Source organism: Edaphosphingomonas laterariae (genome assembly GCF_900188165.1).
In the GTDB taxonomy this organism is placed as follows: domain Bacteria; phylum Pseudomonadota; class Alphaproteobacteria; order Sphingomonadales; family Sphingomonadaceae; genus Sphingomonas_E; species Sphingomonas_E laterariae.
Genome location: NZ_FZOS01000027.1, coordinates 1 through 45,952 on the forward strand (window position 1 = coordinate 1; position 45,952 = coordinate 45,952).

Below are 45,952 nucleotides of genomic sequence, written 5' to 3' on the forward strand. Positions count from 1 at the left end.
CTCCGGTTCCGCTTCGCTCCACCTACGGCCGACACTGGCGATGGAGGCTTCAATGCACTAACAATCCCAGCGGGCCACTCGGCGGGGGCCGGTCAGCGCCGCCAATGCAGTAAGGGCGCAACGCCTGTTTCAGATCGTTGGATTGCAGCAGCACGGCAAGGCCGGTGATGGTCCGTTCCCCCGCCGGGGCGGATGCCAGCGATGTCAGCGCCGTCCAGATGTGCTCCTTCACCTCCGGCGTGATGATCATGCCTTCACGCATCAGGATCGCGGCGATCCAGTCAGCGGCCCATGACCGTTCATAGGCATCATCGATCCGCGCCAGCGGTTGCAGGGAAACGGAAACCTCCGATCCCTCGGTCAATCCACCGCCGAGATCATGCCAGTCGCCACCCATGGCGAGCGCGGATGCCCGGATCGATCCCCCGAAATCGAAAGCGAAAATCTGGCTGCGATCATAGCGGCGAAATTGCAGCGCCATCAGCGCCAGCAGCACGGACTTGCCCGCGCCGGTCGGGCCGACGACGAGGGTATGGCCCACGTCGCCGACATGAAGGGAAAGCCGGAACGGAGTCGAACCTTCGGTCTTGCCGTACAGCAAGGGGGGCGCTCCGAGATGTTCGTTCCGTTCCGGCCCCGCCCACACGGCCGATAGAGGGATCATGTGGGCGAGGTTGAGCGTCGAGATCGGCGGCTGCCGGACATTGGCGTAGGCATGTCCGGGGATCGAGCCTAGCCAGGCATCGACGGCATTGACAGTTTCCGGCATGGCCGTGAAGTCACGGCCCTGAATGATCTTCTCGACCAGACGCAGCTTCTCGTCGGCGATACGGGGGTCGGCGTCCCAGACGGTGACGGTTGCTGTGACATAGGCCATGCTGGCGACGTCAGCGCCCAGTTCCTGCAAGGCCATGTCGGCATCGAGCGCCTTGTTGGACGCATCGGTGTCCACCAGCGCCGATTGCTCGTTGGTCATCACCTCCTTGAGGATCGCGGCGATGGATTTTCTCTTGGCGAACCATTGACGGCGGATTTTGGTGAGGAGTTTCGTCGCGTCCGTCTTGTCCATCAGGATGGCGCGGGTGGACCAGCGATACGGGAACGCGAGCCGGTTCATCTCGTCGAGCAGGCCGGGCGTGGTCGCTGTCGGAAAGCCGATAATGGTCAGGACGCGCAGATGCTTGTCACCAAGGCGCGGTTCCAACCCGCCAGTCAGCGGCTGATCGGCCAGCAGCGCATCGAGGTGCATGGGCACTTCGGGCACGCGAACACGATGGCGGTTCGTGGAAATCGTGGAATGGAGATAGGTCAGCGTGCCCGCGTCATCGATCCAGTGGCATTCGGGCATGAAGCCGTCGAGCAGCGCCAGCACGCGGTCGGTGCGGTCGATGAAGCCGCGCATCAGCTCCCATGGATTGACGCCGGATTGCTCACGGCCCTCGTAGAGCCAGGTCTCGGCGCGAGCCGCATCTTCGGCGGGTGGCAGCCAGAGGAAGGTCAGGAAGTAGCCTGACACGAAATGCGTGCCCGCTTCCTCGAAGGCAGCTTTGCGCTCGGCATCGAGAAGAGCGGAGGCCGGATCAGGAAATTGGCTGCCGGGATAGGTCGCGGCTTCGCTTCGTTGTGCCTCAACAAAGATCGACCAGCCGGAGCCGAGGCGGCGCACGGCGTTGTTGATACGCCCGGCGACCGCGACCAGTTCGGCGGCAACAGCGGAATCCAGATCCGGCCCGCGAAACTTCGCAGTCCTCTGGAAACTGCCGTCCTTGTTCAGCACGACGCCCGAGCCAACCAGCGCGGCCCAGGGCAGGAAATCCGCGAGGCGGGTAGCGGTACGGCGATATTCGGTGAGGTTCATCATGGCCGCGCCCTCACACTGACAGATGACCGGGTATGCGCAGGTGCCTGCGGCCCACCTCGACAAAAAGCGGATCGCGTTTGGCAGCCCATACCGCGAGGAAATGACCGACCGCCCAGATGGCGATGCCAACCAGCCAGAGACGAAGGCCGAGGCCGACGGCGCCGGCCAGCGTGCCGTTGACGATGGCAATCGAACGCGGTGCGCCGCCGAGCAGGATATGCTCGGTCAGCGCCCGGTGAACCGGGATGGAGAAGCCCGGCACCGCGTCGAGCTGTTCGAGGCCACCCGCCATCAGATGAGCGCCCCGCCGCCGAACGAGAAGAACGACAGGAAGAAGCTCGACGCGGCGAAGGCGATGGACAGGCCGAAGACGATCTGGATCAGGCGGCGGAAGCCGCCGGAGGTATCACCGAAGGCCAGCGCCAGGCCGGTGGCGATGATGACGATGACGGCGATGATCTTGGCGACAGGACCCTCGATCGACTGGAGGATCGACTGAAGCGGGGCCTCCCAGGGCATGGAGGAGCCGGAGGCGTGTGCGGCAGGCGCCAGCATCAGACTGATGGAAACAGTGGCAGCGGCGGTTGCCATGATGCGGCAGCCGCGTGAAATCGTGCGGATCATGAAGGGTTTCCTTTCGGGGTGGTTGCCAAAGTGATGGGATGCGTGATGGCGTAATCGCCGTCCGGCCCCAGCCCATCGACGCGGGCGAGTTCGACCAGCCGGCGGGAAGAGCCGCGTCCGGCAAGAACGGCGACGAGGTCGATTGTCTCGGCAATCAGGGCGCGCGGGACGGTGATGACGGCTTCCTGGATGAGCTGTTCGAGGCGTCGCAGCGCGCCAATGCCGGAACCGGCATGGATGGTGCCGATCCCGCCCGGATGGCCGGTGCCCCAGGCTTTAAGGAGGTCGAGAGCTTCGGACCCGCGCACCTCGCCGACCGGGATGCGATCCGGGCGCAGGCGTAGCGACGAACGCACCAGATCGGAGAGCGTCGCCACGCCATCTTTGGTGCGCATCGCGACCAGATTGGGCGCGGCGCATTGCAGTTCGCGCGTGTCTTCAATGATCACGACGCGGTCCGAAGTCTTGGCGACTTCTGCCAGCAGCGCGTTGGTCAGCGTGGTTTTTCCGGTCGAGGTGCCGCCCGCGACAAGGATATTGGCGCGCGTGGCGACGTTCAGGCGCAGCACCTCGGCCTGAGCACTGGTCATGATCCCGGCGTTTACATAGTCGTCGAGCGTGAACACCGCGACGGCAGGCTTGCGGATGGCAAAGGTCGGCGCCGTGACGACAGGCGGCAGCAACCCTTCGAAGCGCTCTCCGGTCTCGGGCAGTTCAGCCGACACACGCGGATTGCGGGCATGAACCTCGGCGCCGACATGATGGGCGACCAGCCTGACGATCCGCTCGCCATCGGCAGCCGACAGCCTCTCCCCCGTATCGGCCAGCCCTTCGGAGAGCCGATCCACCCAGATGCGGCCATCGGGATTCAGCATCACCTCGACCACAGCTGGATCTTCCAGAAACCGGGCAATCGATGTACCGAGCGCGGTGCGCAGCATCCGCGCACCACGCGCAATCGTCTCGGGTTTCTGATGTGATGCGGTCATGGCGGCCCCGTTCATGGCGGGACGCGCAAAAGACGGACCCCGGATTGGGGTCGATTAAAAGAACCTGATTTAGGGCCGTTTCAACAGATGTTTACGCGTGTGCGGGCATCGGCGGCGCAGGGCGGTAAATAGGATGGATCGAAAGTTCAGAGCTGGTTTCCATCCGCTTCGGACTGGCCTTGTGACGAAAGATCGTGAAGCGAATCGATATCCCGCGACAACTCTTTCAGGAATCTGTCGCCGGAAGCCAGGCGCTTGCCCAGCGTCTGCATGAAGCCTTCGAAGCGCTCGTTGCCCTTGATGCGTGCCGACTGTTTCGCGCTATCTGACAGCGGCGGCGTCATGGTGAGCCAGAATTGTACGAACAGCGAAAGCGTCTCGCCGAGGATGGCGACATCTTCGTCCAGCATATCGAACTGGCGGCCAAGCTTATCCAGGCGTCGCGACATTGCGGCTTCCAGCCGTTCGGTCGTGTCACCGGACAGGAAGGATGCTACCGCAGCCTCGATCACTGCGGATTTTGAAACATTGCGACGCAGCGCCAGACCCTCGACCTGCTTCAGCAGATCCGGGGAGAAGTAGACATTCATGCGGGTGCGACTCGTCATGCCTGTCTTCCTTCTCAAAGCTCGATGCCGTCATTTGGGTCGAGTGACGCCTGCCGCGCGACCATGCGCATCCGCTGACGCATGGCACGGGCTTTGGCGGCATCGACGTCGGGCTCATCATCGAGAAAATCGAACTCCTGCGATGGCGGCGGTGGTGGCGGGATGATTTCCTCATGTTCGGGAAGCTCCGGCTCAAGACGGATACCGGCATTGGCAGGATCGTCGTCGGACCTGTTCGACGCGGGTCCGTGGCCGGCCGCGGCCGCAACAACACGGCTCGTCCAGTCGTCTGGTGCCGATGTTTCCATCTTCACCGACTGCTTGTGCAGATCGGGCGGCGGCAGCACCCGTTCCTGAAGCCGCGCATCGGCATAGTAGCGCGCCTTGGCGGCGCGGATGGGCGGCACACCCGCTACCATGACGATCTCGTCGGTTGGCGGAAGCTGCATGATCTCGCCCGGTGTCAGGAGCGGCCGCGCTGTTTCCTGCCGCGAAACCATGAGATGCCCGAGCCAGGGCGCGAGGCGATGGCCCGCATAGTTGGTGGAATCGCGCATTTCCGTGGCCGTGCCGAGCGCATCACTGATCCGCTTGGCGGTGCGTTCATCGTTTGCGGCAAAGGCGACACGCACATGGCAGTTGTCGAGAATGGCGTTGTTCTGTCCATAGGCCCGCTCGATCTGGTTGAGCGACTGCGCGATCAGGAACGCTTTGAGGCCGTAGCCGGCCATGAAGGCGAGCGCCGATTCAAAGAAATCAAGCCGCCCGAGCGCGGGGAACTCGTCCAGCATCAACAGGAGACGATGGCGTTTTCCGGTGGTTTCCAGTTCCTCGGTCAGCCGCCGCCCGACCTGATTGAGGATCAGACGGATCAGCGGCTTGGTCCGGTTGATGTCCGAGGGCGGTACGACGAGGTAGAGGTTGACCGGTTCTTTTGCTCCGACCAGATCAGCAATGCGCCAGTCGCAGCGGGCCGTCACGCGGGCCACGACCGGATCTCGGTAGAGACCGAGAAAGGACATCGCCGTGGACAGCACGCCGGAGCGTTCGTTCTCGGATTTGTTCAACAGCTCGCGTGCCGATGAGGCGATGACGGGATGCACACCGGCTTCGCCCAGATGCGGCGTGTCCATCATGGCGCGCAAGGTCGCCTCGACCGGACGGCGCGGATCGGACAGAAAGCTCGCGACCCCCGCCAGCGTCTTGTCCTTCTCGGCATAGAGAACATGCAGGATGGCGCCGACCAGTAGCGAATGGCTGGTCTTTTCCCAATGGTTGCGCTTGTCGAGACTGCCCTCGGGATCGACCAGAATATCCGCGATGTTCTGGACATCGCGGACTTCCCACTCCCCCTGACGGACTTCCAGCAGTGGGTTGTAAGCTGCGGAATGCACATTGGTCGGATCGAACAGCAGGACGCGGCCGTGATGGGACCGGAAGCCGGCCGTCAGATTCCAGTTCTCACCCTTGATGTCGTGCACGATGCAACTTCCCGGCCAGGTCAGCAGCGTCGGCACAACGAGACCGACGCCTTTGCCTGATCGGGTGGGCGCGAAACAAAGGACATGCTCGGGGCCGTCGTGCCGGAGATAGTCCTTGCTGTGCCTGCCAAGGACCACGCCATCGGGACCGAGCAGTCCGGCAGCATGGATTTCCTTGTCCTCGGCCCATCTGGCCGATCCGTAGGTGGCGACGTTGCGCGCCTCGCGCGCCCGGATGATCGACATGAAAAAAGCGGCGGCGATAGCGAACAACGCCCCGGACGTGGCGATGAACGCGCCTTCGGTGAAAATACCGGGCGCATAGGCGTCATAGGAAAACCACCACCAGAAGAAGGCCGGAGGATAATAGACCGGCCATCCCGCAACATCGAACCACGGATTGCCGAGCTGGGGCTGAAAGCCAAGGCGGAAGGCCACCCATTGCGTCGAAGTCCAGACCATCACCAGGACAATGGTGAATACAACAATGATCTGGCCCCAGAGTATTCGGCCACCACGCATACAGGCTCCAATCGGCAAGAGAGTCGGAGCCGATCAAAGAATAGACGTTTTCGAAAGCGGCAACAGGAAAAGCAGGGGTGCCGTGTTGCCGGATACTATCGGCGGCACATCGGACAGGCCCTTTCAGATGCCGATGTCGACAGAACAATTTGCGAGGTGCCAGATCGGCAAAGGCTCAAATCCCGAGCCCTCGTGTTCGCCCCATTTGCCACGATACCGATCCACCCTGCACGATGCCCGCAACCTCGCGGCCGAGCTGGCGGTCGATCACTGGCCGCCATGGGACAAGAGTGAACTCGTGGCTCTTTTCGACAATGGCGAACTTGCCGCTCGATAGATGTGCGATCCCGGTGAACTTGCCGCTGATATTTTCGCCATCGGCAGCCGCCCGGAACGGCAAGCCTTTGCTGCTGGCCATTTCCGCACCGACGCGGGCCACTTCCCTTTCTCGCAGATTGGCGAGCAGGTTGCGCCGATAGAGGATGCGTCCATTCTGCTGCCGCGTGGCATCGCCCTGTGCGATATGGTGTTCACGCCGCTGGTCCATAGCCTCGCGCACCTGCTGGCCGAACCCTGCCGGGGTAAGGTCCGAGGCGTCCGGTGTGACCAATCGCCGGTCCAGCCAGGTCGCGCCATCGGCGCCGATCTGTTTTTCCAGATCGAAGGTCGAGACGACACGGATGCTGGCCTGCCGGTTGCGACCGGCATCATAGGCGGTGGCGCGGCTCTCGAAGTCTTCGGGGATGCGCCACTGGTCGGCGTCGATCCGCTCGGCAATCCCGGCCCGGCGTAGCGACTCCAATCGCCGGACATGGGCATCGACATAGCCCTCATAATCGCCACCCGGCACACGTCCCTCGAACTTCGCCTGTTCGAGGTGGCAGCTCGGTCGGTAGATACCATTTTCCGAGATCGCAGCGATGGTGCGATCAGAGGGACGTTGCGCTGTATCGGCGGGACCGACTTCCACGATGCTGCCGATCCGGGCATCTTCAACGCGGGCCGGATCAATGCCGGGAAGATGGTGTGTTCGCCCGTCGATGCCGTCCACCACGAGCGTCAGGTTCTCGCCCATCTCGTCGGTGAGATATTTGTCCACGACGCGGCCGGTGATGGGCGCCGCGGGTGCGGCATCGTGAAGCTGGAAGGTCATCGGATCACGTTCCTGCCCATCGGCCTTCAGCGCCTTGTGCATGTTGCGGATGATGTCACCGCGCTCACCGAGTTCACGCAGCGCCGGTTCCATCTTCGCGCCAAGCTCCCAGACGCCGGGTGCATGTTCCCTAGCCAGCCCCATCTTTTCCAGCTTGGCGAGACGGCGCAGGCGAAGTGTGCGGTTGAACTGGCGGCGTGCATCTGCCGGTTCGTGGCGCAGATCGAGGAACCTTTCGTCGGCTTCCTCGGTCATGGCGCGGTCGATGCGCGTGAAGCGGTCCTGATCGATTTCGGCAGACAGCTTGCGGCTCTGCTCGATCTCGGTCACGGGGCCGAGTTCCAGCGTGGTCAGTTCGCTCGCCCGCTCACGAATACCATTGGCGAGATAGTCACCATTGATAACCAGGTTCTCGCCCAGATCGTCCTTCCCCCGAACAATGACATGGACATGGGGATGGCCGGTATTGTGGTGATTGACAGCCACCCAATCGAGTTTCGTGCCAAGGTCGGCCTCGATGCGGCTCATCAGATCGCGGGTGTGGTCGGTGAGATCGGAAAGATCGGCGGCATCCTCGGGCGAGACGATGAAGCGGAACTGGTGGCGATCATCCTTGCCGCGATCAAGGAAGGCATCTCCATCAGCGCGGTCCTCGGTCGCCGAATAGAGCTGGCCACGTTGGCCATCACGCGATGTTCCGTCGCGCTGGATGTAGCGCAGATGGGCAGCACCTTTGCCATTCCTCCCCGCGCTCTGAACGTATCGGGTTTTGACGACGACGCGACGCACTCCGGCTGCGCTGTGACGCCACCCGCCCGACAGGGTTCGGGCGCGGACATAGGCCGCGCCACGGCCACGCTTGACGCCCGGACCTTTGCCAGCGCGCGATGCCTTCCCGCTCTTTCCGGCCGAACCCGATGAGGACGACGAGGACGTCCGTGATGCGAATGACGATGATCTACTAGGGCTGTTGCTAAGCTGACGCGCCAGCTTCTTCGCCTGCGTCAGAAAGCTCTTGGCTTTGCCCGCTTTCGGCACGTCGAATTTGATCCGGCCCGGCCTGGGGCGAAAGCGATTCTCGTCGTCGGCGCTCATGAGCCCATTCCCTGCCGTTTAGACACGGAAACGGCAGATATTAGGCTATAGTGCCGGTCAAAACCCAACAAAACCAAGGCTTTGCGCCATATCGCGGCACGCGAGACCCAAAAGCAGGGTGCCGTGCGCCGCGCCCCAAAACAGTGTGCAGACAAGGGCTTGCCCAGAAACCGCCCCGACAGGGTGCCGGTTTCCTTTATCTTGCCCTCCGCCTTTCCTTCCCTTTTTGCCCTTCCTGCCGGGAATGCTGCCAGGCGCACCCAAGCCTGACTGCACACCGGAAATGGACCGAACGAGCGCGTAAACGCCATGCTCATGGCTTGTCGCCATCGCTCGCAAGGGCCACGAATATGCCGCTGTCCTGCGGCTCCTGAACGGCGGGATCGCGCAGAGAAGCGGTTGCGTGGATGTCGCTCGATGGCTGATTAACCGCCGCTGAAATGCCGCCGGATTGCGCAACGAAGAGCGGGGCTTCGCGCCAATCCGGTGGCGGCGGCGGCACGATCGTCGGCACATCAGGCGCAGTCGCCCTGCCGAGAACAGGTGCGAGCGTGGCGACATAGGCGCGTGTTTCTGCGGGCAAAGTGCGACCTGTCGCCAGATGCTCGTCATAGCGACCGGGACCGGCATTGTAGGCGGCAAGCATGGCCGCGACATTGCCATAGCGGTCCCACATCTCCCGCAGATACGCCGTACCTGCGAGGATGTTGTCACGCGGATCGTAAGGATCGCGCCCGAGGCCATGGCGGCTGCGCAGGCCCGCCCAGGTATCGGGCATGACCTGCATCAGTCCCATCGCGCCCGCCGATGAAATGGCGCGCACATCGCCCGCGCTTTCCACACCCAGCACGGCCCGAATCCAGTGCTCTGGAATGCTGAAACGCTGTGACGCCTCTGCAATGAAAGCAGCATGGGGATGCGCGGTAACAGGCGCGGGTTGCGGCGTGACCTGCGCCATGGCCGGCATCGAGCCGCTGCCAGCCGACAGAAGGGCCGTGAAGATAAGAAGGGCGCGGGATCGCATGATCTCAGTCCCGATCTTCGCGGGGCTGCGGGCGGCTCCAGTGCAGCGACCATGACGAGCCTGCATCGTCGTCGCGAAACAGATTGGCGCGGATCGGCTGCGGTAAGGCGGGATCGTCGAGCAGCACCGAGAGATATTCGCCAGCCTTTTCGCCGGTGCGTTTCCATGCAGCACCGACCTCCGGCCCGTCATGTTCAATGAAATGGACGCGATAGTCCGGCGCATTCTCCGCATCGGAATGTTCGGCGGGCACGATAACGAGATCGCGCTTCATGGTGAGCGTGACGAGCTGACCGGCGAAGCCGGATGCGTCACGCGCAAATTGACCGATCTGTGGCATGGTATGTCTCCTGTGTTTGTGGATTTGGCGTGGGTTCAATGCGTGGCCGCCCGCCATTCGTAGCGGCCATCGCCTTCCTCATCGGTCCAGAGCGGGAGCGCCCGGCCGATGACGGAACTGGCGGGAACAGGTCCGAAGTAACGGCCGTCGAGGCTGTCCCGGACGTCCCAATTCATGAGGAAGAGTTCACCGTCGCCGATGATGCGGCAGCTCTGCCAGACCGGCAGATCGCGGCCCATGCGGTCGCGCTCCAGCGCGTCCCCCATTTCGACATGATCGACGGTAATGGTCGCACCGTTGCGGCAGACGCGCTGTCCCGGCAGGCCGAGGACACGCTTCAGCAGCGGCACGCCGCGTCCGATATAGCCGCGCTCGACCATGAACCGCTCCAGCGGTTCGGGCAGCATGATGACGACGAGTTCTGGAATTTCGAGCGTATCGGCGGGAGCAACCGTGTAGAAGCCGATGGGCGCGCTGGCAGTCGCGTTCCAGATCAGCCGGGTTGGCAGATCGGCAACCGCCGTGGCGACAAGCGTGCCGACGGCCAGCATGGACACGGCGAGGATATGACGGCGGCTCATGTCCAGATCCTCCGGCGGTTGAGCCACGCGGCATGGCGTTCCGGGGTGTAGGGGTTGGGTTCCTGACCGGCACTCAAGCGGTTGTGGACGTGCCGCCAATGGTCCGGCGCAACATCCGCCGGATCGATGCCAAGCGCGTCCACGGCATCAATCAGGGCCAGCACCCGCTGGACTTGTCGCCAGCCATCAATACGCAGCAGGATCTCGCAGCCAGGACGAACGAAGGGCACGGTCTGGTACGGTTCGCCGCGACCAACGGCGCGCAGGATGTCGAGCCGCGAGACGATGGTGCCGTAATCGTTGGAGGCCCAGCGGACGAAGGCAAAGATGCTTTCGGGCGCAAAACCGATCAGACTGCAGCGGCGGTCGATGATCTGCTCAAAGCTCTTGTGACCGAACCTGATCCAGCGCTCGACCTTCTTCTTCTGGAAGGTCAGTTCGACCAATGTGGTGAACGGAGCTGGTCCGCCCGGCCGCGGATGTTCATGCACTGCACACGCGGTCTTGCCGGTCATGGCTGATCTCCTTCGGTGGGTGGAAACTCGCGGACCAGCAGCTCGCGCAACATCACGGCGACCGTGACGCCGCGCCGGAAGGCAGCGACCTTGATGCGCCCGCGTAGCTCGGGCGTGATGTCGATGGTCAGGCGGGCGGTAAACGCCTCGGCAGCCATCTTTCCTGTTACCGGCGCATCGGCGGCCCTGACCCAGCTATCGGGATTGCCCGGACGCGATGCGAAGCCGGATTTGGCGGGTGGACGTGTCATCGCACAATCCTCCCGAGCCCGAGGCTATCGATCTCGGCCACCAGCGCTGTGACCTCCAGTGCAGCCCGTTCGCCGCCATCGGTCTCTGAGACCAGTCGCCCGGTTTGTGCGGCTTCAGCGAAGGCGACGCGCTGGCCAATGGTCGTGGCCAGCAAGGGTGGATCGTGGTCCGCTAGTGTTTGGGCCGTTTCACGGGCGATGATGGTGCGCGCACCGCATCGGTTCAGCAGAAAACGGGCGGCAAGCTCGGGACGATAGATGCGTGCTTCGCTCAGAAGCGCCAGCATCTCGGCCGAGGCCCAGCCGTCGAAGGGCGATGGCTGCACCGGGATCAGCGCCAGATCGGCTGCAAGCAACGCAGAGCGCATCAGACCAGCGACACGGGGCGGACCATCAATGACGACATGATCCGCGTCACGCGCCAGTTCCGGCGCCTCCCTGTGCAGGGTATCGCGGGTAAGTCCGATGACGGTGAACAGCCTTGGCAGCCCTTCATCGCTGCGCCGCTCCGACCAGTCGAGTGCGGAGCCTTGCGGGTCGGCATCGATCAGGATGACGCGCTTGCCTTCCGCGGCCCAGGCTCCGGCGAGATGCAGCGCCAGCGTCGTCTTGCCCACGCCGCCTTTCTGATTGAGGAGCGCGACAATCATCGCCGTCCTCCCGGTTTGCCGAGAGGAAGTTCAGGCGTGCTTGTTGACGCGGGCGCTCCTTGCTTTGGGGGTGTCAGCTTGCCTTTATGGGCACCCGATCTGAGGGCCGCACCAGCCTTCGCGATGAGCTTTTCCACATCGCGCTGCCGCTCTTCAAAGTTAGATTCTGTGTTAGACTCTAAGTTAAGGGCGCGATTATCGCTTTTGTTACCGAAGGATAGGAGGTGTTTGGGTTCCCGATAGCACGAGCCTCCGGTTCCTGATGGCACGATAGTCCGGGTTCCCGATAGCACGAGACTATCCACAGGTTTTCCACAGGCCGGGACAGGCTCGAAAGCGAGCAGCATCCGGCCGCCGGTTTCGACCTCGGCGAACAGGGTGTAGCCGGGCAGTGGCTGGCGGCGGATAATGTCGCGCAGCTCGAAGGCGAAGCGCTTGAACGGCGACAGACTGCCCGATTTCTGGTGCAGGTGACGGAAGTCGAACCGCCAACCGTTTTTCTGTCGCCCACCATGCTTGCGCACCAGGCGATAGAGCCAGCGATCCAACCCGCCGGTCAGATTGAAATAGGCCCGGTCGATGGTGAGGATCAGGGCGTCATCCAGAACCGCACTGTAGAACCAGTCGGGCACGATCATCTCGATGCCGTCCGGACGGCCATTGGCATCGGTCCGCTCGTGCCATTCGTTGATCCACGAAAAGCGATGTCGCCGTCCATTCGCGCGCTGGCGGATCGAGGTTGCAACCGTGGTCGATTGCAGCCGGTCCAGCGCCGCCTTCAGGCGCTGATAGTCCCTCAGGGAGGTTCCGCGCCCTGTGAATGTCAGGATTTCATAGGGCGTTGCCGCCATCAGGCGCGACGTGCGCAGACCGGCGTCCCGCGCTTCCACGATCTGGCTGGCCGCCCAGATCAGTATATCGGCGTCCCAGATCGTCGCCATACCGTGATCGGGAACAGCTTCGACACGGATCGAGACGTTGCCCAAGGCAAAGTCAATCGGGCGGATACGGTGCGATTTGGAAAGGGAAAAGAAAGGATAGGCCATGAGATCCTGCGCGTCTCGTGGTGCGAATTCCCCGGGAAGCGCCCGAAACAGATCGAGTTGCCCGCGTTCCGAGGCGGATGGGTGCTGCGCTGCCATCAGGGGCTGACCGCCGTGTTCAGCGCGTGATGCGCTTGGGCGAGGTGAATGCGGTCGGCGGCATAGGTTTCGCCGGGAGAACTTGTCCGCGTGGGTCCGACGTGGAGGTAACCGATCCGCGCGCAACCCAGGCTGCGAGATCCTCGACCGAATAGACAACGCGGCCGCCGAGCTTGTGATAGGCAGGTCCCGTTCCGTAGGTTCTGTGCTTTTCCAGCGTGCGCGCGGACAGACTGAGGAAATCGGCGGCTTCCTTGGTGCGCAGATAGCGTGGCGGCAAGGCGGCGAGATCAGGTCGCATGGGGTGGCCTCCGTGGTTGTGCAGGATGCCGCTGACGATCAACGGCATGACATGCGCACGGTGGCGAAGGCGCGGCGGCATGGGGGATGAGGAAGATCGAAGGGGTAGAATCCTCACCCTCGATCAGACGTCAGTGTCAGGGTTTGCGACGATGGCGCAAAAGGTCCTGATAACCGCCGTCGATCAGCGCGGCGGCAGATCGGACAAGGGCGATGACAGAGGCTCGCAAAGCCGATGTCTTCCACGGCTCAGCGCGAACGCGCGCCTCTCCGTAGATGGCGATGGCAATCTCACGATAGGTCGCGTGGTTGGCGTTTCCGTCGGCAGCTTGCATCATCAGGCGAAACCGCCGGCGCTGATACGGCGTCATCCTGGGGTCGCGGCGCGCGGGTTTCCCGGCCAGCATGTGCCAGAGCCTGAGAATGGCTTCGAGCCGATCCGGCAGATTTTCGTCAAGTGGCAGAATGATCGCCGGCTGCGAATTGGCATCGGTGTCGGCGAGGATCAGATATTGAACGCCGTCTCTGGCGTCGCAGACACCATATGTCCCCTCTGGTCCGCAGATGGCATCAGCAAGATCTACCGATAAGGCGGACGGAGAAGGCGGAAGAAAATCGGGCGCTGCCCCGAGCATCAGCATGTCCGGATTGGCAACAGGCGACCAGATGACCGGTTGGTCGAGCGCGGAAAAGCCGGGGTCTGCCGGGAAATCGCAACCCCCAGCGATGTTGGACATCATCCGCAAAGGGAAGATGCCCGGCGCCTTGCGCTACAAGATCATCGAAACTGGCCTGGTAGGAGGCGTTACGCCGCAGGCATTCCCAGGCGACACCCTCAACGGGCAGCGCATCGTAGAATTCATACTGGTTCTGGTCTCGCCAGCGGGATGTATCCGGCTTCATTGCTCCGCTCCTGGTTGAAACTGCACAGGTGGAGCGTGAAAGAATTGCGGCGCCTCTACCGAGATGGAAGCCGGGACAAAGACATGGGGTGATGCTCTGAAGGCATCACTGGTGCGACGGCGGCGAGGTCAGGTCCGATCTGTCGGATTACGCAGCAGCTGACGATAGCCGCTCTGTGTCATCCAGCGCGCCCGTGCCAGATGGCTGTCATGGACCTGCCGGGCGCGTTCAGGTTCCCGAACAGGGTCAATTCCGAACAGCACATTGACGGCTTCGGTCCATTCCGCCCCATTACCGGCGGCATCGAGCAGCCGCATATAGAGCTTGATATGCGCGCGATCATATTTGGTCAGCTCGTCGCTAACAGGTGCAATATCGTCGAAGGGAGGAACCGGAGATGTCATGTCGCGGGTCGCCACAGAGCATAGGCCGCCGCAGCGGATTGATGATGTCGCCGGCGCCGGTCAGGCGTCACGGATCTGTCGGTATATCTTCTCGTCTTGGTCATGAACCAGCAATACTCCTTGCCCGCGATCCGTGGACAGGAGAACAATCCCTGCTGCTTCAAGCGCCCGGCGCACCTGATCCCGCGTTGTCTCATACACCTCGAGCCGGTTCTCGGACTCAAGGCGTTTCAGGGCAGTCAGCGATATTCGGGCCTTGTCAGCGAGCGTCTCCTGCGTCCAACCCAGCAACGCGCGTGCGGCCCGCGACTGTCGAGCGGTGATCATGCATGATCACCTCCCATCGCGACCGGCGCGCATTCCAGAACTACGGCTATTTTAGTCGCCTTCGCCCGATACGCCATACGAAATCGTCGAATCTGGCCAGGGCGTTATCTGCACGGCTGAGCATGCAGCCCGACTGATTCGCCTGTATGCCGCAATTGCAGCACTTGTGCTGGCCGTAGCGCCGACCAGCACAAGATGATCCCCAAACGCTCCAAGAGGAATGATCGTGATATGTTTGGAGATCATTTTCTTTGCGTTCTGCGCTGGATATGATACCCATCCAGATCAGTGCCGCAAAAATGATCTGTAAAGGCGTCACATGAAGGCGGAAGAAGAAACACTGAGGCTGATCGGCGACCATTTTCGCCGCGCGCGTCTTGCAGCGGGGTTGACCCAGGAGCAAGTCGCTGATCTCGCCGGTATATCGCGGCCGCGCTACCGCGACATCGAGACGGGGGCGGCGGCTGCGCGCACCACGACATTGATCAACATTGCCAGGGCGCTTGGGCTGGAAATGATGCTGGTCCCGCAGGCGATGGTGCCCGCCATCGAGGCGCTTCTGCGCCCCGAGGCCGAGGATGATCATCCGGCCTTCAGCCCGCAACCGGAGAGCGACGATGACAGCCGTCCGTACCGCTGAGACCATCACCGCGCTGGACGTGTTCCTGAACAGTGCGAAGGTTGGCACGATCGTCAGGACGCCGGGTGATTTCAACGCCTTCAGCCTTGATCCAGCCTATCGCGCGACCGGCGGCATTCCGGTTCTGAGCCTGTCGCTGCGCGCGGCATCAGGGGGCCTGCGCAAGGATCCGCGACCTGTCGCAGGCAGCCTGCCGCCCTTCTTTGCCAACCTGCTGCCCGAAGACCGGCTGCGCGAGGCGATGGAAAAACACCATGCGGGCAATGTGCGGCCGGGGAATGATTTCGATCTCCTGGCCACCCTTGGTGCGGATTTGCCGGGGGCCGTTCGGGTGCTGCCCAGTGACGGCCAACCCGGCATCGGGGTGGCGCCACCCCAAGGACGGCCCAAGGCTCGCTTCTCGCTGGCAGGCGTGCAGATGAAGCTCTCGGTGATGAAGAACACCGGCAAAGGCGGCGGGCTGACCTTGCCGCTCGGGGATGACGAGGGCCAATATATTGCGAAATTCCCCTCGACCGCCTTTCCGGGCGTGTCCGAGAACGAGTTCGCGAACCTCGCGCTTGCCGAAGCCATCGGTATGAATGTGCCTGAGCGGGAACTGGTCAGCCGAGACCAGTTCGAGGGCATTCCCGAAGAGTTTGAAACACTTGCCGAGGGGCTGGTCCTGCTCGTGCGGCGTTTTGATCGCGGGGCAGACGGGGAGCGCATCCATATCGAGGATTTCGCGCAGGTTTTCGGCCTGTACCCGGCGCGCAAATATGATGGCGCCGCCTCCCACGACATCGCCTCTGTGCTGAATGTGGCAATCTCGCCGTTCGCCGCGCTGGAGTTTGTCCGGCGGCTGACCTTCTCGGTGGTCATGGGCAATGGCGACATGCACCTCAAGAACTGGTCACTGATCTATTCGGGCGACGGCGACACGCCCGCTCTTGCACCGATCTACGACATGCTTTCGACCATTCCCTATATTCCGGCAGATGGGCTGGCGCTGTCTCTGGGCGGCGAGCGGGCCTTCAAGGGCCTGGCCCCGGCCCGCTGGAAGACGTTTGCCAATCGGGCAAGGCTTCCCGAGCCTGCCGTGCTCAAGGCCGTTGTCGAGACGGTGAAACGCATCGATGCGAAATGGTGGACACTGCCGGAACGCGAGGTGGTCCCCCCGCCCGTGCTGGAACGGATCGACGCCCATGTGAAAACCATGATCCCGATCCTGACCGGCTGAGCAGTTCCAGCCCGGTCAGGTCACCGGGCCTGGCGGCTTTCCCGCGGGCACGGGAAAGGCCCCGACCTTGCGGTCGGAGCCTTTGTTCCGCGCCTCAGTCGCCGCGGCGACCGTTGGGGCGGGACCAGATGAGGGAGAAGGTTTCGCCGTCTTCTTCGTCGAAGAGGTTGGCGTAGATCGGAGCGTTGAAGCTTGGATCGTCCAGCTTGAGGCCCAGATAGTCGCGGCCCTCGTTGGAGCGCTTGGACCAGGCGGCGCCGATTTCAGCGCGACCGACCAGAACGCGGTGGCTGGGGGCATTCTCGCCGGTGGCGCGCAGGTCGGGGATGATGCGCACGCCCTTGGCCTGGACGCTGAGGGTGACGATTTCGCCGGTGAATTCGTTCGAGCCGGTCTTCTTGAAGGTGCCGATGGTTGCCATTTTAAGTCTCCGCTTTCCGTTTCCGAGCCCGCACCATTGCGGCCTCTATGGCGATCGACCGGCCGGAGACGAACGCTGGCGCACCCCAAAGGGGCTGGACAGCACAGGAGGAACTTTCTTGTTCCGCGCGGAATGGCGGCTTTGCCGGCAGGGGAAGAAAGTTGTGACGACGCTGTTGCGCTAAAGCGGTCGAAGCGCATCGCGCTGTTCTTCGGCCAGATCAGGCCATTGAAGAGGCCGTTTGGAGCGGTCGAGACACGGGGGTGAACGGGGACGGTGGCAACCTCGAGGCTCCATCAGGATGACCAGACCGGCGCACCGGCTTGTCTGGTCCCCCGCGTTTCAGGTCGTGCACATCCTTTTCTCCGGCCTGTGCTATCGGCATTGCCCCAACCGGTTTTCGGTCAGTCCTCGAATGCTGGCACTGACCGTCCTGCGCTCCTATGGACCGTGCCTGTGCCTCACGCTGCCCTGGGATCCACACGCTATCTACCCACCCGCCTCCTGACGAAGACGGCAGATGATCCGTATCCGCTTCTGGTCCTGCCTCTACGGGTCACTCCAGTTCAGGTGCGTGCAAGGTTCCCGTCCGCAGGGCCGGTTGCCGCCATGCCTGCAACGCGCAGGAACGCCGTCACGCCCACCGCGACCGCACCGACTACCGAAAAGATGATCTGCCACGTCTCGGACGGCATCATGTGTTTGACGATCCCGAGCGTAGCGTAAAACCCTGCCACGCCCGCCGGGGCAACGAAGGTCAAAGCGATCAGCAGCCGTGCCCAGATCGGACGAACCAGCATGAGCAGGCCCTGACCGACCGCCACTGTCAGACCCGCAGCGATAAGACCGATGAGGATGCCGCCAAGCCAGTCAGCGCCCGTGCCATAGGCCCATATGCCTGCGTTCAGGCCGATAAAGAACGGCAGGGCAAAAACGGCGAGATTGAACAGCAGCCAGCACATGGTCCCGATGGCTGCAATGGAAACAATAATTCCGAGAACGATCATGGTGGTGACTCCGTGCAAAAGGTCGGACGGCTGCGCCTTCCACCACCACCACCATGGCGCAATCACAGCATAGCAGCATTCCTCTCACCGCGCGAGAAGCGATGGCTTTCGAGGCCAGGCCTGTCCGAAAACTAGCAGGTTGAATGAGAAACCTTATGCGTCTGGTAGACCAGTATCGGCTCTACCTCTACGGTGGTTATATTGTTGGGTGGAAGGCTGCGGGTTAAAGTCTATGGCAGAAATCGATTGGTCAGATCGAGCATTTTACGACGATGGCGAATGGGTAAGCTGGTCAGACATCGATGAGCAGCTTCGTCACAAGGAGTGGGGAGCGAAGTATCCAAACGCCATCCGATCAATGATCCCGTATTTTGAGGACCTGATCTCACTCGCTGAGAGCTACCATCTGGAGACTGGCCTGCATTTGTCCGTGTATGGCGATATCGGCGAATTGTTCGGGGCCATCACCTACGGCATTAAGTTGAACAAGACCTACGCGCAGGGTTCGGACGGCAGGCTCGAAAACGATCATGTCGAAATCAAAACCATCACACCTTTCAAGACCAAGGACGTAGTGATGGTGGATACATCGAGGCATTTCAACAAGTTGCTCGTGGTCAAAATAAATGCAGAGTTCCAGGTCTCCGGGCGAATGGTCAGCCGCAAGCAATTGCCAAAGCGCTCAGGCCGTTACCTCCGGATTCGCTGGGAGGACCTGGCGCTCTTGCAGTAGTGCGCAATGGCGTTATGCCGAACCGGCAGCGCTCACGCGCTGCCGGTTCCGAAGCGATAGACCGGGATGCCCATCTTCCGAGCCTTATCGGCCAGGTTGTCCTGAATGCCAGTGCCGGGGAAGATGATGACCCCGATCGGCATCGTGGAGAGCATCTGGTCGTTGCGCTTGAACGGTGCTGCCTTGGCATGTTTCGCCCAGTCGGGTTTGAACGCGACCTGTGCGACCTTGCGGCTATTGGCCCAGGTTGCCGCGATACGTTCCGCGCCCTTGGGCGATCCACCGTGCATCAGCACCATGTCCGGGTGCTTGGCGTGAATCTGATCGAGCTTGGCCCAGATCGTCCGGTGATCGGTGGTGTCACCGCCCGAGAAGGCGATCTTCGGTCCGGCGGGCAGCAGCACCTCGTTGTCGGCCCGGCGTTTTGCGGCGATGAAGTCGCGGCTGTCGATCATGGCCGAGGTCATCTGGCGATGGTTGACCCGTGAGCCGGAGCGTTGCGACCAGGGCGTACCGGTGGTGCGCAGATAGATGTCGGCGGCGGCATCGCGGAAGGTTTCCATGCTGTCGCGGCGCTCGATCAGACTTTGGCCCGCGCCGATCAGGGTTTCGAGCTGGACGGATTTGACCTCGCTGCCATCCTGTTCGCGCTGAAGGCGCTTCTGTGCCTGCTCGTTATCGTCGAGTTTGGTCTCGATCCGCTCGACGGCGCGGTGGAAGGTGTTGACGGTGGACCAGAGGATCTCGTCGAGGTCGAAATCGAGGCTGGTGTCGGCCATGGTGGAAATTAGGGCGTCGAAGATCTCGGAGACTGCGCCTTGGATAACGTGATCTTCGGGTGTGATCCGGGGATCGGCCTCATCTTCGGAGGGACGGTAGCCGTAGAGTTCGAGTTCTTCGATGGCATGGCCGGTCGGGGACGTGCTGTGATCGGGTTCGAAATCGTCGTGCGCGTACATGGGATGCTTCCGTCAGTTGGACCGCGGCCGTCGCGGCCTTCATGGCGACGAAAGCCCACGGGCGCTCCGGCCTGGCAGTCCGAGCCTCTGGCGAGGGCCTTGATGGCAAAGCCCGGCTGATTTGTTTCGCGCTGTAAAGGCGGGGGAGACGGGGTCCCCACGCGACCTGTCGCGTGGGGTGGCGGGCCGCCGACGGAAATCAGTCGGGCGCCGCCATTGCCTGACCGGAGCGTTTGTGGGCCGATCGCCCTCTCGGAAGGCCAAGGCGCGGTCCTCTGCTGATGACAGGATGCAGCCTATGCGCATGACAGGATCGGTACGCCCCGATCACGGTCTCGTGCCGGCTATTCTATTGAAGCCATGAAGCGGCTGACGTCCTCGGGAGCGATTTGCACCCGGATCTCTGCCCGAACGGCATCCAGCCCGTGAGTTGTGAGATCTTCGTTGAAGTCCCCCATCATGGGCGAGAGCGTGATGGTCTCGATCCCGACCTCGTGCGCCCGGTCCACCAGGCTATCGCGGGCGCTGTCACCTGCCGGATCGTTGTCGCGGACGATATAGAGCCTGCGCAGTTGCTGCGGGAACAGGATGGCAGCGAGATGCCCGGCCGAGAGTGCGGAAACCATTGGCATGGTGGGCAGAGCCTGACGCAACGACAGGATGGTTTCGATACCTTCCCCCGCTGCCATGACATCCTGCGCATCCCCGTAACGAACTGCATGTCCGAGCAGGTCGCCCATTGCCTTCCTCGGTGGATCGACGGGTGCCTTGCCGGAACCGTCAGGGGCCAGCCATGTGCGGTGTGCGCCGGTAATCCTGCCATCGAGGTCGGTGACGGCGGCGATCATGGCGGGCCAGGCTTGCGTCGGGCCATCGTCCTCGGGCCGCCAGTAGCAGTTGGGATGAAAGCGCAGATTTGCGGTCTGGCGTAAATCCGTAATGCCGCGTCCGCGTAAATACGCTTCTGCGGTGCTGCCGATCAGCGGCTGTGTCATGCGCCAGAGTCGGCGTGCGGCCTCCGATGATCCCGATGGTGCTGGCGGACGGGACTGACGGGGTGGCGGCTGTGGTTCAGGATGCGGCAGGCTGAGGAAGCGCCGGGCCTCTTCGGCAACGTCGGCGAAGTCGATCAGACCGAGCGAATCCCGGATGACATCGAGCAGATCGCCATATTCACCCGTGGCCGAGTCCTGCCATTTACCGGCAATGCCTTTCACGCTGTCGTGCAGCCGGACGAACATGGAGCGGCCAGCCGTGTTTCGGACATCGCCAACCTGCCAGTAATTGCCCTGTTTGCGACCATTCGACAGATAGTGACGGCACACCGCCTCGGCCTGTCGGCCGAGGCGGTGTGCCAGTTCGGAAGCGTTGAGACGCGCCATTATGCGGCCTCCCGCTCACCGATGCGCTCAACCGGGAAGCGGTCAAGCAGTTTACCGGTGATCTCCGGTCCCGTTGCATCGACAGGCACGAAGAAGCGCAGTTTCCACGAGATGATCTCGCTGAAGAGGCCATAGGCCCGCAACCGGTCGCGCATCGCGTCAGTAAAGCCGGTCAGTTCGATCCGGTTGGCGCCCATGACCCGGACGCGGCGCAGTTGCAGCCCCTCGGCGAGATCAAGGATCGTGCGACCTTCGATCAGCGCGGCATAGGCGGCATCGGGTGTCAGGCTGCTGGTAACGCCACTGGTCGAGGCATTGGCAGCCCATGCCGGCGATACCCGGCGACCGATGATGCGTTCGCCCTCGTCGGTCTGCAGCCGATAGACGCGGGAGGAGTCCTGCGGCAGCCGTTTCCAGATCGGCAGAAGCAGCCCAGTCACCATATGCAGAATGCTGTCGGTAAACTCCGGCACCTCGGCCAGTTCTGCCTTCCAGGCCACGGTGAAGTCGGCACGGTCGGCCTCGATCCAGTGGGTCTCGCCCATCGCCCGAACCGGAATGTTCATCGCCTCCATGGGCCGGATCAGCCGCACGCGCCGTTCGATCTCGCCATCATCCAGCATGACGCTGGTGGTCGGGATCTGCACGGCGGCACGACCGGATCGCTCGTTGATGAGCAGTTTGGCACGCGGATCATCCAGTTCAGCGACGGCCGCATCGAGCGTGACCGGCTGATTGCGTTTGCGCTCGGTGAGCGTCAGGAGCCGGGTTTCCGCGCCGGTGCCCGGATGGGTGTGGATCACTTGCCGGTCGGTGACGATGAAACTTTCGGCCTTCAGCGTTTCCAGCCCCATATCATAGGTGCCGGATGCAATCGCCCCGTCGATACGCGCCTGCAGAAGCTGCTCGAAGGCGGCGAACAGGATGCCCTGCAATTCGATGGTCAATGCTAGCAGGCGGTTGAGGAAGGTGGTGATCGGCGGCAGTTCGTCCTTCACACCATTGCTGTCCATCAGCTTCAGGCCGGTTGCGGATTCAAACCGTTCGAGCGAGCATCCCTCGACCTTGCCGCGCACAATCAGCAGATAGAGCTGGCGCAACGCATCGCGAGCATAGGCGGATTCCAGATTATCTTCGGGACGGAACAGCCCCTGACCGCCGGTCTGGCGCTGGCCGCGTGTGATCGCGCCCAGCGTGTCGAGGCGGCGGGCGATGGTCGAGAGAAAGCGCTTCTCGGCTTTGACATCCGTGGCGATGGGTCTGAACAGCGGCGGCTGCGCCTGATTGGTGCGATTGGTGCGGCCCAGCCCCTGAATGGCGGCATCGGCCTTCCAGCCAGGTTCCAGCAGGTAATGCACGCGCAGCCGCTGGTTTTTCGCAGAGAGTTCGGCGTGATAGCTGCGCCCCGTGCCACCGGCATCAGAGAAGACCAGAACGCGCTTCTGGTCATCCATGAAGGCCGAGGTCTCGGCAAGGTTGGCAGAAGGCGCACGGTTCTCGACCGCAAGACGTGCCGATACCCCGTCACCCTTGCGCACGATCCGGCGTGAGCGGCCTGTGACCTCGGCCACCATATCCGTGCCGAAGCGCTGCACGATCTGGTCGAGCGCTCCGGGGACAGGCGGAAGCGAACCCAGCTGCTCCAGCATCTCGTCGCGCCGCGCCACGGCTTCGCGGCATTCCACCGGCTGACCATCGCGGAAGACGGGGCGTGACGACAGGTTGCCCTCGCCATCGGTGAAGGGTTCATAGAGCTGCACCGGGAAGGAATGCTGCAAATACGAGCCGACATACTCCCTCGGCGTGACATCGACGGAAATATCGTTCCATTCCTCGGTCGGGATCTCGGACAGCCGCCGTTCCATCAGGGCTTCGCCAGTCGAGACGATCTGGATGACGGCGGCATGGCCCGCTTCCAGATCGGCCTCGATGGACCGGATCAGGGTCGGGGTTTTCATGGAGGTCAGCAGATGGCCAAAGAAGCGCTGCTTGGTGCTTTCAAAGGCCGAACGGGCGGCGGATTTGGCCTGCCGGTTCAGCGTCCCATCGCTGCCGGTGATGTTGGCGGCTTCCATCGCCGCGTCCAGGTTTCCATGAATGACAGCGAAGGCGGCAGCATATGAGTCGTAAATGTGCCGCTGTTCGTCCGTGAGCTGATGCTCGATCAGTTCATATTCGACGCCATCATAGGAGAGTGAGCGGGCGGTATAGAGGCCGAGAGATCGCAGGTCGCGGGCCAGGACCTCCATGGCCGCAACGCCACCGGATTCGATCGCCTCGACGAACTCGGCGCGGGTCTGGAACGGAAAGTCCTCACCGCCCCAGAGGCCGAGGCGCTGAGCATAGGCGAGATTATGGACGGTGGTGGCGCCAGTCGCCGAGACATAGACGACGCGGGCGTCGGGCAGCGCGTGCTGAAGCCGCAGGCCCGCACGTCCCTGCTGCGAGGCGGCGACATCACCGCGTTCACCTTTTCCGCCACCGGCATTCTGCATGGAATGGCTCTCGTCGAAGATAATGGCTCCATCGAAATCGGACCCCAACCATTCGACGATCTGCTTGACGCGGGAAACCTTCTCGCCCCGGTCGTCGGAGCGTAGCGTGGCATAGGTGGTAAAAAGGATGCCTTCCGACAGCGTGATCGGCTTGCCCTGCGGGAAGCGTGACAGAGGCGTGACCAGCAGCCGTTCCATGCCGAGCGCCGACCAGTCGCGTTGCGCGTCCTCGATCAGCTTGTCGGATTTGGAGATCCAGATCGCCTTGCGCCGACCGCGAAGCCAGTTGTCGAGAATGATGGCGGCGGACTGGCGACCCTTGCCAGCGCCGGTTCCATCCCCGAGCATGAAGCCCCGGCGAAAGCGGATCGATCCGGCAGCATCCTCGGGCGCGGCACTCACATTGTCGAAATGCTCGTCCACGGTCCAGGCGTCGGCGAGATGATCGGCGTGGGCTTCACCTGCATAGATCACCGTTTCAAGCTGGGCGTCCGACAGACGCGCGCAGATGTCGGGCGGCAGCATGGGCCGGTAGGACGGCTTGGGCGGTGCGACCGAGGCCATGGCGGCGGATTGCACCAGCTTGGTCGGATGCGGCTGTGCACCAGCGATACGCAGCGATTGCAGCGCATATTCCTCATAGATCGCGTCGGACAGGCGAGCGCCTTCCGGTGGCGTCCAGTCCACGGTCTCATAGGCGAGTTCGACGCCATCAGGATCATTGGCCGAAGCAGCGACAGATCGCGTAACCGCCGAGCGTGCGAGATAGCCCCGCACGGTCTTCGGCGCGGTGGCCGAAGCGGAAACCACGATCTTCGGCAATGACACTGGCAGGCGCGGCGGAACCTGTTCCTCGATCCATCTGATCAGCGTGGCAACATCAGGCGCGATCCCCGGCGAAGCCGGCAAACTGGCGGGATCGTCGGCGGGCAGTTTGTCGATCACGGTCAGCCGCGTGTCGATCGTGGTGCCGTGCTTTGCATAGACCGCGCCATCGACGGCAGCGCTGAACACCACGCGGCCACGGGCCTGCAAGCGGATGAAGGCGTCCCGCCATGCCGGAGCTTCGGGGCCAAAGCCAGCGCCGGTGATCGTCACCAACCGCCCGCCGGGAGCAAGACGGGCCAGTGCCGCGGCAACATGGCGATAGGCCGCATCCGCGACACGCCCGCTGACATTGGCCATGACCGAGAATGGCGGGTTCATCAGCACCACGGACGGGACAGCATCCGGAGCCAGATGATCATCGATCTGGGCGGCGTCGAAGCGGGTGACGGCAAAAGCCGGAAAGATCTGGGCAAGCAGATCGGCGCGGGTCTCGGCCAGTTCGTTGAGGATCAGCGAGCCACCGATGGTCTGCGCCAGGATCGCCAGAAGGCCGGTGCCCGCCGATGGTTCCAGCACCCTGTCATCGGGCGTAATCGCGGCAGCCGTCAGAGCGGTAAGGCCGAGCGGGATCGGCGTCGAAAATTGCTGGAGGTTTTGGCTTTCCTCGGAACGCCGGGTCTGCGTGGGCAACAGCGCCGCGATCTTTGCCAGCACGGAAATGCGTGCCGCCGGAGACGCGGCTTTACGGAAAAGCGCCTTTCCGTATTTGCGTAAGAAAAGGACGGTAGCGACTTCGCACGCCTCATAGGCCAGCTTCCAGTCCCAGACGCCAGTAGCGTCGGACGCGCCGAAGGCCGTTTCCATAGCACAGCGCAAGGTGGCGGCATCGATGCGTTCACCGCGTTCGAGAGACGGAAGCAAAAGATTAGCCGCAGCCAGAATCGCGGGCGCAGCCGCCAGTGGTGTGACCGGATCGGCCACGGGAAACACCATGTTCATGTCGGAAACCTCAGGAGAGCAGAAATGGAAGAGTCCGAACAGCGCTCTCTCTCGACCGCCCGGACTTAACCCCTTCCGGCCCGCCTCTGACTCTCAAAGCGCAGCATAAAAAAAGCGCCCCGACCGGACGGTGGGGCGCTTGTCAGTGTCTTCTCGGGATCATCCGAAGCGGCGACCAGCTGCGGTGAAGGTGTATTCATTGGCGGCAATGGTTTCATCGACAGCCTCGTCCGAGGACAGATAATCATACTCGCGCTCAAGCTGGCGGTAGAGCCAGCGGGCCAGATCGCGCAGCGCCTCGATGACCGCCTCCTCGGCATCAGCGGTCATGTCCTGCCAGGTCGGGCTGTCGCGCTCGACCGTGATCGACATGCAGTATTCGTGATAATAATGGCCGCGATGGCTGGCATCGGCGCGAAGCTGATAGAAGTTGCGGCGCTGGACCGCCTGAAGGGCATCGGCGATACGATGCAATTCGGTGTCCTGCGGTGCGTGCTCCCGGATAAGGCGCGGAGCATGTTTCCGGTAGGAATACCACGATTCAAAGCACGCACCGTCACCTTGTGAACAGAAGCCGCGGAACCAGATGCAGGGTTCCTGCCGGGTGCCGCCGCCCATCAATCGGACGGTGCGGGTCTTGAGGTTCAACCCGAGGATTTCCGCGATGCGCTGGAAATCCTCATAGACGGCATCGTACCAGTCATAGTCGAAGCCGCCCTCACGATACCAAGCACGGGCCTTGTCCTTTGCCGCATCAGACAATTCGTTGAGGCGATAGACGGTGGTTTCGATGACCTCAGGCATAGGGGGCTCTCCCTTCCAGAACCGAGGAAAGCCAGCCATCGGTATAGATCCAGTCCACTGTCTCGCCGGTGGCGAGATCAAGGACATGCGCCCCACCACCAAATCCGTCGATGCGCGGTTTCGAGCAGCTATTTGCGTACTGGAAACCCCACAATCCGCTCAGGCCAAATTCGGCAGCGCAGCGTTTGACGAATTGGATGACATGCTCAGGGTCACCCGTGACATCATCGCGCATCCAGAGTTGCGTACCGCCATGCTCTGGCTGGATGGAGAGCAGGAAGCCATCCGAGGGCGGATCCTCAGCGGCATTGTCATCTGCCAGAGCGTTGTAGAGATCGAGCGCGCGGGCGGCGTTTGCGGGGGTGCCTACGTCGAGCAGGCAGGAAAAGTGCATGTAATAGTCGGCCATGACGGTCTCCGGACATGACATGGCTCGGCGTATGGCCGAGCCGAATGGGATGAAATGGGTGAAGCTCAGGCGGCCTGTGGCAGGCGGAGTAGATCGGCCGAGGTTTCGCGCCAGAAGGGATCGACCAATCGGGCCTCCAGCGCAGCGGCGCGGTAACGCAGCCGTCTCGCATCACCGGGGTCCGAGGCCCGGAATGCCATACTGCGCAGGCGGCTGGCCTCGGTCACGATCCTGCGTGCCTCGGCATCGGATGCGACTGGCTGTTGCCAGAGGATAATGCCGGCGCGGATTTCACCGGCGAGGACCAGGCGCTGATCTCGGTCCTGAATGAGCATGATGCGCGGCTGAAAATACGGAAAGCTGTCCGGCCCCGTGCGAATATCACCGCGCGACAGGCGCAAGGCTGCGGCCTGGATGGCCTCTTCCGGTGACGGGCATTCGCCAAGCGGGATCACGCGGTCAAAACCGTTCGCCGCGTCACTGGCGTCATAACTGGCCACGCCAAGGCATGAGATACGCAGCGGCAGCTTTTGCGACCGATAAAGCGCGGGCAGAACATCGGCAGCCAGAATCTGGCCGATGGAACGGAAGGTTTCGGAACGGGCAAAGGTCATCGGGATCACTCCATGACGGGCGCCGGTGAGCCTCTCTCTCCGACCCTCAACCCGTCACGGCCGAACGGCCCGCACTCTTCCTCTCTGACCGGGCTCGTTCCCGGTTCCGCTGCCGGCGATGGGAACCATCGCGAGGCGCTGAAGGCCCGAAGCGCGGGCTGCCGCGCTCGGGCCGTCGGGGATGAGGCGCTTTCGCGCCTTATTCCCACGGGTCCAGCTCCAGCTTCACCATGTCGTCGTCGCCGTCGAACTCGGCGGCAGGGCACGCGGCGTGGGTGCCGTCTCCGGCCTGGAACACAACGATCGAAACCATCAGCGTGGCGGCAAGGCTGGCGGCGAAGGCGGTGGCATCTGCATAGGACATGGGTTCCGGCTCCTGTCTTTGGGAGGCGGGGGACCATCCCCCGCGCGACAGGCGCCCGAAGTGTCTGACCGGATCTGCAATCACCCGAGGGCGTTCGGACTTTTCCCGAATCCCCGAGGGCGGCACGCGCGCGTAAGCCGACCCCTTTGGGGTTGAATGTCAAAGAGACGGATCGGACCAAGGTTTGCGAATGGAAGCGGGGGTGGTTTTTCGGGCTCTGTTGCAAAAATCGTGAAGCTTGAGCATGCTTGGCGGAGATTGGACGGACGGAACGATGACGGATTTCAAGTGGCGCCATTTCCAGGGTGATGTGATCCTGTGGGCGGTGCGCTGGTATTGTCGCTATCCGATCAGCTATCGCGACCTTGAGGAAATGCTGGCGGAACGCGGCATTTCGGTCGACCATACGACGATCTATCGCTGGGTCCAGTGCTACGCCCCGGAGATGGAGAAGCGGCTGCGCTGGTTCTGGCGGCGTGGCTTTGATCCGAGCTGGCGCCTGGATGAAACCTACGTCAAGGTGCGGGGCAAGTGGACCTACCTGTACCGGGCAGTCGACAAGCGGGGCGACACGATCGATTTCTACCTGTCGCCGACCCGCAGCGCCAAGGCAGCGAAGCGGTTCCTGGGCAAGGCCCTGCGAGGCCTGAAGCACTGGGAAAAGCCTGCCACGCTCAATACCGACAAAGCGCCGAGCTATGGTGCAGCGATCACCGAATTGAAGCGCGAAGGAAAGCTGGACCGGGAGACGGCCCACCGGCAGGTGAAGTATCTCAATAACGTGATCGAGGCCGATCACGGAAAGCTCAAGATACTGATCAAGCCGGTGCGCGGTTTCAAATCGATCCCCACGGCCTATGCCACGATCAAGGGATTCGAAGTCATGCGAGCCCTGCGCAAAGGACAGGCTCGCCCCTGGTGCCTGCAGCCCGGCATCAGGGGCGAGGTGCGCCTTGTGGAGAGAGCTTTTGGCATTGGGCCCTCGGCGCTGACGGAGGCCATGGGCATGCTCAACCACCATTTCGCAGCAGCCGCCTGATCGGCGCAGAGCGACAGCCTACCTCTGACTGCCGCCAATCTTTGCAACAGAGCCTTTGAAGGCGCGCTGAAAGGTCTGGTCATACATGTGATGGCGACGCACGACACCGCTCCGTGGATCGGTCGAATGCGTGTGCTGCGCAAAAACCCAGAACCACGGCCAGGAATGCCCGGCGCGCGGATACTTCCGCTCAAGGGCGTCGGGAAGCGCAACGCCGCTGCGGCCCTCGGCCTGGTCCTTCAGCCACCATGCCCGTGCACGCGACAGCTGCTCGCGCAGGCTGGGTGCCAAGCTCTCGGGTAACATCAAGGCCCGATCCTTGGAGCCCTTGCCCTCCCGCACGATGATCGTGCCGTGATCGAAATCCAGATCCTTGACCCGCAGTTGCAAACCCTCACTGATCCGCATGCCCGTTCCATACAGAAGCTGGGCGAACAAACGATGCTCGCCTTCCAGAAAACCGAGGATGCGAACCACTTCATCCGGGGTCAGCACCACCGGCAAGCGCCGCGACGGCCGAGGTCTTCCGATCTCCTGAAGCCAGGGCAGATCCGTGCACAGCACCTTGCCGTAGAAGAACAGCAAGGCCGCCAATGCCTGACGATGCGTGGAGACCGAAACCTTGCGCTCGTTCGCCAGCCAGGACAGAAATGCCTCGACTTCGCTGCTGCCCAAGGTTGCCGGGTGACGCACACCGTGGAAACGGATGAAGGCACGAACCCAGTGGACATAAGCCTGTTCGGTTCGTAAGCTGTAATGCAAGTAGCGTATGCGCTCACGCAACTGGTCCAGAACCTTGACCGAACGCAGCGGTGGTAACGGCGCAGTGGCGGTTTTCATGGCTTGTTATGACTGTTTTTTTGTACAGTCTATGCCTCGGGCATCCAAGCAGCAAGCGCGTTACGCCGTGGGTCGATGTTTGATGTTATGGAGCAGCAACGATGTTACGCAGCAGGGTGACGGTGTTCGGCATTCTGAATCTCACCGAGGACTCCTTCTTCGATGAGAGCCGGCGGCTAGACCCCGCCGGCGCTGTCACCGCGGCGATCGAAATGCTGCGAGTCGGATCAGACGTCGTGGATGTCGGACCGGCCGCCAGCCATCCGGACGCGAGGCCTGTATCGCCGGCCGATGAGATCAGACGTATTGCGCCGCTCTTAGACGCCCTGTCCGATCAGATGCACCGTGTTTCAATCGACAGCTTCCAACCGGAAACCCAGCGCTATGCGCTCAAGCGCGGCGTGGGCTACCTGAACGATATCCAAGGATTTCCTGACCCTGCGCTCTATCCCGATATTGCTGAGGCGGACTGCAGGCTGGTGGTTATGCACTCAGCGCAGCGGGATGGCATCGCCACCCGCACCGGTCACCTTCGACCCGAAGACGCGCTCGACGAGATTGTGCGGTTCTTCGAGGCGCGGGTTTCCGCCTTGCGACGGAGCGGGGTCGCTGCCGACCGGCTCATCCTCGATCCGGGGATGGGATTTTTCTTGAGCCCCGCACCGGAAACATCGCTGCACGTGCTGTCGAACCTTCAAAAGCTGAAGTCGGCGTTGGGGCTTCCGCTATTGGTCTCGGTGTCGCGGAAATCCTTCTTGGGCGCCACCGTTGGCCTTCCTGTAAAGGATCTGGGTCCAGCGAGCCTTGCGGCGGAACTTCACGCGATCGGCAATGGCGCTGACTACGTCCGCACCCACGCGCCTGGAGATCTGCGAAGCGCAATCACCTTCTCGGAAACCCTCGCGAAATTTCGCAGTCGCGACGCCAGAGACCGAGGGTTAGATCATGCCTAGCATTCACCTTCCGGCCGCCCGCTAGCGGACCCTGGTCAGGTTCCGCGAAGGTGGGCGCAGACATGCTGGGCTCGTCAGGATCAAACTGCACTATGAGGCGGCGGTTCATACCGCGCCAGGGGAGCGAATGGACAGCGAGGAGCCTCCGAACGTTCGGGTCGCCTGCTCGGGTGATATCGACGAGGTTGTGCGGCTGATGCACGACGCTGCGGCGTGGATGTCCGCCAAGGGAACGCCCGCCTGGGACGTCGCGCGGATCGACCGGACATTCGCGGAGACCTTCGTCCTGAGATCCGAGCTCCTAGTCGCGAGTTGCAGCGACGGCATCGTCGGCTGTTGCACCTTGTCGGCCGAGGATCCCGAGTTCTGGCCCGACGCCCTCAAGGGGGAGGCCGCATATCTGCACAAGCTCGCGGTGCGACGGACACATGCGGGCCGGGGTGTCAGCTCCGCGCTGATCGAGGCTTGCCGCCATGCCGCGCGAACGCAGGGGTGCGCCAAGCTGCGGCTCGACTGCCACCCGAACCTGCGTGGCCTATACGAGCGGCTCGGATTCACCCACGTCGACACTTTCAATCCCGGCTGGGATCCAACCTTCATCGCAGAACGCCTAGAACTCGAAATCTAACGTCCGTTCGGGCATCGAGGTCCATGTCGGGGTGGGACGGGCCCGTGGCTTCAAGATCACTTGCAGTCCGACCGCGATGTCTTGGTTGCGCGAGAGGTTGTCGATATCCTCCACTTCCATCATCAACCCTGGATAATGCCGCCGCCGTCATCGCCGCCGACGCCCGTGCCGGGCTTTTCGGGCCTGTCAGGCTTGCTCGGCCTTCAGCCTGCCTGGGCGAGATCTCCGGCGGACGGATTAACGGCGGAGCTTCGCCGCCTTTCGTGCGTGTGAAGGCCGAAGATAGGGCTCTGTTGCAAAAATCGTGAAGCTTGAGCATGCTTGGCGGAGATTGGACGGACGGAACGATGACGGATTTCAAGTGGCGCCATTTCCAGGGTGATGTGATCCTGTGGGCGGTGCGCTGGTATTGTCGCTATCCGATCAGCTATCGCGACCTTGAGGAAATGCTGGCGGAACGCGGCATTTCGGTCGACCATACGACGATCTATCGCTGGGTCCAGTGCTACGCCCCGGAGATGGAGAAGCGGCTGCGCTGGTTCTGGCGGCGTGGCTTTGATCCGAGCTGGCGCCTGGATGAAACCTACGTCAAGGTGCGGGGCAAGTGGACCTACCTGTACCGGGCAGTCGACAAGCGGGGCGACACGATCGATTTCTACCTGTCGCCGACCCGCAGCGCCAAGGCAGCGAAGCGGTTCCTGGGCAAGGCCCTGCGAGGCCTGAAGCACTGGGAAAAGCCTGCCACGCTCAATACCGACAAAGCGCCGAGCTATGGTGCAGCGATCACCGAATTGAAGCGCGAAGGAAAGCTGGACCGGGAGACGGCCCACCGGCAGGTGAAGTATCTCAATAACGTGATCGAGGCCGATCACGGAAAGCTCAAGATACTGATCAAGCCGGTGCGCGGTTTCAAATCGATCCCCACGGCCTATGCCACGATCAAGGGATTCGAAGTCATGCGAGCCCTGCGCAAAGGACAGGCTCGCCCCTGGTGCCTGCAGCCCGGCATCAGGGGCGAGGTGCGCCTTGTGGAGAGAGCTTTTGGCATTGGGCCCTCGGCGCTGACGGAGGCCATGGGCATGCTCAACCACCATTTCGCAGCAGCCGCCTGATCGGCGCAGAGCGACAGCCTACCTCTGACTGCCGCCAATCTTTGCAACAGAGCCGTTTTTCGCATCTGACAGGATGCCGGATACCCGTCGCAGATGCTCTGCCGCGTCAGCCTTGCCACCATGCTGGCATCAGGATCGTGTTCCTTCAGGCCAGAGATGGCTGCCGCTTGTCCTGATCGGGATGGCGGATTGCATGGTGAAGCCGGATTGGGCCCGTCCGGTGCAGACATCCCATCCTCACGGCCAGAGACCCTGCGATCGGGTCTTCAGCTCCAAAGCCCATCGGCAATTTCGCGGGCAACCATCGCGCGGGCTTTCATCATCAGATCGTCGCCCGATGTATCGATGTGACCATAGAAGCGCGCACGGCCGCCATGGGCAGTCCATTCGGCATAGCGGCAGTATTCACGGGCATCGAGCCGGAAAACGCGCATATCTTCGGCCCAATGGGGCTTTGGCTCCACAACAACGGTCATGCCGTCGCGGCTTTCCTCCCAAGGCAGTGTACGCTCCAGCGGACGGTTTTCCCGATCCTGAGCAAATATTTCATCAACGTCGATGCTGGCAGCCATGGCGGCTCTCCAAAGAAAAAGCCCGATCACGAGGATCGGGCGAGTTACGGAAACGGAGCGGTTAGAACGGGGCGACCGAAGCCGCCCCGCATGAGTGCTATTCAGCAGCGACCATATGCTGTTCTTCCTCATCGTCAGCGGGGTCGTCCTCGCCATCGCCGGAGAGGAAATCGGGCAGATTGTCGGCTTCCGCCGCAATGCCCGATGCCGGGTCGACTTCGATACCCTCGTCCGCCATGCGCAGCGGCTCAGGCAGCCAGCCGGTTTCCGCCAGCAGGCGTTCGGCTTCCTTGGCCATGTCGCCCTTCTTGAGATGTCCGATCAACTCGGCGGCCCGGTCTCCGGCCCCTTCACGTACAGCTTCAAGGATACGCGGCTTGGTCACGCGGCCGAGATAATTGCCGACCGTCGGCCGCCAGCCCACGGCCACCATGTCGAGGCCGGTCGAACGGGCCAGCCGGTCAGCCTGCGACAGGCGGATGTCCAGCCCGTGCTGGCTGACGCCCGTGCCACTGTAAGGGTTCGGCTTCTCATAGAGCGCATTGACACCGAAGCTGACGCAATGGGCGAGTAACTCCATGCGCGACCCATCGTCCAGATCGGTCAGCCAATCCCAGAGGGCGGCATCGTCTGCCGGGACATGATCGCACCAGCGTTCGTGGCGGTCAGCGATAGCCTTGGCCGACGCGCTGTCGCGCAGATCCTCGGCCTGTGCGGGCAGATGAACCTCCCGGACCTGGGCTTCGAGGCATCCCTTGCTGGAATGCGGCATGAAGCAATCCATGGCCAGCCTGTGCAGCAGTGCCGTCATAGCGACATGCGGGTTTACTGCCACCGCATCCCGCAGCGCCAGCGTGCGATGCGCGGTCAGCTCGCTGACCAGGCGATCGGGCAGCGGCTTGATGATGTCGGCCTCGTCTTCCTCCTCAGTTTCGACCGCCTGGCCGCCCAGCGTGATAACTGCACCCATGCGGCTTACCTCCGGTTCTGACCGCTGGATCACCTCGCCGGTTTCCGGGTCAACGATTTCAGCTTCCGGTTCCGCAGGCGTTTCATCTTCGGCGCGAACATAGCCGCGCTCGATCAGCAATGCGCCATCGGCGTCGATGCTGATGAAGACACCCGCCATGCTGATCTGGTCCGGCTCGAAGGTCATCGGACGGCGCTCGAAGGTTTCCAGAGCCAGTTCGATCTCACCCAAGCGGGCGTCGATCTCGTCAGGCAGCTCGTCCGCCTCGCCATATTCGACTTCAAGCCGGTCATACTCGTCGCGCAATGCTTCGCGGGTGGCGCGTTCCTCTTCGCTCAGATCGACCGTGGTGCCGACAATCTGGCGTAGGCCATGGTCGTGACCATAGGGGAAGGTGATGGCGACCTCGATCCATTTCCAGCCCTCGGCGGCGATGGCTTCGCCCTCGGCCTTCAGTTTTTCGCCCACCAACCGGTCGAGCAGCACCGGATCTTGCAGCCAGCCACCATCGTCCTGCTGAAAGAGATCACGCAGCACGCAGCCGCCAGCCTCTTCATAGGCATCGATACCAACGAACACCGCCCGTTTGTCGGCGGCGCGGACTGTGGTTTCGGTCAGCAGGCGTCGGATGTGGTAGGGTTCCTTCTGCCAGCCATCCCTGATCGCTTCCCAGACCTGCTCCTGACGGGCATGGTCAGAACTGACGCTGAAGGCCATGAGTTGTTCCAGCGTCATGCCGTCCTCGGCATAGACGTCGAGCAATGCCGGTGAGACGGAAACCAGACGCAGGCGCTGCTTCACCACCTTGGCATCCACAAAGAAGGCGGCGGCGATGGCTTCCTCGGTCATGCCCTTTTCGCGCATGGCCTGGAAAGCGCGGAACTGATCGAGCGGATGCAGCGGAGCGCGCTCGATATTCTCGGCGAGCGATACCTCGTCGATCAGCACATCGGCGCTGGCCTCCGACACCACGCACGGGACCGGCGCACTTTTGGCGAGGCGCTTCTGCTTGACCAGCAGTTCCAGCGCCCGGAACCGGCGACCGCCGGCGGGCACCTCGAACATGCCGGTTTCCTTGCCCCCGGCATCCACCACCGGACGGACATGCAGGGACTGGATCAGGCCGCGGCGGGCGATGGACTCGGCCAGTTCCTCGACCGAGATGCCGGCCTTGACGCGCCGGACGTTGGACTGGCTGAGCACCAGCTTGTTGAAGGGAATGTCGCGCGAGGACGACAGGGTGATCTTCTGAACGGCAGTGGCCATGTCAGTTACTCCATGACGGACGCCGGTGAGCCTCTCTCTCCGGCTATCAGCCCGTCACGAAGCGAAGCGCCGCCCTCTTCCTCTGAAGAGAGCGACGCCAGCCGCAGAACCTGAAACCCGGAAATCAGGCACTCCGGTTTTCTGTATCGGCGGATGTGCGGGAAAAGCTCGCGCCGACGCCGTAGAGCAAACGCTCGGCGGCGCGGATGCTGCCGGTCTCACGGGCGGCCTCGGCCCAGACCGAGATCGGGAAATCGCCGGTGAACAGCAGATCGCACTCGATGCCCATGCCGAATGGCAGCCGGACTGACTGCATCTCGCCAAGGCTCCACGAACCCAGTTCGGGATGGCCGAGATCCGCCAGGCCGAACATGATGTCGCCATCCTCATCCAGCTCGGTAGCGAGCCAGACGCCTTCACCGATGGGATTGAAGAACTTCACGACCGGGGATGTGATCTTGATCGCGCTGGCGACCATTGGCCAGCAGGCGGTCGTGCTGTGCGCCTGTCAGGAGGATCATGCCGCCGCCCTCCGGTCGGTTTCGCTCGCATCCGACTCCCCGGTGTCTTCGGCAAGCAGATGCGACAGCAGCCAGTCCGCCGCCTTGCTGGCCTGCGAGGCCGCGCGGACAATGGCGCGGGAATCCTCGCGCATGACCTCCAGCCACGATCCGATGTAATCGGCATGGCGGACGGTCGGCAGGATCCCGAGCGCGGCGCAACTGAAAGCTGCGGTCTGTTCGGCAATCATCTCCTCGAAGGCGTATTTCTTCGAACCGAACGAGCCGGTCAGATCGCGGTTGAGGCGGCTGTGATGGCCGCTGGCGTGCCCCAGTTCATGCAGGGCCGTCCTGTGCCAGTTGATCGGCTCGAAATAGGCTTGCGGAGGCGGCACCTGCACATAGTCGAGCGACGGCATATAGAAGGCGCGATTGCCGCCAATACGGAAGTCGATGCCGGTGGCCCGGATCAACGCCTCGACCTGAGGTTCGATAAGGCCCGGCGGCGGTGGCGGCGCGACTGCCGTGATCTCATCGGGTAGGCCATCGCATTGCGCGGCGTTAAAGACCGTGAACCGCTTCAGGAACGGAATGGCATGCGCATCCTCACCCGTTTCGCGGGCACGGCGCTTCTCGTCCTCGGGGGTGAAACGGTCGGCATAAACGACAGTCGTGCCACGTTCGCCCTTCCTGACATTGCCGCCAAGCGAAAGCGCCTGGCGGAACGTCAGCCACGCCTGAGCGGGGAAACCATGCTGGATGACAGCCCCCCAGAGGATGAGAATATTGATGCCGGAATAGGACCGGCCGGTTGAAGCATTTCTCGGCAGGCCCAGCGGGGCGGTATCAGGCGACGCACCCCAGGGCTGGACCCATGGCAACCGCCCTTGCTCCAGCTCGGCGATGATCTTGTTGGTGATGTCGTCGTAAAGGTTGCTGCGCGCGCCACCTTCCGCGAGGTTACGACCCTGTCTGGCCATCGGGATGATCTCCGCGACGGGTGCCGGAAGCCTCTCCTCCAGCTCTTAACCCGTCACGGAAAATCCGTCCGCACTCTCACTCTGAAGGGGGCGTTGCGGGGATCTCCCCGCAGAAGGGGTAGGTAGAGACCAAGGCTCGGCCGCAGGGGAAGGCTTTCCCCCTATTCGGTATGTTCCCCTGCGCTTCCTTGAAAACTGTCAGAAACCCGCGTATATTTCCAACAGGAGAAAGACGATGACACGGCTGACCGAACAGATTCTGGCACATGCGACGGGACTTCCCGAAGGGATGCCCGTGTCCGCCAAGGGCCTGCTCCACCTCGGAAACCGGGCGGCCGTGGATCAGGCATTGTCGCGTCTGTCCGAGCGCGGGCAGCTCATCCGCGCCGGTCGTGGCGTCTATCTGCGCCCCATCGCCAGTCGGTTTGGCACGCGCGCACCTTCGGTCGAGCAGGCTGTCGAGGCCCTCGCGACCCAAAAAGGGGAGATCATCGTCTCGAACGGAGCCGCCGCGGCGAACGCGCTTGGCTTGACGACGCAGGTGCCCGTCCGCTCGGTCTATCTGACCTCCGGACGCAGCCGAAAGATACACCTCGGCAAGCAGGTCGTCGAATTGCGGCACGCGCCGCGCTGGCAACTGGCCCTGGCCAACCGCCCCGCAGGCGAGGCCGTGCGGGCGCTGGCCTGGCTCGGCCCCGAAAAGGCGGAGGCCGCGCTCACGACCTTGAAGCGGAAGATGCCGCCCGGCGTGTTCGGCGAACTGGTCGCCGCCGCGCCGCAGCTTCCGACATGGCTCGCGCAGAGCGTCGGAAAGGCGGCCTATGGCTGACGTTTTCCTCCAGCTTTCGGCCGAGGATCGGCGTGACGCGTTGAGCGTCGTCGCCGACCGTTCGGGTCGTCCCACCCATCTTCTCGAAAAGGATGTGTGGGTGGTGTGGGCGCTGGCGACGCTCTACGCGGCACCGCTCGGCGAGCATCTGGTGTTCAAGGGTGGCACGTCGTTGTCGAAAGCCTATCAGGTCATTCGCCGGTTTTCGGAGGACGTGGATCTGACCTACGACATTCGGGCGATTGCGCCCGATCTGGTTGGGGACAATGGCGAGGGTCTGCCGAAGACACGAAGCGAGGAAAAGCGCTGGTCCAGCGAGGTCCGTCGGCGGTTACCGGCATGGGTCGCGGAAACCGTGCAGCCTGTGATCGAGACCGCACTGGCCGTCGAAGGTCTGGCGGCGGCCGTCCGCGTCGAGGATGAGAAGCTCTTCATCGACTATGAGGCGACCGCAGCCGGGTCCGGCTATGTGGCTCCAAGCGTCATGCTGGAGTTCGGCGCGCGCTCGACGGGCGAACCCGCGAGCTTGCGCGACGTCGTCTGCGACGCGGCCGGCCTGATCGAGGGGCTGCTCTTCCCGACGGCGCGGCCGCGCGTCATGCACGCGGAGCGGACGTTCTGGGAGAAGGCGACCGCCATCCACGTCTTCTGCCTCCAGGAGCGGCTGCGCGGCGACCGCTTCGCGCGACATTGGCACGATGTTGTCCGACTGGACGAAGCCGGCTTCGCGGAAGCCGCTTTTGCCGATCGCGACCTGGCCAACGCTGTCGCTCGGCACAAGTCGATGTTCTTCGCAGAGAAGGCCGCCGACCACACGCCGATCGACTATGCAGCGGCTGTCAGCGGCGGCTTGCAACTCGTGCCGGTCGGCGATGGCGCGAAGGCGTTGGAGGATGACTATGCCCGCATGGTTGAGGATGGACTGCTCTTCGACGACGAGGAGCCGTTCGAAGCGCTCATGGCGCAGTGCGCTGATATAGCCGCGCGCGCGAACAGAGCAGCCAAGTAAGAAACTGGGAGGACCGGGGGTATATGAGCGAAGTCGAAGAAGAGCGAAAATTCCAGTTTCTGCGGGACGGCGATGCCGAGCCATCTGAACTGGACTGGAACAAGGGGATCGAGAGCGCCCGCAAGGCGATTTCCGAGGCCGTGAACGCCAAGAACATCGCATTTCTGCTCGGCGCCGGATGTTCTTCCCTGATGAAGGACAAAAAGGAACTCGGCATTGCGACCATGGCGCCGCTGGCCAAGGAGTTTTGCGGCGAAACCATCGAGGCACGCGCGGCGGGATTCTACAGCGATCCGCCAACAGCCGGCGCTGTACCGGCACCGTGGCGGCTGACCAAAGACGAACTCGACTATCTCGACGCGCTCGGAGTCGACCTGGCGAAGGATTACAGCCGTAACCTGGAACGCTTGATGGAGGTGCTGTTCGCGCAACGGTTCGTGCTGCGCCAGAGCGAGAATCCCGATCTTCACCCCTATCGCGCTGTTCTCGACGGCATCATCAAGAAGGTCCAGGACTTCCTATGGACCCGTGTCACCCAAGGGGCCTTCGCCACGGAGGGCGACACGACCGTGCGCGACCTCTACGAGCGTTTCTACAAGAAACTGGTCCTACGCGATCGGTCCTTGCCCCGGCCCTGGGTGTTCACGACCAACTACGATCATTTCAGCGAATTGGCGATGGATCGCCTGGGCATTCCCTATGCCAACGGTTTTTCCGGCGTCGTGGAACGCCGCTTCAACCCGGCGATCTTCCGCTATGCTCTGGCCGAGCAGCTCGACGTCGCCAGCCGCAAGTGGACCGCCGTGGACGCCTTCGTCTATCTCTGCAAATTGCATGGTTCGGTCACTTGGACCGAGGACGATCATGGTCTCTTCCCGATCAAGGAAGTCTGGCCACCGGAATCCACGAACCAGATGCTGATCTATCCGACGCCGGCGAAGCAGAACTCTTCGCTCGGCTCGCCCTACGCAGACCTGTTCCGGGAATTTCAGTCCCGGATCGTGCGCGAGCAGAGCGTTCTCATCACGGCCGGCTACGCCTTCGGCGACGAGCACCTGAACAACATCATCTATCAGGCTCTGACGATCCCGACCTTCCGCTTGGTGATCTTTGCGGCGCCTGACACGGAGGGAGAGATCGCCAAGCTGCGGGCGCTGCGCGATCCGCGCATTTGGATCATTGGAGGCAATGGCCCTTCCGACGGGACGAGGGCGCACTACTTCGACATGATCGTCGAGCATTTCATGCCCCAGCGCCCCAGCGACAGGATTGATGACGCCGTCCGCAAGGTGTTGTCGGAGCTGGCGCCGAAAAGGGGCGACGAGACAAAGGATGGCGAGGCATGAGCCACGACGATCGCAAGCGGGCGATCGGCAAGGTGGTCTCGGTTGCGGCCGACCGCTTTGTTGTCGAGATGCATGTCGGCACCGACAACTTCACGGTCGTCGGCTTCGACGACGTGCATTATGTGGCGCGACTGGGATCATTCCTGATGATTCCGTCGCAGTCGGAATATGTCGTGGTCGAGGTTGTCGGCCTGCGTGAGCGCGACGCGAGCACGCCTTCCGAGCGGGGCGATTTCGACCGGGCCGGCTCCTCGAAATATCTGGACGTGGTGCCCGTCGGCATGTTGCCGATGCGCGGCGGCGCGTTCCGCTTCGGTGTGTCGGTTTTCCCGTCTCTGTATGCGGACGCACTGTATGCGCTGGATGGCGAGCTCGATCGCATCTTTGAGACCGAGGCCGCCGTCGAGCCGTCAGTCGGCCCGGATGGCGGCGCCTGCCAACCCGAAGGGGCCACGCGCTATCGGGTTCTACCGATCGGCAAGTCGGTGGTGTTCGAGGACTACGACGTCAAAGTTCGTCTGAACGAGTTCTTCGGCGGTCATGTCGCGGTCCTGGGCAATACCGGCAGCGGTAAATCCTGCACGGTCGCCTCGGTCTTGCAGTCCCTTTTCAGCAAACCGGACGAACATCACGCTCGCGGAGCGACGTTTATCGTCTTCGACGTGAATGGCGAGTATCACGAGGCGCTTTCTCCTTTGGCAAAAGACGGCGGCATCGGCGTCCATCGCGTAATCCTTGATGGGACGACCGCTGGCTTTCGGATGCCGCATTGGTTCCTGGAAATGGCAGAGTGGGAACTGCTTTTGCAGGCGAGCGAGCGAACGCAACTGCCGGTCCTTCGGACGGCGTTAGGTCTGACAAGTCTCTTTCATGCCAACACGCCAGACGCTCTGGCTCTGCGCGAGCACTTTGTCGCCACTTGCATCATCGAGTGCTTTCGAGGTGCGGATGGCGACTCCCCAGTGTCGAAGTTTCAGCGCGTCGTTTCTCTTCTTCAGAAGTATCCGACGAACGATCTGAATATGGCGTTGTTGAACCGCTTCAATCCGAATTTTCAATACGGAAATTTTTCTGGCAACAACCAATCGGCATTTCTGGATGAAGTAAGGAAGAAGCTCCGGGAAGATGCTCCCTTACCAGCCTACGATCGGACGCCGTTCTCTTTCGATGAGCTGCACGAATGTCTGGATTTCGCGATCCTTTATGAGGAGGCTCACGGCAACCGCCAAATCCGAGATTACTGCTCTTCCATGGTCACGCGGCTCAGATCTCTCCAGGAGAGGACCGAATATGCCTTTTTACGTCACGAAGGAGCTGACGTTGGTGCGGCTGTAAGCGATCTGGAATTCTTGACCAACATCGTCGGTCTGGGAAGGGTTGTTGGCGAAGCGTTCACCAAACGCAATCAAGTCATTATCATTGATCTGAACTCCGTCGAAGATGAAATCGTTGAGTTGGTCAGTGCGGTCATCGCACGCATGCTTTTTCGGTTCCTTCGCCATGCGGAACCAAGAAACCGTTTCCCGATACATCTGCTCCTCGAAGAGGCTCACAGGTACGTTGCCTCAACGCCCTCCCGGTTTTCCATCGACGCAACCAAGATATTCGAGCGCATCGCCAAGGAAGGGCGCAAGTACGGCATGTTCGTGCTCTTGGCATCGCAACGCCCGAGTGAACTGTCCAAGACGGTTCTCAGCCAGTGCTCCAATTTCCTGGTTCACCGCATCCAGAACCCCGACGATCTTTCTCAGATTCGGCAGATGACGCCGTTCATCTCGGATTCGGTCTTGAAGCGTTTGCCGTCATTGCCTCGGCAGCACGCGCTGGTGTTCGGAACATCGGTCAATCTCCCGACGACATTCAGGGTGCGGGAGGCATCACCGCGGCCGCGCAGCGACGATACCGCCGTGGTCGATTTGTGGTTCCACGAAGAAGGTCGAGCCGCCGACATTCGACTCGCTCCGGCCGATACCGCTGGAGGGGAGCCGATGGCAGTAAACGAAGCTTCAGACGATGACATCTTCTGACCATCTGGAGACCCTGGCGCAGGCGCTGGAGGCCACGGGAGACTACCGGGTCATCCGGCGTCTCAAACCGCGCCCTCGCATCGTTCCTCCGCCAGGCACGCCGCTGCGCCTCGGCCTGGTGGTCGATGTGGAGACCACGGGGCTCGACCCTCAGCGCGACGAGATCATCGAACTCGCCATGACACCATTCAACTACGGCTTGGATGGCACCATTTTCAGCGTGGGCGACAGCTTCCAAGGGCTGCGTCAGCCGAGCAAGCCTATCGCCCCGGAAATCACCGGGATCACGGGCATCACCAACGAGATGGTGGCCGGCCAGATTGTTGATCCCGCAGCGGTAGCCTCATTCGCAGCGCCGGCTTCGCTCGTCATCGCGCACAATGCGGCGTTCGACCGCCGCTTCCTCGAACGATTCAACGACGTGTTCTCGACGAAGCCGTGGGCATGCTCGCTCAGCCAGATCGATTGGGCAGCAGAGGGGTTCGAGGGCACGAAACTCGCCTATCTCGCTCAGGCCGCCGGCTTCTTCTACGACCGCCACCGCGCGATGCACGACTGTCTTGCTACGGTCGAGTTGTTGGCGATGTGGCTGCCCCGATCTGGCGCTACAGGTCTCAGCCGTCTCCTGGACGGCGCTCGTACCGTTTCTTGGCGAATCTGGGCGGAGAACGCGCCCTTTGACCTCAAGGATGTCCTTAAAGCGCGGGGGTACCGCTGGAACGGCGATCCCGGCCCGCAGCCGCGCGCCTGGTATATTGACGTTCCCGAGGCTCAGTGCGAGGCCGAACTACGGTTCTTGAGAACGGAAATCTATCGGTATGAGGTCGATCCCCCGGTTCGGCGGATCGATGCTTATGATCGGTTTTCAGACAGGATCTGAGTGCCGTCGAACGCCGGGCTATTGCATGCCCTTCCGGCACTTCTTGGCAAGCGTGGCGGAGACGAACTTTTCCCTTTTCGTCATGTCGGCGCGCTTTTCCACCATGTAGTGCCTAGCAGTCATGCTTCTCGCAGCTGGCATCCTGCAACGCGTGGTTCTGGAGGCGGTCGCGGATTTCCTTCGAGATCCTCGCCTTGCCGGTCACCGTCTTGAATGTCCGGCGCAGGTCCTTGCCTCAATTTAGCAAGGAAGACGTCCACCAAACATGGGGCTATTCACCTTCCAGCCTCACGGAGCGACGCAGCAATATCGCTGATCGAGCGAAACAGGACCAGTTCATCATCTCTGGTAGGCTCAAATCCTCGGCGCTGCCAGAATTCGGCAGCCTCCCCGTCGACGGCGTTGACCATCAATGCCCGCCCACCGATCAGCGATGCGGCCTGAACGCACCGTTGGAGGGCGTGCTTCACAAGGCCAGTCCCGATACCCAACCCGGCCGAGCCGATATCGGTCGCGAGCTGACCAAGCAGCATGCAGGGAATTGGATTAGGCGGCTGTCCCGTCCGGATGGAGCGCGGTAGCACCGATGGCACAACGGCTGTTGGTGCAAGGCCGTAATATCCCACCACACGCCCTGCCTCATGCACGACGAGAACGGCGGTAAAGCCCTTCTGCTGATTGGAGAGCGCGCGGGTCTTCAGCCAGTGGTCGAGCGTCGGCTTGCCACAGGAAAACTGGGAAACATCGTGGGCGGCGGAAAGCAGCTCGGGTCCTGAAAGCAGCAAGGGATTACTGTTTCGCTGCGTAGCCGGGCTCCCACGGCGCAGGCCGCTTAAGCACTTCAACCATCTCCGGAACAGGAGCAACCGGACGCGACAGCACATCCATGAACTGGGCAAAGCCTTCCGGGCTCATCCGGATCAGGCCCTGCTCCATGACGACCTCCTCGGCCGCGCGCACAGCGGCGTCGCGCACGAAATCGGTGCGCGAGCGGCCGCGCAGGCTGGCAGCACGATCGATCATGGCAACATCGGCCTCGGGCAGACGCATTGAGATCGGATATTCCTTGCGTTCGGCAGTGTTGGCCATGGCGATTCTCCTTGGTCGGAAGATGGCATCTTGTATCTCTAAATACAATACGATAAAGTCGCATCCACAAGCAACAGCTTCCGATGGGGTAGTATCGAGGCGAAAGATGACGGCGACAGCGATCGATTCCGACAGGTCATTTCACTATGCCACGGCTCGCCAGACTACGCCCCCGCACGCCATGACACGCGTCGGCATACTGATCGCCGCCGAATGTTCGCCTGTAAATTCCATTGCTTATGCCGAGCATGGGACGAATGCTGTCAGTTATGACCTTGCGAGCCCCACAAAACACAGCAAAGATTACAGGAGCCGAGCGCGAAGCGCTGCTCGAATCTTTGCTGCTGGACGAGCCGGAGTTGACGTTTACGCCGCGCGGCATTCCCGACCCTCGCCTTCTGCGTCTGGTCGGCATTCTGGCAAAGCAGGCGGCACGGGAATGCTTTGCAGAGGAAGTGACGTTATCCAGGCAAAGGAGGAAGCGCACCTCCTGATGCGGATAGGAGCCATGTTTTGAAAGTCGCGATCTACGCCCGTTATTCTTCCGACAATCAACGCGACGCTTCCATCGCCGACCAACTTCGCATGTGCCGCCTCCACGCCGAAAAGCAAGGCTGGCACGTCGTCGAAGAATATACCGACCACGCAATCTCTGGCGCTTCGCTGATCCGTCCGGGTATCCAGGCTCTGATGACCGACGCCATGGCCGGTCGTTTCGACGTGATCCTCTCAGAGGCAATGGATCGCCTCTCGCGTGATCAGGAAGACATCGCCGGAATCTTCAAACGCATGTCCTATGCGGATGTGAAGATGTTCACCCTGTCGGAGGGCGAGGTCAGCCATCTGCATGTCGGCCTCAAGGGCACAATGAATGCCCTCTTTCTCAAGGATCTTGCCGACAAGACCCGCCGCGGCCAGCGCGGCCGTGTCGAGGCTGGCAAATCGGGTGGCGGCAATTCCTATGGTTACGATGTGGTCAAGAAGCTGGACGCCAATGGCGAACCCATTCGCGGCGACCGCACCATCAACGAAAACCAGGCCGCCGTCGTTCGCCGCATCTTCCACGACTACGCCGCCGGCAAGTCGGCCAAGACCATCGCCTTTGCACTGAACAAGGACGGCATTCCGTCCCCTTCGGGCGGCGACTGGGGTTTCAGCACGATCAACGGTAACCCGAAGCGTGGCAACGGCATCCTCAATAATGAGATGTATGTCGGCAAGATCGTCTGGAACCGGCAGCGCTTCGTAAAGGACCCGAACACCGGAAAGCGGCAGGCGCGCCCCAACCCGGAATCGGAATGGGTCATCCAGGAGACGCCAGAGCTCCGGATACTCGACGACGATCTCTGGAATGCCGTGAAGGCACGGCAGGAGAAGAACAAGCTCACCCGCGACGACAACGGAAGCACAGATGTCCGCACCGTCAATCATCGGCGGCGCCCCAAATACCTCTTCTCGGGCCTCACCAAATGTTCATGCTGTGGTGGCGGGTACTCCGCGATCTCGGCAACGCTGATCGGATGCTCTACAGCTCGAAACAAGGGCACCTGCGACAACCGCGTCAATATCCGTCGCGACGAGTTGGAATCGCGCGTGCTGAATGCGCTGCGCACCAGACTCGTTGACCCCGAGCTGTTTGCCCATTTCTGCGAGGTGTTCACGCAAGAGATGAACCGCCTACGAATGGAAGGCCGCGTCGGTATTGCCTCAGCGGAAGCCGAGATCGCGAAGATTGATCGGGAACTCGAAACCCTTCTCAACCTGATCCTTAAAGGCGGCGCTGCAGACGCTCTCAATGCGAAGATGGTGAGCTTGGAAAAGCGGAAGAAGGAACTGGAACTGTTCCTGGCCGAAGCTGACGAGCCGCCGCCCCTGCTGCACCCGAGCATGGCGCTGCAATACCGCAAGCGCATCCAGCAGCTCTACGAGTCGCTTCAGGATGAAGAAGAGGGCAAGCGGGTAGAGGCAGCGGACACCATTCGCTCGTTGGTAGATCAGATCGTGCTGACGCCTGTTGAGGGCAAGGTGGAGATCGACGTTCAAGGCGATCTTGCTGGAATCCTTACGATTTCTACGCAAACGAAAAACCCCGCCTCGGGGGCGGGGTCTTCGCAAGTAAAGATGGTTGCGGGGGCTGGATCTAATCTTCACTTGTTGCCCGAGCAAGTAAAGATGGTTGCGGGGACAGGATTTGAACCTGTGACCTTCAGGTTATGAGCCTGACGAGCTACCGGGCTGCTCCACCCCGCGCCAACGAGCGCGGCCGCA

45 protein-coding genes, 1 tRNA gene and 5 pseudogenes are annotated in these 45,952 nt (G+C 62.2%); 14 read left to right on the forward strand and 37 right to left on the reverse strand.

Annotation, left to right across the window (positions count from 1 at the left end):
• Positions 1-94 precede the first annotated feature (94 nt).
• From trbE to CHB74_RS17255, 19 genes and pseudogenes are all read right to left on the reverse strand, one after another.
• Positions 95-1,861, reverse strand: a pseudogene (gene trbE, locus CHB74_RS17165) (conjugal transfer protein TrbE); the annotation flags it as partial.
• Positions 1,862-1,871: 10 nt separating this feature from the next.
• Positions 1,872-2,153 carry a VirB3 family type IV secretion system protein gene (locus tag CHB74_RS17170; protein WP_015740165.1) on the reverse strand — a complete coding sequence of 94 codons (282 nt, stop codon included), beginning with the start codon at positions 2,151-2,153 and terminating at the stop codon, positions 1,872-1,874.
• Positions 2,153-2,452 (reverse strand): TrbC/VirB2 family type IV secretion system protein, encoded by a 300-nt coding sequence (locus tag CHB74_RS17175; RefSeq protein ID WP_229825726.1) that lies wholly within the window; start codon positions 2,450-2,452, stop codon positions 2,153-2,155. The genes CHB74_RS17170 and CHB74_RS17175 overlap by 1 nt, the downstream gene beginning before the upstream one ends.
• Before the next feature lie 29 nt (positions 2,453-2,481).
• A complete protein-coding gene (trbB, locus tag CHB74_RS17180) occupies positions 2,482-3,474 on the reverse strand; it encodes a P-type conjugative transfer ATPase TrbB (RefSeq protein WP_035746328.1) in 993 nt (330 codons plus the stop codon).
• A gap of 146 nt (positions 3,475-3,620) precedes the next feature.
• Entirely contained in the window at positions 3,621-4,082 is a 462-nt protein-coding gene (locus CHB74_RS17185) for a ribbon-helix-helix domain-containing protein (RefSeq protein WP_015740163.1), read from the reverse strand.
• Positions 4,083-4,096: 14 nt separating this feature from the next.
• On the reverse strand, positions 4,097-6,085 hold the full coding sequence (locus tag CHB74_RS17190; protein WP_015740162.1) for a conjugal transfer protein TraG: 1,989 nt from the start codon (positions 6,083-6,085) through the stop codon (positions 4,097-4,099).
• A 175-nt stretch (positions 6,086-6,260) separates the two neighbouring features.
• Positions 6,261-8,333 carry a relaxase/mobilization nuclease domain-containing protein gene (locus tag CHB74_RS22740; protein ID WP_089220806.1) on the reverse strand — a complete coding sequence of 691 codons (2,073 nt, stop codon included), beginning with the start codon at positions 8,331-8,333 and terminating at the stop codon, positions 6,261-6,263.
• A gap of 313 nt (positions 8,334-8,646) precedes the next feature.
• Positions 8,647-9,357, reverse strand: coding sequence for a lytic transglycosylase domain-containing protein (locus CHB74_RS17200; RefSeq protein ID WP_066700616.1), 711 nt, complete (start codon positions 9,355-9,357; stop codon positions 8,647-8,649).
• A 4-nt stretch (positions 9,358-9,361) separates the two neighbouring features.
• Positions 9,362-9,754, reverse strand: a complete 393-nt coding sequence (locus CHB74_RS17205) for a DUF736 domain-containing protein (protein ID WP_425442304.1) — start codon at positions 9,752-9,754, stop codon at positions 9,362-9,364.
• A complete protein-coding gene (locus CHB74_RS17210; RefSeq protein ID WP_179220892.1) occupies positions 9,733-10,278 on the reverse strand; it encodes a S26 family signal peptidase in 546 nt (181 codons plus the stop codon). Before CHB74_RS17210 ends, CHB74_RS17205 begins: the two co-directional genes overlap by 22 nt.
• Positions 10,275-10,793: a DUF2840 domain-containing protein gene (locus tag CHB74_RS17215; protein WP_015740154.1), complete on the reverse strand. Its 519-nt coding sequence runs from the start codon at positions 10,791-10,793 to the stop codon at positions 10,275-10,277. The genes CHB74_RS17210 and CHB74_RS17215 overlap by 4 nt, the downstream gene beginning before the upstream one ends.
• Positions 10,790-11,044, reverse strand: coding sequence for a hypothetical protein (locus tag CHB74_RS17220; protein WP_066700618.1), 255 nt, complete (start codon positions 11,042-11,044; stop codon positions 10,790-10,792). Before CHB74_RS17220 ends, CHB74_RS17215 begins: the two co-directional genes overlap by 4 nt.
• Positions 11,041-11,694, reverse strand: coding sequence for a ParA family partition ATPase (parA, locus tag CHB74_RS17225; RefSeq protein ID WP_066700619.1), 654 nt, complete (start codon positions 11,692-11,694; stop codon positions 11,041-11,043). The genes CHB74_RS17220 and parA overlap by 4 nt, the downstream gene beginning before the upstream one ends.
• A gap of 320 nt (positions 11,695-12,014) precedes the next feature.
• Positions 12,015-12,836 (reverse strand): annotated as a pseudogene (locus CHB74_RS17230) (replication initiator protein A); the annotation flags it as partial.
• A 19-nt stretch (positions 12,837-12,855) separates the two neighbouring features.
• The gene (locus CHB74_RS17235; protein WP_035746363.1) at positions 12,856-13,137 is read right to left on the reverse strand and encodes a helix-turn-helix transcriptional regulator; all 282 of its coding nucleotides are present in this window, start codon (positions 13,135-13,137) and stop codon (positions 12,856-12,858) included.
• Between the two features lie 136 nt (positions 13,138-13,273).
• Positions 13,274-13,777: a DUF2285 domain-containing protein gene (locus CHB74_RS17240; protein ID WP_035746338.1), complete on the reverse strand. Its 504-nt coding sequence runs from the start codon at positions 13,775-13,777 to the stop codon at positions 13,274-13,276.
• The gene (locus CHB74_RS22825) at positions 13,707-14,039 is read right to left on the reverse strand and encodes a transcriptional regulator domain-containing protein (RefSeq protein ID WP_219436409.1); all 333 of its coding nucleotides are present in this window, start codon (positions 14,037-14,039) and stop codon (positions 13,707-13,709) included. Before CHB74_RS22825 ends, CHB74_RS17240 begins: the two co-directional genes overlap by 71 nt.
• Before the next feature lie 128 nt (positions 14,040-14,167).
• A complete protein-coding gene (locus CHB74_RS17250) occupies positions 14,168-14,458 on the reverse strand; it encodes a DNA -binding domain-containing protein (protein ID WP_425442305.1) in 291 nt (96 codons plus the stop codon).
• Between the two features lie 45 nt (positions 14,459-14,503).
• Complete coding sequence (locus tag CHB74_RS17255; protein ID WP_089220810.1) at positions 14,504-14,770, reverse strand: helix-turn-helix domain-containing protein; 267 nt, start codon at positions 14,768-14,770, stop codon at positions 14,504-14,506.
• 319 nt (positions 14,771-15,089) lie between these two features.
• Here CHB74_RS17255 and CHB74_RS17260 point away from each other — a divergent pair, with 319 nt between their 5' ends.
• Both CHB74_RS17260 and CHB74_RS17265 read left to right on the forward strand, forming a co-directional pair.
• A complete protein-coding gene (locus tag CHB74_RS17260; protein WP_009450556.1) occupies positions 15,090-15,410 on the forward strand; it encodes a helix-turn-helix domain-containing protein in 321 nt (106 codons plus the stop codon).
• Positions 15,388-16,629 (forward strand): type II toxin-antitoxin system HipA family toxin, encoded by a 1,242-nt coding sequence (locus tag CHB74_RS17265; protein WP_009450557.1) that lies wholly within the window; start codon positions 15,388-15,390, stop codon positions 16,627-16,629. Before CHB74_RS17260 ends, CHB74_RS17265 begins: the two co-directional genes overlap by 23 nt.
• Positions 16,630-16,723: 94 nt before the next feature.
• Here the strand turns inward: CHB74_RS17265 and CHB74_RS17270 are convergent, their stop codons facing one another.
• Both CHB74_RS17270 and CHB74_RS17280 read right to left on the reverse strand, forming a co-directional pair.
• The gene (locus CHB74_RS17270) at positions 16,724-17,050 is read right to left on the reverse strand and encodes a DUF736 domain-containing protein (RefSeq protein WP_009450558.1); all 327 of its coding nucleotides are present in this window, start codon (positions 17,048-17,050) and stop codon (positions 16,724-16,726) included.
• A 566-nt stretch (positions 17,051-17,616) separates the two neighbouring features.
• Complete coding sequence (locus CHB74_RS17280) at positions 17,617-18,057, reverse strand: hypothetical protein (protein ID WP_015740144.1); 441 nt, start codon at positions 18,055-18,057, stop codon at positions 17,617-17,619.
• Between the two features lie 232 nt (positions 18,058-18,289).
• On the opposite strand from CHB74_RS17280, the gene CHB74_RS17285 reads away from it, so the two are divergent.
• On the forward strand, positions 18,290-18,790 hold the full coding sequence (locus CHB74_RS17285; protein ID WP_015740143.1) for a hypothetical protein: 501 nt from the start codon (positions 18,290-18,292) through the stop codon (positions 18,788-18,790).
• Positions 18,791-18,822: 32 nt separating this feature from the next.
• Here CHB74_RS17285 and CHB74_RS17290 read toward each other — a convergent pair whose 3' ends face one another.
• From CHB74_RS17290 to CHB74_RS22085, 7 genes are all read right to left on the reverse strand, one after another.
• Positions 18,823-19,749 (reverse strand): DUF2493 domain-containing protein, encoded by a 927-nt coding sequence (locus tag CHB74_RS17290; protein WP_015740138.1) that lies wholly within the window; start codon positions 19,747-19,749, stop codon positions 18,823-18,825.
• Between the two features lie 344 nt (positions 19,750-20,093).
• Positions 20,094-21,131 (reverse strand): DUF7146 domain-containing protein, encoded by a 1,038-nt coding sequence (locus CHB74_RS17295; RefSeq protein ID WP_015740137.1) that lies wholly within the window; start codon positions 21,129-21,131, stop codon positions 20,094-20,096.
• The gene (locus CHB74_RS17300; RefSeq protein ID WP_089220811.1) at positions 21,131-25,453 is read right to left on the reverse strand and encodes a strawberry notch-like NTP hydrolase domain-containing protein; all 4,323 of its coding nucleotides are present in this window, start codon (positions 25,451-25,453) and stop codon (positions 21,131-21,133) included. Before CHB74_RS17300 ends, CHB74_RS17295 begins: the two co-directional genes overlap by 1 nt.
• Positions 25,454-25,612: 159 nt before the next feature.
• Positions 25,613-26,257 (reverse strand): antitoxin of toxin-antitoxin stability system, encoded by a 645-nt coding sequence (locus CHB74_RS17305; RefSeq protein ID WP_066704137.1) that lies wholly within the window; start codon positions 26,255-26,257, stop codon positions 25,613-25,615.
• Positions 26,250-26,666, reverse strand: a complete 417-nt coding sequence (locus CHB74_RS17310; protein ID WP_066704139.1) for a hypothetical protein — start codon at positions 26,664-26,666, stop codon at positions 26,250-26,252. The genes CHB74_RS17305 and CHB74_RS17310 overlap by 8 nt, the downstream gene beginning before the upstream one ends.
• Before the next feature lie 65 nt (positions 26,667-26,731).
• Positions 26,732-27,280, reverse strand: a complete 549-nt coding sequence (locus tag CHB74_RS17315) for a hypothetical protein (RefSeq protein ID WP_066704141.1) — start codon at positions 27,278-27,280, stop codon at positions 26,732-26,734.
• Between the two features lie 199 nt (positions 27,281-27,479).
• The gene (locus tag CHB74_RS22085) at positions 27,480-27,644 is read right to left on the reverse strand and encodes a hypothetical protein (protein ID WP_009450567.1); all 165 of its coding nucleotides are present in this window, start codon (positions 27,642-27,644) and stop codon (positions 27,480-27,482) included.
• Positions 27,645-27,918: 274 nt separating this feature from the next.
• Between CHB74_RS22085 and CHB74_RS17320 the strand changes: the two genes are divergently transcribed.
• Positions 27,919-28,683, forward strand: a complete 765-nt coding sequence (locus tag CHB74_RS17320; RefSeq protein ID WP_001389365.1) for an IS6-like element IS6100 family transposase — start codon at positions 27,919-27,921, stop codon at positions 28,681-28,683.
• Positions 28,684-28,716: 33 nt separating this feature from the next.
• Here the strand turns inward: CHB74_RS17320 and intI1 are convergent.
• Positions 28,717-29,523 (reverse strand): annotated as a pseudogene (gene intI1, locus CHB74_RS17330) (class 1 integron integrase IntI1); the annotation flags it as partial.
• A 101-nt stretch (positions 29,524-29,624) separates the two neighbouring features.
• Between intI1 and sul1 the strand changes: the two are divergent.
• The 3 genes from sul1 to CHB74_RS17350 all read left to right on the forward strand — a co-directional run bounded on the left by sul1 (position 29,625) and on the right by CHB74_RS17350 (position 32,216).
• The gene (gene sul1 / locus CHB74_RS17335) at positions 29,625-30,476 is read left to right on the forward strand and encodes a sulfonamide-resistant dihydropteroate synthase Sul1 (protein WP_000946487.1); all 852 of its coding nucleotides are present in this window, start codon (positions 29,625-29,627) and stop codon (positions 30,474-30,476) included.
• Positions 30,477-30,603: 127 nt separating this feature from the next.
• Complete coding sequence (locus CHB74_RS17345) at positions 30,604-31,104, forward strand: GNAT family N-acetyltransferase (protein ID WP_000376623.1); 501 nt, start codon at positions 30,604-30,606, stop codon at positions 31,102-31,104.
• Positions 31,105-31,451: 347 nt separating this feature from the next.
• The gene (locus tag CHB74_RS17350) at positions 31,452-32,216 is read left to right on the forward strand and encodes an IS6-like element IS6100 family transposase (RefSeq protein ID WP_001389365.1); all 765 of its coding nucleotides are present in this window, start codon (positions 31,452-31,454) and stop codon (positions 32,214-32,216) included.
• A gap of 266 nt (positions 32,217-32,482) precedes the next feature.
• Here CHB74_RS17350 and CHB74_RS17355 read toward each other — a convergent pair whose 3' ends face one another.
• The 4 genes and pseudogenes from CHB74_RS17355 to CHB74_RS17370 form a co-directional block, all read right to left on the reverse strand.
• Positions 32,483-32,788: a hypothetical protein gene (locus CHB74_RS17355; RefSeq protein ID WP_009450568.1), complete on the reverse strand. Its 306-nt coding sequence runs from the start codon at positions 32,786-32,788 to the stop codon at positions 32,483-32,485.
• A gap of 97 nt (positions 32,789-32,885) precedes the next feature.
• Entirely contained in the window at positions 32,886-35,024 is a 2,139-nt protein-coding gene (locus CHB74_RS17360) for a ParB/RepB/Spo0J family partition protein (protein ID WP_066704144.1), read from the reverse strand.
• A 124-nt stretch (positions 35,025-35,148) separates the two neighbouring features.
• Positions 35,149-35,545 (reverse strand): annotated as a pseudogene (locus CHB74_RS17365) (DUF2958 domain-containing protein).
• Positions 35,542-36,504, reverse strand: a complete 963-nt coding sequence (locus CHB74_RS17370; protein WP_089220814.1) for an ArdC family protein — start codon at positions 36,502-36,504, stop codon at positions 35,542-35,544. The pseudogene CHB74_RS17365 and the gene CHB74_RS17370 overlap by 4 nt, the downstream one beginning before the upstream one ends.
• 235 nt (positions 36,505-36,739) lie before the next feature.
• On the opposite strand from CHB74_RS17370, the gene CHB74_RS17375 reads away from it, so the two are divergent.
• Genes CHB74_RS17375 through CHB74_RS17395 form a run of 5 tightly spaced genes read left to right on the forward strand, consistent with a single transcriptional unit; the run spans position 36,740 to position 42,595 of the window.
• Positions 36,740-37,333 (forward strand): DUF6088 family protein, encoded by a 594-nt coding sequence (locus CHB74_RS17375; RefSeq protein WP_009450572.1) that lies wholly within the window; start codon positions 36,740-36,742, stop codon positions 37,331-37,333.
• A 40-nt stretch (positions 37,334-37,373) separates the two neighbouring features.
• Entirely contained in the window at positions 37,374-38,342 is a 969-nt protein-coding gene (locus tag CHB74_RS17380) for a nucleotidyl transferase AbiEii/AbiGii toxin family protein (RefSeq protein WP_245842994.1), read from the forward strand.
• Between the two features lie 23 nt (positions 38,343-38,365).
• Entirely contained in the window at positions 38,366-39,688 is a 1,323-nt protein-coding gene (locus CHB74_RS17385) for an SIR2 family protein (protein WP_066704000.1), read from the forward strand.
• Positions 39,685-41,715, forward strand: coding sequence for an ATP-binding protein (locus tag CHB74_RS17390; protein WP_066704003.1), 2,031 nt, complete (start codon positions 39,685-39,687; stop codon positions 41,713-41,715). The genes CHB74_RS17385 and CHB74_RS17390 overlap by 4 nt, the downstream gene beginning before the upstream one ends.
• Positions 41,702-42,595 (forward strand): 3'-5' exonuclease, encoded by an 894-nt coding sequence (locus CHB74_RS17395; RefSeq protein WP_089220815.1) that lies wholly within the window; start codon positions 41,702-41,704, stop codon positions 42,593-42,595. The genes CHB74_RS17390 and CHB74_RS17395 overlap by 14 nt, the downstream gene beginning before the upstream one ends.
• A 275-nt stretch (positions 42,596-42,870) precedes the next feature.
• Here CHB74_RS17395 and CHB74_RS17400 read toward each other — a convergent pair whose 3' ends face one another.
• Both CHB74_RS17400 and CHB74_RS17405 read right to left on the reverse strand, forming a co-directional pair.
• Positions 42,871-43,380 (reverse strand): GNAT family N-acetyltransferase, encoded by a 510-nt coding sequence (locus tag CHB74_RS17400; RefSeq protein WP_015740123.1) that lies wholly within the window; start codon positions 43,378-43,380, stop codon positions 42,871-42,873.
• A 4-nt stretch (positions 43,381-43,384) separates the two neighbouring features.
• Positions 43,385-43,684, reverse strand: coding sequence for a type II toxin-antitoxin system TacA family antitoxin (locus CHB74_RS17405; RefSeq protein ID WP_066478980.1), 300 nt, complete (start codon positions 43,682-43,684; stop codon positions 43,385-43,387).
• A gap of 269 nt (positions 43,685-43,953) precedes the next feature.
• Here CHB74_RS17405 and CHB74_RS17410 point away from each other — a divergent pair, with 269 nt between their 5' ends.
• Together CHB74_RS17410 and CHB74_RS22525 are read left to right on the forward strand one after the other, a co-directional pair.
• Complete coding sequence (locus CHB74_RS17410) at positions 43,954-44,178, forward strand: hypothetical protein (protein ID WP_066478981.1); 225 nt, start codon at positions 43,954-43,956, stop codon at positions 44,176-44,178.
• Between the two features lie 19 nt (positions 44,179-44,197).
• A pseudogene (locus CHB74_RS22525) lies at positions 44,198-45,283 on the forward strand (recombinase family protein); the annotation flags it as partial.
• Positions 45,284-45,391: 108 nt separating this feature from the next.
• Here the strand turns inward: CHB74_RS22525 and CHB74_RS22530 are convergent.
• Entirely contained in the window at positions 45,392-45,727 is a 336-nt protein-coding gene (locus CHB74_RS22530; RefSeq protein WP_245842995.1) for a hypothetical protein, read from the reverse strand.
• Positions 45,728-45,857: 130 nt separating this feature from the next.
• Positions 45,858-45,934 (reverse strand) — tRNA-Met (locus tag CHB74_RS17420).
• Positions 45,935-45,952: the final 18 nt, after the last annotated feature.

Excerpts from the sequence above, each read along its gene's own strand:
- CHB74_RS17210 (WP_179220892.1), bottom strand. The coding sequence starts at position 10,278 with ATGAGCCGCCGTCATATCCTCGCCGTGTCCATGCTGGCCGTCGGCACG.
- CHB74_RS17390 (WP_066704003.1), top strand. The coding sequence starts at position 39,685 with ATGAGCCACGACGATCGCAAGCGGGCGATCGGCAAGGTGGTCTCGGTT.
- CHB74_RS17315 (WP_066704141.1), bottom strand. The coding sequence starts at position 27,280 with ATGACCTTTGCCCGTTCCGAAACCTTCCGTTCCATCGGCCAGATTCTG.
- CHB74_RS17280 (WP_015740144.1), bottom strand. The coding sequence starts at position 18,057 with ATGATCGTTCTCGGAATTATTGTTTCCATTGCAGCCATCGGGACCATG.
- CHB74_RS17205 (WP_425442304.1), bottom strand. The coding sequence starts at position 9,754 with ATGGCGGGCGGCCACGCATTGAACCCACGCCAAATCCACAAACACAGG.
- CHB74_RS17220 (WP_066700618.1), bottom strand. The coding sequence starts at position 11,044 with ATGACACGTCCACCCGCCAAATCCGGCTTCGCATCGCGTCCGGGCAAT.
- CHB74_RS17355 (WP_009450568.1), bottom strand. The coding sequence starts at position 32,788 with ATGGCTGCCAGCATCGACGTTGATGAAATATTTGCTCAGGATCGGGAA.
- CHB74_RS22825 (WP_219436409.1), bottom strand. The coding sequence starts at position 14,039 with ATGAAGCCGGATACATCCCGCTGGCGAGACCAGAACCAGTATGAATTC.
- CHB74_RS17265 (WP_009450557.1), top strand. The coding sequence starts at position 15,388 with ATGACAGCCGTCCGTACCGCTGAGACCATCACCGCGCTGGACGTGTTC.
- CHB74_RS17215 (WP_015740154.1), bottom strand. The coding sequence starts at position 10,793 with ATGACCGGCAAGACCGCGTGTGCAGTGCATGAACATCCGCGGCCGGGC.
- CHB74_RS17300 (WP_089220811.1), bottom strand. The coding sequence starts at position 25,453 with ATGAACATGGTGTTTCCCGTGGCCGATCCGGTCACACCACTGGCGGCT.
- CHB74_RS17190 (WP_015740162.1), bottom strand. The coding sequence starts at position 6,085 with ATGCGTGGTGGCCGAATACTCTGGGGCCAGATCATTGTTGTATTCACC.
- CHB74_RS17310 (WP_066704139.1), bottom strand. The coding sequence starts at position 26,666 with ATGGCCGACTATTACATGCACTTTTCCTGCCTGCTCGACGTAGGCACC.
- CHB74_RS17360 (WP_066704144.1), bottom strand. The coding sequence starts at position 35,024 with ATGGCCACTGCCGTTCAGAAGATCACCCTGTCGTCCTCGCGCGACATT.
- CHB74_RS17345 (WP_000376623.1), top strand. The coding sequence starts at position 30,604 with ATGGACAGCGAGGAGCCTCCGAACGTTCGGGTCGCCTGCTCGGGTGAT.
- CHB74_RS17170 (WP_015740165.1), bottom strand. The coding sequence starts at position 2,153 with ATGGCGGGTGGCCTCGAACAGCTCGACGCGGTGCCGGGCTTCTCCATC.
- CHB74_RS17285 (WP_015740143.1), top strand. The coding sequence starts at position 18,290 with ATGGCAGAAATCGATTGGTCAGATCGAGCATTTTACGACGATGGCGAA.
- CHB74_RS17305 (WP_066704137.1), bottom strand. The coding sequence starts at position 26,257 with ATGCCTGAGGTCATCGAAACCACCGTCTATCGCCTCAACGAATTGTCT.
- sul1 (WP_000946487.1), top strand. The coding sequence starts at position 29,625 with ATGTTACGCAGCAGGGTGACGGTGTTCGGCATTCTGAATCTCACCGAG.
- parA (WP_066700619.1), bottom strand. The coding sequence starts at position 11,694 with ATGATTGTCGCGCTCCTCAATCAGAAAGGCGGCGTGGGCAAGACGACG.
- CHB74_RS17410 (WP_066478981.1), top strand. The coding sequence starts at position 43,954 with ATGACCTTGCGAGCCCCACAAAACACAGCAAAGATTACAGGAGCCGAG.
- CHB74_RS17270 (WP_009450558.1), bottom strand. The coding sequence starts at position 17,050 with ATGGCAACCATCGGCACCTTCAAGAAGACCGGCTCGAACGAATTCACC.
- CHB74_RS17235 (WP_035746363.1), bottom strand. The coding sequence starts at position 13,137 with ATGCGACCTGATCTCGCCGCCTTGCCGCCACGCTATCTGCGCACCAAG.
- CHB74_RS17200 (WP_066700616.1), bottom strand. The coding sequence starts at position 9,357 with ATGCGATCCCGCGCCCTTCTTATCTTCACGGCCCTTCTGTCGGCTGGC.
- CHB74_RS17295 (WP_015740137.1), bottom strand. The coding sequence starts at position 21,131 with ATGGCGCGTCTCAACGCTTCCGAACTGGCACACCGCCTCGGCCGACAG.
- CHB74_RS17385 (WP_066704000.1), top strand. The coding sequence starts at position 38,366 with ATGAGCGAAGTCGAAGAAGAGCGAAAATTCCAGTTTCTGCGGGACGGC.
- CHB74_RS17375 (WP_009450572.1), top strand. The coding sequence starts at position 36,740 with ATGACACGGCTGACCGAACAGATTCTGGCACATGCGACGGGACTTCCC.
- CHB74_RS22740 (WP_089220806.1), bottom strand. The coding sequence starts at position 8,333 with ATGAGCGCCGACGACGAGAATCGCTTTCGCCCCAGGCCGGGCCGGATC.
- CHB74_RS17255 (WP_089220810.1), bottom strand. The coding sequence starts at position 14,770 with ATGATCACCGCTCGACAGTCGCGGGCCGCACGCGCGTTGCTGGGTTGG.
- CHB74_RS17290 (WP_015740138.1), bottom strand. The coding sequence starts at position 19,749 with ATGTACGCGCACGACGATTTCGAACCCGATCACAGCACGTCCCCGACC.
- CHB74_RS17260 (WP_009450556.1), top strand. The coding sequence starts at position 15,090 with ATGAAGGCGGAAGAAGAAACACTGAGGCTGATCGGCGACCATTTTCGC.
- trbB (WP_035746328.1), bottom strand. The coding sequence starts at position 3,474 with ATGACCGCATCACATCAGAAACCCGAGACGATTGCGCGTGGTGCGCGG.
- CHB74_RS17395 (WP_089220815.1), top strand. The coding sequence starts at position 41,702 with ATGACATCTTCTGACCATCTGGAGACCCTGGCGCAGGCGCTGGAGGCC.
- CHB74_RS17320 (WP_001389365.1), top strand. The coding sequence starts at position 27,919 with ATGACGGATTTCAAGTGGCGCCATTTCCAGGGTGATGTGATCCTGTGG.
- CHB74_RS17350 (WP_001389365.1), top strand. The coding sequence starts at position 31,452 with ATGACGGATTTCAAGTGGCGCCATTTCCAGGGTGATGTGATCCTGTGG.
- CHB74_RS17175 (WP_229825726.1), bottom strand. The coding sequence starts at position 2,452 with ATGGCAACCGCCGCTGCCACTGTTTCCATCAGTCTGATGCTGGCGCCT.
- CHB74_RS17370 (WP_089220814.1), bottom strand. The coding sequence starts at position 36,504 with ATGGCCAGACAGGGTCGTAACCTCGCGGAAGGTGGCGCGCGCAGCAAC.
- CHB74_RS17405 (WP_066478980.1), bottom strand. The coding sequence starts at position 43,684 with ATGGCCAACACTGCCGAACGCAAGGAATATCCGATCTCAATGCGTCTG.
- CHB74_RS17240 (WP_035746338.1), bottom strand. The coding sequence starts at position 13,777 with ATGCTGATGCTCGGGGCAGCGCCCGATTTTCTTCCGCCTTCTCCGTCC.
- CHB74_RS22085 (WP_009450567.1), bottom strand. The coding sequence starts at position 27,644 with ATGTCCTATGCAGATGCCACCGCCTTCGCCGCCAGCCTTGCCGCCACG.
- CHB74_RS17185 (WP_015740163.1), bottom strand. The coding sequence starts at position 4,082 with ATGACGAGTCGCACCCGCATGAATGTCTACTTCTCCCCGGATCTGCTG.